General features: G+C 72.1%; 51 protein-coding genes, 2 tRNA genes and 2 pseudogenes (1 of these 55 only partly in view). 10 read left to right on the plus strand and 45 right to left on the minus strand.

Annotation, left to right across the window (positions count from 1 at the left end):
- Positions 1-27 precede the first annotated feature (27 nt).
- A pseudogene (locus tag E6R62_RS24320) lies at positions 28-709 on the plus strand (cyclopropane-fatty-acyl-phospholipid synthase family protein).
- Positions 710-786: 77 nt separating this feature from the next.
- On the opposite strand, the gene era reads toward E6R62_RS24320, so the two are convergent.
- Complete coding sequence (era, locus tag E6R62_RS24325; protein ID WP_136215655.1) at positions 787-1,737, minus strand: GTPase Era; 951 nt, start codon at positions 1,735-1,737, stop codon at positions 787-789.
- 371 nt (positions 1,738-2,108) lie between these two features.
- Complete coding sequence (locus E6R62_RS24330; protein ID WP_136215656.1) at positions 2,109-3,158, minus strand: GlxA family transcriptional regulator; 1,050 nt, start codon at positions 3,156-3,158, stop codon at positions 2,109-2,111.
- Positions 3,159-3,229: 71 nt separating this feature from the next.
- Here E6R62_RS24330 and E6R62_RS24335 point away from each other — a divergent pair, with 71 nt between their 5' ends.
- Both E6R62_RS24335 and E6R62_RS24340 read left to right on the plus strand, forming a co-directional pair.
- Positions 3,230-4,558 (plus strand): MFS transporter, encoded by a 1,329-nt coding sequence (locus E6R62_RS24335; RefSeq protein WP_136215657.1) that lies wholly within the window; start codon positions 3,230-3,232, stop codon positions 4,556-4,558.
- The gene (locus tag E6R62_RS24340; protein WP_136215658.1) at positions 4,555-5,208 is read left to right on the plus strand and encodes a bifunctional 2-polyprenyl-6-hydroxyphenol methylase/3-demethylubiquinol 3-O-methyltransferase UbiG; all 654 of its coding nucleotides are present in this window, start codon (positions 4,555-4,557) and stop codon (positions 5,206-5,208) included. Before E6R62_RS24335 ends, E6R62_RS24340 begins: the two co-directional genes overlap by 4 nt.
- A gap of 29 nt (positions 5,209-5,237) precedes the next feature.
- Here E6R62_RS24340 and E6R62_RS24345 read toward each other — a convergent pair whose 3' ends face one another.
- The 12 genes from E6R62_RS24345 to hrcA all read right to left on the minus strand — a co-directional run bounded on the left by E6R62_RS24345 (position 5,238) and on the right by hrcA (position 15,879).
- A complete protein-coding gene (locus E6R62_RS24345; protein ID WP_136215659.1) occupies positions 5,238-5,591 on the minus strand; it encodes a cytidine deaminase in 354 nt (117 codons plus the stop codon).
- 68 nt (positions 5,592-5,659) lie between these two features.
- The gene (locus E6R62_RS24350) at positions 5,660-6,013 is read right to left on the minus strand and encodes an MmcQ/YjbR family DNA-binding protein (protein ID WP_136215660.1); all 354 of its coding nucleotides are present in this window, start codon (positions 6,011-6,013) and stop codon (positions 5,660-5,662) included.
- Entirely contained in the window at positions 6,010-7,320 is a 1,311-nt protein-coding gene (locus E6R62_RS24355; RefSeq protein ID WP_136215661.1) for a hemolysin family protein, read from the minus strand. Before E6R62_RS24355 ends, E6R62_RS24350 begins: the two co-directional genes overlap by 4 nt.
- Entirely contained in the window at positions 7,317-7,814 is a 498-nt protein-coding gene (gene ybeY / locus E6R62_RS24360; protein ID WP_136215662.1) for an rRNA maturation RNase YbeY, read from the minus strand. The genes E6R62_RS24355 and ybeY overlap by 4 nt, the downstream gene beginning before the upstream one ends.
- Positions 7,815-7,827: 13 nt before the next feature.
- On the minus strand, positions 7,828-8,886 hold the full coding sequence (locus tag E6R62_RS24365) for a PhoH family protein (RefSeq protein ID WP_136215663.1): 1,059 nt from the start codon (positions 8,884-8,886) through the stop codon (positions 7,828-7,830).
- A gap of 173 nt (positions 8,887-9,059) precedes the next feature.
- Positions 9,060-10,157: a carbohydrate kinase family protein gene (locus E6R62_RS24370; protein WP_240801857.1), complete on the minus strand. Its 1,098-nt coding sequence runs from the start codon at positions 10,155-10,157 to the stop codon at positions 9,060-9,062.
- Between the two features lie 160 nt (positions 10,158-10,317).
- Positions 10,318-11,223: a ribonuclease Z gene (locus E6R62_RS24375; RefSeq protein WP_136215664.1), complete on the minus strand. Its 906-nt coding sequence runs from the start codon at positions 11,221-11,223 to the stop codon at positions 10,318-10,320.
- A 3-nt stretch (positions 11,224-11,226) separates the two neighbouring features.
- Positions 11,227-11,586, minus strand: coding sequence for a histidine triad nucleotide-binding protein (locus E6R62_RS24380; protein ID WP_136215665.1), 360 nt, complete (start codon positions 11,584-11,586; stop codon positions 11,227-11,229).
- 124 nt (positions 11,587-11,710) lie between these two features.
- Positions 11,711-12,454 (minus strand): 16S rRNA (uracil(1498)-N(3))-methyltransferase, encoded by a 744-nt coding sequence (locus tag E6R62_RS24385; protein ID WP_136215666.1) that lies wholly within the window; start codon positions 12,452-12,454, stop codon positions 11,711-11,713.
- Entirely contained in the window at positions 12,451-13,542 is a 1,092-nt protein-coding gene (locus tag E6R62_RS24390; RefSeq protein WP_136215667.1) for a nitronate monooxygenase, read from the minus strand. The genes E6R62_RS24385 and E6R62_RS24390 overlap by 4 nt, the downstream gene beginning before the upstream one ends.
- A gap of 180 nt (positions 13,543-13,722) precedes the next feature.
- On the minus strand, positions 13,723-14,862 hold the full coding sequence (gene dnaJ / locus E6R62_RS24395) for a molecular chaperone DnaJ (RefSeq protein ID WP_136215668.1): 1,140 nt from the start codon (positions 14,860-14,862) through the stop codon (positions 13,723-13,725).
- Positions 14,863-15,879 carry a heat-inducible transcriptional repressor HrcA gene (hrcA, locus tag E6R62_RS24400; RefSeq protein ID WP_136215669.1) on the minus strand — a complete coding sequence of 339 codons (1,017 nt, stop codon included), beginning with the start codon at positions 15,877-15,879 and terminating at the stop codon, positions 14,863-14,865.
- Positions 15,880-16,045: 166 nt separating this feature from the next.
- Here hrcA and E6R62_RS24405 point away from each other — a divergent pair, with 166 nt between their 5' ends.
- Entirely contained in the window at positions 16,046-16,771 is a 726-nt protein-coding gene (locus E6R62_RS24405; protein ID WP_136215670.1) for an MBL fold metallo-hydrolase, read from the plus strand.
- A 28-nt stretch (positions 16,772-16,799) separates the two neighbouring features.
- Positions 16,800-17,609: a DUF3097 domain-containing protein gene (locus E6R62_RS24410; RefSeq protein ID WP_136215671.1), complete on the plus strand. Its 810-nt coding sequence runs from the start codon at positions 16,800-16,802 to the stop codon at positions 17,607-17,609.
- A 184-nt stretch (positions 17,610-17,793) separates the two neighbouring features.
- Here E6R62_RS24410 and hemW read toward each other — a convergent pair whose 3' ends face one another.
- From hemW to lepA, 3 genes are all read right to left on the minus strand, one after another.
- Positions 17,794-19,026: a radical SAM family heme chaperone HemW gene (gene hemW / locus E6R62_RS24415; RefSeq protein WP_136215672.1), complete on the minus strand. Its 1,233-nt coding sequence runs from the start codon at positions 19,024-19,026 to the stop codon at positions 17,794-17,796.
- Positions 19,027-19,058: 32 nt separating this feature from the next.
- Positions 19,059-20,945: a long-chain fatty acid--CoA ligase gene (locus E6R62_RS24420; RefSeq protein WP_136215673.1), complete on the minus strand. Its 1,887-nt coding sequence runs from the start codon at positions 20,943-20,945 to the stop codon at positions 19,059-19,061.
- A gap of 239 nt (positions 20,946-21,184) precedes the next feature.
- Positions 21,185-23,050 (minus strand): translation elongation factor 4, encoded by a 1,866-nt coding sequence (gene lepA, locus E6R62_RS24425; RefSeq protein WP_136215674.1) that lies wholly within the window; start codon positions 23,048-23,050, stop codon positions 21,185-21,187.
- Between the two features lie 198 nt (positions 23,051-23,248).
- On the opposite strand from lepA, the gene rpsT reads away from it, so the two are divergent.
- A complete protein-coding gene (rpsT, locus tag E6R62_RS24430) occupies positions 23,249-23,515 on the plus strand; it encodes a 30S ribosomal protein S20 (RefSeq protein WP_030159297.1) in 267 nt (88 codons plus the stop codon).
- Positions 23,516-23,911: 396 nt separating this feature from the next.
- Here the strand turns inward: rpsT and holA are convergent, their stop codons facing one another.
- The gene (gene holA, locus E6R62_RS24435) at positions 23,912-24,904 is read right to left on the minus strand and encodes a DNA polymerase III subunit delta (protein WP_136215675.1); all 993 of its coding nucleotides are present in this window, start codon (positions 24,902-24,904) and stop codon (positions 23,912-23,914) included.
- A gap of 79 nt (positions 24,905-24,983) precedes the next feature.
- Between holA and E6R62_RS24440 the strand changes: the two genes are divergently transcribed.
- Positions 24,984-25,226 carry a hypothetical protein gene (locus E6R62_RS24440; protein WP_136215676.1) on the plus strand — a complete coding sequence of 81 codons (243 nt, stop codon included), beginning with the start codon at positions 24,984-24,986 and terminating at the stop codon, positions 25,224-25,226.
- A 48-nt stretch (positions 25,227-25,274) separates the two neighbouring features.
- Here the strand turns inward: E6R62_RS24440 and E6R62_RS24445 are convergent, their stop codons facing one another.
- From E6R62_RS24445 to E6R62_RS39720, 14 genes and pseudogenes are all read right to left on the minus strand, one after another.
- Complete coding sequence (locus E6R62_RS24445; protein WP_136215700.1) at positions 25,275-26,135, minus strand: YceI family protein; 861 nt, start codon at positions 26,133-26,135, stop codon at positions 25,275-25,277.
- Between the two features lie 157 nt (positions 26,136-26,292).
- Positions 26,293-28,665 (minus strand): annotated as a pseudogene (locus tag E6R62_RS24450) (ComEC/Rec2 family competence protein); the annotation flags it as partial.
- Entirely contained in the window at positions 28,662-29,636 is a 975-nt protein-coding gene (locus tag E6R62_RS24455) for a ComEA family DNA-binding protein (protein ID WP_136215677.1), read from the minus strand. The gene E6R62_RS24455 and the pseudogene E6R62_RS24450, both read right to left, overlap by 4 nt.
- A gap of 120 nt (positions 29,637-29,756) precedes the next feature.
- A complete protein-coding gene (locus E6R62_RS24460; RefSeq protein ID WP_136215678.1) occupies positions 29,757-30,602 on the minus strand; it encodes a DegV family protein in 846 nt (281 codons plus the stop codon).
- Between the two features lie 131 nt (positions 30,603-30,733).
- A complete protein-coding gene (locus E6R62_RS24465; protein WP_136215679.1) occupies positions 30,734-31,444 on the minus strand; it encodes a hypothetical protein in 711 nt (236 codons plus the stop codon).
- 181 nt (positions 31,445-31,625) lie between these two features.
- Positions 31,626-34,496: a leucine--tRNA ligase gene (gene leuS / locus E6R62_RS24470; RefSeq protein WP_136215680.1), complete on the minus strand. Its 2,871-nt coding sequence runs from the start codon at positions 34,494-34,496 to the stop codon at positions 31,626-31,628.
- 250 nt (positions 34,497-34,746) lie between these two features.
- A tRNA-Ala gene (locus tag E6R62_RS24475) sits at positions 34,747-34,819 on the minus strand.
- Positions 34,820-34,970: 151 nt separating this feature from the next.
- Entirely contained in the window at positions 34,971-35,204 is a 234-nt protein-coding gene (locus E6R62_RS24480; RefSeq protein ID WP_136215681.1) for a hypothetical protein, read from the minus strand.
- Positions 35,205-35,347: 143 nt separating this feature from the next.
- Positions 35,348-35,420, minus strand: a tRNA-Ala gene (locus E6R62_RS24485).
- A 113-nt stretch (positions 35,421-35,533) separates the two neighbouring features.
- Positions 35,534-36,154 carry a histidine phosphatase family protein gene (locus tag E6R62_RS24490; RefSeq protein ID WP_136215682.1) on the minus strand — a complete coding sequence of 207 codons (621 nt, stop codon included), beginning with the start codon at positions 36,152-36,154 and terminating at the stop codon, positions 35,534-35,536.
- A 113-nt stretch (positions 36,155-36,267) separates the two neighbouring features.
- On the minus strand, positions 36,268-36,714 hold the full coding sequence (gene rsfS / locus E6R62_RS24495; RefSeq protein WP_136215683.1) for a ribosome silencing factor: 447 nt from the start codon (positions 36,712-36,714) through the stop codon (positions 36,268-36,270).
- Between the two features lie 118 nt (positions 36,715-36,832).
- Positions 36,833-38,539 carry a LytR C-terminal domain-containing protein gene (locus E6R62_RS24500; RefSeq protein ID WP_136215684.1) on the minus strand — a complete coding sequence of 569 codons (1,707 nt, stop codon included), beginning with the start codon at positions 38,537-38,539 and terminating at the stop codon, positions 36,833-36,835.
- Between the two features lie 30 nt (positions 38,540-38,569).
- Entirely contained in the window at positions 38,570-39,187 is a 618-nt protein-coding gene (gene nadD / locus E6R62_RS24505) for a nicotinate-nucleotide adenylyltransferase (RefSeq protein WP_136215685.1), read from the minus strand.
- 98 nt (positions 39,188-39,285) lie between these two features.
- A complete protein-coding gene (locus E6R62_RS39720; protein WP_168714160.1) occupies positions 39,286-39,453 on the minus strand; it encodes a hypothetical protein in 168 nt (55 codons plus the stop codon).
- A 150-nt stretch (positions 39,454-39,603) separates the two neighbouring features.
- Here E6R62_RS39720 and E6R62_RS24510 point away from each other — a divergent pair, with 150 nt between their 5' ends.
- Positions 39,604-40,752 (plus strand): M48 family metallopeptidase, encoded by a 1,149-nt coding sequence (locus tag E6R62_RS24510; RefSeq protein ID WP_136215686.1) that lies wholly within the window; start codon positions 39,604-39,606, stop codon positions 40,750-40,752.
- Here E6R62_RS24510 and E6R62_RS24515 read toward each other — a convergent pair.
- The 7 genes from E6R62_RS24515 to E6R62_RS24545 all read right to left on the minus strand — a co-directional run bounded on the left by E6R62_RS24515 (position 40,749) and on the right by E6R62_RS24545 (position 47,515).
- A complete protein-coding gene (locus E6R62_RS24515) occupies positions 40,749-41,924 on the minus strand; it encodes a hypothetical protein (protein ID WP_136215687.1) in 1,176 nt (391 codons plus the stop codon). The two genes, E6R62_RS24510 and E6R62_RS24515, sit on opposite strands and share 4 nt — an antisense overlap.
- Positions 41,925-42,005: 81 nt before the next feature.
- The gene (locus E6R62_RS24520; protein WP_240801858.1) at positions 42,006-42,563 is read right to left on the minus strand and encodes a hypothetical protein; all 558 of its coding nucleotides are present in this window, start codon (positions 42,561-42,563) and stop codon (positions 42,006-42,008) included.
- Positions 42,564-42,640: 77 nt separating this feature from the next.
- Positions 42,641-43,915 (minus strand): glutamate-5-semialdehyde dehydrogenase, encoded by a 1,275-nt coding sequence (locus tag E6R62_RS24525; RefSeq protein WP_136215688.1) that lies wholly within the window; start codon positions 43,913-43,915, stop codon positions 42,641-42,643.
- A 365-nt stretch (positions 43,916-44,280) separates the two neighbouring features.
- Positions 44,281-44,679, minus strand: a complete 399-nt coding sequence (locus tag E6R62_RS24530; protein WP_240801862.1) for a hypothetical protein — start codon at positions 44,677-44,679, stop codon at positions 44,281-44,283.
- A gap of 108 nt (positions 44,680-44,787) precedes the next feature.
- Positions 44,788-45,915: a glutamate 5-kinase gene (proB, locus tag E6R62_RS24535; protein WP_136215690.1), complete on the minus strand. Its 1,128-nt coding sequence runs from the start codon at positions 45,913-45,915 to the stop codon at positions 44,788-44,790.
- Between the two features lie 74 nt (positions 45,916-45,989).
- Positions 45,990-46,523: a GtrA family protein gene (locus E6R62_RS24540; RefSeq protein ID WP_240801859.1), complete on the minus strand. Its 534-nt coding sequence runs from the start codon at positions 46,521-46,523 to the stop codon at positions 45,990-45,992.
- Positions 46,520-47,515: a glycosyltransferase family 2 protein gene (locus tag E6R62_RS24545; protein WP_240801860.1), complete on the minus strand. Its 996-nt coding sequence runs from the start codon at positions 47,513-47,515 to the stop codon at positions 46,520-46,522. Before E6R62_RS24545 ends, E6R62_RS24540 begins: the two co-directional genes overlap by 4 nt.
- A gap of 182 nt (positions 47,516-47,697) precedes the next feature.
- On the opposite strand from E6R62_RS24545, the gene E6R62_RS24550 reads away from it, so the two are divergent.
- Complete coding sequence (locus E6R62_RS24550) at positions 47,698-50,568, plus strand: CDP-glycerol glycerophosphotransferase family protein (RefSeq protein ID WP_136215691.1); 2,871 nt, start codon at positions 47,698-47,700, stop codon at positions 50,566-50,568.
- The gene (locus tag E6R62_RS24555) at positions 50,565-51,758 is read left to right on the plus strand and encodes a glycosyltransferase (protein ID WP_136215692.1); all 1,194 of its coding nucleotides are present in this window, start codon (positions 50,565-50,567) and stop codon (positions 51,756-51,758) included. The genes E6R62_RS24550 and E6R62_RS24555 overlap by 4 nt, the downstream gene beginning before the upstream one ends.
- 70 nt (positions 51,759-51,828) lie before the next feature.
- On the opposite strand, the gene galE is transcribed toward E6R62_RS24555, so the two are convergent.
- From galE to E6R62_RS24585, 6 genes are all read right to left on the minus strand, one after another.
- On the minus strand, positions 51,829-52,830 hold the full coding sequence (galE, locus tag E6R62_RS24560) for a UDP-glucose 4-epimerase GalE (protein WP_136215693.1): 1,002 nt from the start codon (positions 52,828-52,830) through the stop codon (positions 51,829-51,831).
- A 70-nt stretch (positions 52,831-52,900) separates the two neighbouring features.
- Complete coding sequence (locus tag E6R62_RS24565) at positions 52,901-54,526, minus strand: glycosyltransferase family 2 protein (protein WP_136215694.1); 1,626 nt, start codon at positions 54,524-54,526, stop codon at positions 52,901-52,903.
- A 104-nt stretch (positions 54,527-54,630) separates the two neighbouring features.
- Entirely contained in the window at positions 54,631-56,076 is a 1,446-nt protein-coding gene (gene obgE / locus E6R62_RS24570; protein ID WP_136215695.1) for a GTPase ObgE, read from the minus strand.
- Positions 56,077-56,255: 179 nt separating this feature from the next.
- Complete coding sequence (gene rpmA / locus E6R62_RS24575) at positions 56,256-56,510, minus strand: 50S ribosomal protein L27 (protein ID WP_048480572.1); 255 nt, start codon at positions 56,508-56,510, stop codon at positions 56,256-56,258.
- Positions 56,511-56,523: 13 nt separating this feature from the next.
- Positions 56,524-56,844, minus strand: a complete 321-nt coding sequence (rplU, locus tag E6R62_RS24580) for a 50S ribosomal protein L21 (protein ID WP_030159347.1) — start codon at positions 56,842-56,844, stop codon at positions 56,524-56,526.
- Positions 56,845-57,122: 278 nt separating this feature from the next.
- On the minus strand, positions 57,123-57,671 hold part of the coding region annotated (locus tag E6R62_RS24585; protein WP_136215696.1) for an Rne/Rng family ribonuclease (this coding region is incomplete at its 5' end). Its footprint extends 2,679 nt past the window's final position; 549 of 3,228 annotated nt are visible.

Here is a 57,671-nt window from a genome sequence, read left to right on the forward strand (position 1 = left end):
GATCACCGCACAGGAAGAGGGGTCCACATGCCCGAGGAAGCCGCGTCCGCCGAACACACCGACCACGCCTCGCACGCCGTCCCGGAAGGCGGCGAGGAGTACTGGGACTCGCGCTACCGCGAGAGCGATCGCGTGTGGAGCGGCAACGCCAACGCCGTCCTGGTCCGTGAGGCCGAGGGGCTCACCCCCGGGCCGCGCCCTGGACCTCGGCTGCGGCGAGGGCGGCGACGCCGTGTGGCTGGCCCGGCAGGGCTGGAGGGTCACCGCGACCGACATCTCCGGTGTCGCGCTGGAACGGGCGCGGGCCCACGCGGAGGAGGCCGGGGTCGGCGACCGGGTCGACTGGCAGCGCCACGACCTGGCCCGGTCCTTCCCGGACGGCGAGTTCGACCTGGTCTCCGCGTGCTTCCTGCACACCTACGGCGACTTCCCCCGCGAGCGGGTCCTGCGCAGGGCCGCCGCGGCCGTGGCCCCGGGCGGCGTCCTGCTCGTCGTCGGCCACGCGGGCCTACCCTCCGGGCACGACCACCCGGACCACGCGGTGCCGCCCTTCCCGACCCCGGACGAGGTGGTGGCACAACTGGAGCTGCCGGAGGGTGAGTGGGAGGTACTGCTCGCGGAGGAACACGAGCGGTTGCGGACCCGGCCCGACGACGGCCGGCCCGAGCCCCACGCCGACAACGCGGTGAAGGTCCTGCGGCTGCCCTAGGCCGGGTCTTTAGGATCAGGCCTGGCGCGCCGAAGCACCCCTGGCGCGCCGGAAGCCGGCCCGAGCCCCGCGGAGGATCAGAAGCCGAGCTTGCGCAGCTGCTTGGGGTCGCGCTGCCAGTCCTTGGCCACCTTCACGTGGAGGTCCAGGAAGACGGGGGTGCCCAGGAGCGCCTCGATGTGCTTGCGCGACTTCATCCCGACCTCCTTGAGGCGGGAGCCCTTCGGGCCGATGATGATGCCCTTCTGGCTGGGCCGCTCGATGTAGACGTTCGCGTGGATGTCGAGCAGCGGGCGGTCCGCCGGACGGTTCTCCCGGGGGATCATCTCCTCCACGACCACCGCGATCGAGTGCGGGAGCTCGTCGCGCACGCCCTCCAGCGCGGCCTCCCGGATGAGCTCCGCGACCATCACCATCTCGGGCTCGTCGGTGAGGTCGCCCTCGGGGTACAGCGGCGGGCTCTCCGGCAGCAGGGGCGCGATCAGGTCCGCCAGCAGTTGGACCTGGCTGTCGCCGACCGCCGACACGGGGACGATCTCGGCCCACTCGAAGCCGAGCTCGGCTCCGAGCTGGTGGATGGCGAGGAGCTGCTCGGCGAGCTGCTTCGATTCCACCAGGTCGGTCTTGGTGACGATGGCGATCTTGGGGGTCTTCTTGATCGCCGCGAGTTCCTTCGCGATGAACTTGTCCCCGGGGCCGAGCTTCTGGTCGGCCGGCAGGCAGAAGCCGATGACGTCGACCTCGGCCCAGGTGGTCCGCACGACGTCGTTCAGGCGCTCGCCGAGCAGGGTGCGCGGCTTGTGCAGGCCGGGCGTGTCGACCAGCACCAGTTGGGCGTCGGGGCGGTGCACGATGCCGCGAACGGTGTGGCGGGTGGTCTGCGGCCGGTTCGAGGTGATCGCGACCTTGGTGCCCACGAGCGCGTTGGTCAGGGTCGACTTGCCCGCGTTGGGGCGGCCGACGAAACAGGCGAAGCCCGCGCGGTGCGGGGCGGTGGGCTCGGGGGAACGATCGCTCATACGGGCCATTCTCCCCGATGCCGCTCCCGGCGCCGACCAGGCCACGGCCGCGAGGGCCGATGCGGTCGTCGGCCGGGGCCGGCGCGCGCGGTCGGCGGCACCTTCGGCGCTCGCCCCCGCGTCCCCGCCGCGCGCGGTCGGCCGACCGCGCGGACGCGCCTCCCGGCCGGGCGGCAGCTCCGTCGCCGGCCGGCCGGGCCCGCGGTGCGGGAGGCGCGTCGGCGCAGGGTGACGGTGCCGAGGTCGCGCAGGGTGTACGTGATCTCCGCGCCGTTGCCGTCGGCGCGGGGGCGGTGTGACCGGTGGCGGTTGCGGTCGGGCGCTGCGACCCGGGCACTTCCCCGGCCGTGGTGCGGACGGTGGGCCGGGGGTGGGAGGGGTCACCGCGCGGAAGCCACATCGACGGGCGGTCCATCGGGCGACAGCGATGAGCCGCCGACCGCGCGGAACGTCCTGCGGTACCCGGTCGGACTCACCCCGAGCGCGGCCTGTACGTGCTTGCGCAGCGACTGGGCCGTCCCGAACCCGCTCTCCCGAGCCACCCGTTCCATCGGGAGCTCCGTCAGCTCCAGCAGTCGTCGGGCCCGCTCGACGCGTTGCGCGACGATCCACTCGCCCGGGCTCACCCCGACCTCCTCGCGGAACCTGCGCGTGAACGTCCGTACCGACACGGCCTCCTGGCGGGCCAGGTCGCTCAGCCTGATCGGCTCGTGCAGTCGCTCCAGCAGCCAGGCCCGCGCGGAAGCGGTACCGGTCCGCTGCGGTTCGGGGACCGGGCGCTCGATGAACTGGGCCTGCCCGCCGTCCCGGTGGGGCGGCACCACGGTCCGCCGGGCCACCTCGTTCGCGACGGCGGCGCCGTGGTCGCGGCGCACGATGTGCAGGCACAGGTCGATGCCGGCCGCGACTCCGGCGGAGGTCAGCACGTCCCCGTCGTCGGTGTAGAGCACGTCGGCGTCGACGAGCACGCGGGGGAACAGCCGCTGGAAGTGCTCGGCGTGGGCCCAGTGGGTCGTCGCGCGGAGACCGTCCAGGTACCCCGCGGCGGCCAGCACGTAACCACCCGTACAGATGGAGACGAGCCGGGTGCCGGGGCGGACGTGGGTCAGGGCGGCGGCGAGTTCGTCCGTCAGGCGGCCGTGCTCGTACACCGGCCCGAGCTCGTACGAAGCCGGAACCACGACCGTGTCGGCCGTGGCGAGCAGCTCCGGGCCGTGTTCGACGCGGATCGCGAAGTCGGCGTCGGTGGGCACCTGCCCCGCGGACAGTCCACAGGTGAGGATCTCGTACAGCGGCCGCCCGGCCCGGTCCTTGGCCCGGCCGAAGATCCGGTGCGGAATGCCGAGTTCGAAGGGCAACAGCCCGGCGAGGGCGAGGACGACGACCCGGTGGGCGGAGTCTTCCGACGGGATCTGCGTACGAGAGTCCATGGCCCGATCGTAGCGAAGCGTGTCGTTCAGGCCACTGTCGCCCGGTGCCCCCGCGGCCGGAAGCTGTCCGGGTGACCCAGACAGCACCCACGCCGGCGCCCTCGCCCGCGCCCACGCCCGCCGCCGATGCCGCTCCCCCGCCCGCCCCGCGCACGCCCGGTCGCGTCCACCGCGCCTGGTTCGTCGCGGCCGTCGCCTTCGTGACGATCGTCGGCGCCGCCGCCTTCGCCTCCCTGCCCGGGCTGCTCATCGAACCGCTCCACGAGGAGTTCGACTGGTCGCGCGGCACCATCGGCTTCGCCGTCTCCGTCAACCTCGCCCTCTACGGGCTGACCGCGCCGTTCGCGGCCGCGCTGATGGACCGTTTCGGCATGCGCCGGGTCGTGGCGGTGGCCCTGATCGTCATATCCGCCGGCGCGGTGGCCACGGTCTGGATGACCGCGGCCTGGCAACTGGTGCTGCTCTGGGGAGTGCTGGTCGGTCTGGGCAGCGGCTCTATGGCCATGGCGTTCGCCGCGACCGTGACCAACCGCTGGTTCACCGCCCGCCGCGGACTCGTCACCGGCGTCCTGACCGCGGCCGGCGCCTCCGGACAATTGATCTTCCTTCCGTTGCTGTCCTGGCTGGTGGAACGCCACGGGTGGCGCCCGGGCTCGGTCACCGTGTCGCTGGCCGCGCTGGTCGTCGTGCCCTTCGTGTGGCTGCTGCTGCGCGACCACCCCGCGGACGTGGGGCTCGCTCCCTACGGCGGCACGTACGCGCACAAGCCCGCGCCGGCGCGCGGGGCGGCGGGGCGCGCGGTGTCGGTGCTGTTCAAGGCGGCCCGGACCGGCCCCTTCTGGCTCCTGGCCGGCACCTTCGCGATCTGCGGCGCCTCGACCAACGGACTGGTGCGGACGCACTTCGTGCCGGCGGCGCACGACCACGGCATGCCGGTGACGGCGGCAGCCGGACTGCTCGCGGTGGTCGGCGTGTTCGACGTGCTCGGCACGATCGCCTCCGGCTGGTTCACCGACCGGTTCGAGGCGCGTCGACTGCTGGCGGTGTACTACGCCCTGCGCGGCGTCTCGCTCCTGTTCCTGCCGATGCTGATGGCGCCGTCCGTGCACCCGCCGATGGTCTTCTTCATCGTCTTCTACGGCCTGGACTGGGTCGCGACCGTCCCGCCCACCATCGCGCTGTGCCGCGAGCAGTACGGGGAGGACAGTGCCATCGTCTTCGGCTGGGTGCTGGCCTCGCACCAGGTGGGCGCGGCCCTGGTGGCCTTCCTGGGCGGCCTGGCGCGCGACGCGTTCGGCTCGTACGACCTGGTCTGGTACGCGGCGGGCGCGCTGTGCGCGGTGGCCGCCCTGATGGCCATGGTCATCAGGCGCCGGACCGGTGATCCAATGGCGGCATGACCCCACGACCGCGCGCCTTGGCGGCCCTCGACCGTTTCAACGCCGCCCACCCCTGGGACCACAACGCCCACTACCACCGGTGGATCCTGCGCCAGGTGCCGAAGCGGTGCGCGCGGGCACTGGACATCGGCTGCGGCAGCGGCGAGTTGGCCGGGCTCCTGGCCACCCGGGCCCAGACGGTGATCGGGATCGACGCCGACCCCACGATCGTCGCCCTGGCCCGCGCGACGGCCCCGGCGGAAGGCCGGATGTCCTTCGTCACCGGCGACGCGCTGACGGCGGTACCGCGCGGCCCGTACGACATCGTCACCTGCGTCGCCGCCGTCCACCACATGCCCTTCGGCCGGGCGCTGAACCTCTTCCGCCACCACCTCGCTCCCGGCGGGACCCTGGTGGTCGTCGGCGTGGCGCGGGCCGACACCGTCGGCGACCACCTGATGGGCGCCCTCTCGATCCCGCTGAACGCCGCCGTCGGTTGGCTGCGAAACCGCGGCCGCCCGGCGCCCCGGCCAGCCGCGATGACGGCTCGGACCCGCCCGCCCGTGATGACCTTCGCCGAGATCGGCGACCAAGTCGGCGCCGCCCTGCCCGGCGCCCGCCTGCGACGGCGTCTGTTCTGGCGGTACACGCTCGTGTGGCACGCGCCCTAGGACTCAAGCCCACCCGTGCCCGGTAGGGCTCAGCCCGCCGGCGTCGTGGACTTGAGGGTGCCGTCCGGGGCCGCCAGGAGGACCGGGGTATCCGGGCCGCCGAGGTCGCGGACGGCCGCGCGGTCCGCGTCGGCCGGGACGTCCGCCGCGCTCACCACGGCGGCGGCCTCCAGGGACCGCGCCCCGCTGGCCACCGCCATCGCGACCGCCGTGCGCAGCGCGCTCAGCTTGAGGGAGTCCAGCTCCACGGTCCCGGCCACGTACGTGCGGCCCGTCTCGTCGCGCACCGCCGCGCCCTCCGGCACGCCGTTGCGGGCGCGGGCGCTGCGCGCCAGTGTGATGATCTTGGTGTCCTCGGGGTCGATCCCGGTGTTGTCGCTCATGGGCGAAAGCATAGGGAGCGCCCGGGCGGGCCCGGGGGACGGCCCCGCCGGGCCGCCGCCCCCACGGCTCAGGGCCGGTCCAGCCGCAACCGCTCGGCCTTGGGCAGCCCGGCGACGACCAGGTCGTACGAGTCCTCCACCAGCTCCCGGACCATCTCGTCCGGCAGCCCGGCGACCGTCACCGTGTTCCAGTGCCGCTTGTTCATGTGCCAGCCCGGAACGATCGCCTCGTACTCCGCCCGCAGCCGCACCGCCGCCTCCGGCTCGCACTTGAGGTTGATCTTCAACGGTTCGGCGTCCAGCGCCGTCAGCGCGAACACCTTGCCGAGCACCTTGAACACCGAGGTCTCCGGCGTGAAGGGGAACTCCTCCACCGCCGCGTTGAAGCCCAGACAGAAGGCGCGCAGCTCCGCGGGGGTCATTCGGGCACCTCCACGCCCTCGTCCGGCTCCATCACCACGGGCTCCACCAACACCGTCACGATCTTGTTCCGGCGGCCGGCCGGGGATTCGGCCGTCAGCCGCAGCGGCCGCCCGTCGGGCAGCTCCACCACGGCCGACGCGCCCGCGATCGGCACCCGGCCCAGCGCCTTGGCGAGCAGGCCGCCGACCGTCTCCACGTCCTCGTCGTCGAAGGCCTCGACCTTGAACAGCTCCCCGAGGTCGGTGATGTCGAGGCGGGCGGTGACCCGGTACCGGTCGTCGCCGAGCTCCTCGACCGGCGGGAGTTCGCGGTCGTACTCGTCGGTGATCTCGCCGACGATCTCCTCCAGGATGTCCTCGATCGTCACGATGCCCGCCGTACCTCCGTACTCGTCGATGACGACGGCCACGTGGTTGCGCACCGACTGCATCTCGCGGAGCAGGTCGCCGGCGTTCTTGGTGTCGGGCACGAAGACGGCCGGCCGTATGGCCGTCGAGACGAGGTCGGACTCCGCCTCCCGGCTGATGTGCGTCTTGCGGACGAGGTCCTTCAGGTAGACGATCCCGACGATGTCGTCCTCGTTCTCCCCGGTCACCGGGATACGCGAGAAGCCCGAGCGCAGCGCGAGCGTCGTCGCCTGGCGCACCGTCTTGTACCGCTCGATGCAGACCAGGTCGGTGCGGGGCACCATCACCTCGCGCACGAGGGTGTCGCCGAGTTCGAAGACCTGGTGCACCATCCGACGCTCGTCGTCCTCGATCAACGATTCCTTCTCCGCCAGGTCCACCATGGCCCGCAGCTCGGCCTCGGAGGCGAACGGTCCCTTGCGGAAGCCCTTGCCCGGGGTGAGCGCGTTGCCGAGGAGGATCAGCAGCTGCGGGATCGGCCCCATGACCCGGGCCAGCGGGACGAGCACGTACGCGGCCGCGGTCGCCGTGTTCAGCGGGTGCTGACGGCCGATGGTGCGCGGGGACACCCCCACCGCCACGTACGACACCAGCACCATCACGGCGATGGCCACGAGCAGCGCGGTCCAGTTCTCGCCGAACTCGTCCAGGCACACGTAGGTGACGAGCACGCCCGCCGCCATCTCACAGGTGACCCGGACGAGCAGCGCCACATTGACGTAGCGGGTCGGGTCCCCGGTGACCTGCGCCAGCTTGGCACTGCCGCGCCGGCCCTCCCGTACGGCCTGCTCGGCGCGGAAGCTGGAGACGCGGGCGATCCCGGACTCCGCGCAGGCCGCGAACCACGCCACGACGACCAGCAGCACCGCGCCGCTGATCAGCTGCGGTGCGCCGGTCACGAGACGGTGGGGGCGGGGGACGGGCCGGTCAGGCCGCGCTCACCGCGCCAGCCGTCGACGATGGCCGCCTGGAGGCCGAACATCTCGGCCTTCTCGTCCGGCTCCTCGTGGTCGTACCCGAGCAGGTGCAGCACCCCGTGGACGGTCAGGAGCTGGAGCTCCTCGTCCATGGAGTGCCGCGTCGGCGCTTCCTCGCCCTGCCGCTTGGCGACTTCCGGGCACAGCACGATGTCGCCGAGGAGCCCCTGCGGGGGCTCCTCGTCGTCCTTCGCCGGGGGACGCAGTTCGTCCATCGGGAAGGACATGACGTCGGTGGGTCCGGGCAGGTCCATCCACTGGATGTGGAGCTGCTCCATCGCCTCCTCGTCGACGACGATGACGGACAGCTCGGACAGCGGGTGGATCCGCATGCGGGTGAGCGCGTAGCGGGCGATGTCGAGGACCGCCTGCTCGTCGACCTCGATCCCGGACTCGTTGTTGACGTCGATCGACATGGTGCGCTGAGTTCTACTTCCGCTGGTAGCCGTTCCGGGACTGGGGGGAGTCCTGGCTGTCGTCGTACTTCTCGTACGCGTCGACGATACGGCCGACCAGCTTGTGCCGGACGACATCCTCGGAGGTGAGCCGTGAGAAGTGGATGTCCGGCACCCCGTCGAGGATCCGCTGCACCTCGCGCAGGCCGCTCTTGGCGCCGCCCGGCAGGTCGATCTGCGTGATGTCACCGGTCACGACGATCTTCGAATCGAAGCCGAGCCGGGTCAGGAACATCTTCATCTGCTCGGCGGTGGTGTTCTGCGCCTCGTCGAGCACGACGAAGGCGTCATTGAGGGTGCGACCGCGCATGTACGCGAGCGGGGCCACCTCGATGGTGCCGGCGGCCATCAGGCGCGGGATGGAGTCCGGGTCGAGCATGTCGTGCAGGGCGTCGTACAGCGGACGCAGGTACGGGTCGATCTTGTCGAACAGGGTGCCCGGCAGGAAGCCGAGGCGCTCGCCGGCCTCGACGGCGGGGCGGGTCAGGATGATCCGGCTGACCTGCTTGGACTGGAGCGCCTGGACCGCCTTGGCCATCGCGAGGTACGTCTTGCCGGTACCGGCCGGGCCGATGCCGAAGACGATGGTGTTCTTGTCGATCGCGTCCACGTAACGCTTCTGGTTGAGCGTCTTGGGACGGATGGTCCGACCCCGGCTGGAGAGGATGTTCTGGGTGAGCACCTCGGCCGGTGTCTCTTCGTGGCCGCCGTCGCCGCCGTTGGCCTTGCCGTTGGCCTTGAGCATGGCGATCGAGCGTTCCACTGCGTCCTCCGTCATCGACTGCCCGGTGCGGAGCACCAGCATCATCTCGTCGAACAGGCGCTGGATCAGGGCGACTTCCACCGCGTCGCCGATCGCGCTGACCTGATTGCCCCGAACATGGATGTCGGCCTTCGGGAAGGCCTTTTCGATGACGCGAAGCAGGGCGTCACCGGAGCCCAGCACGGTCACCATCGGGTGCGTGGCCGGAACGGTGAAGTGGGCTCGCGCCTGCCCCGGCGCTGGGGTACGGGCTGTCGGTGTCTGAGTCATGGGCCGGCACTGTGGCCTGCGCATACCTCCCACTGAGGGGTCGCGCCGATCGTCGACCTCCGGACTACCAAGGGTACGACTCCCCGGCGCCATCCCCGAGGGCTTTTCCGTCGCGCCCGTCCCGCGGCGCCCCGGGCCGCCGCGCAGGCGCCGGGCCCGGCCGCGACACCCGGCTACAGGGACGGCCGGAACCCGATGGTCGGGACGGCCCGACGGCGGGGGCCGGGCGGCGCGCCCGGCGGGACCAGGGCGTCCAGGAAGGCGTAGCGGTCGCGCAGACTCTCCGGGGCGGCGCGCCACCAGTGGGAGACCTCCGGCCAGCCCGGGGCCGACAGGGAACCGCCGAACTCCTGCACCGACAGGGCCGCCGTGAGTCCGGCGAACGCCAGCCGGTCCGCCAGCGGCCACCCGGCCAGGGTGCCCGTGACGAAACCCGCCACGAACACGTCACCGGCTCCCGTCGGGTCCAGCGCGTCGACCGTGATCCCGGGGACCTCCGCCGTCTCCCCGGTGCGGCCGTCCACCGCGCAGGAGCCGTCCGCGCCCATGGTCACCACCGCGACCGGCACCTTCTCCGCCAGCGCCCGGGCCGCCGCGCGCGGGCAGTCGGTCCGGGTGTACCGCATGGCCTCGCCGGCGTTCGGCAGGAAGGCCTCGCAGTGCCCCAGGTCCGCCAGCGCCCCGAGGTCCCAGCGACCGCTCTCGTCCCAGCCCACGTCGGCGAAGACCCGTGACCCCTGCCGGGCCGCCTGCGCGATCCACTCCTCGCCCGCGCCCGGGCCCAGCGAGGCCACGGCCGCCCGGGCGCGCGGCGGGCACTGCGGGAACCGGCCGGGGCCCGCCGGGAGCGGGGCCTCGTGCCCGTGGGAGACCATCGTGCGCTCGCCCTCGTACGCCATGGAGACGGTGACGGGGCTGTGCCAGCCGGGGATCTTGCGGGACATCGACAGGTCGATGCCCTCGCCCTGTTCCAGCGCGTCCCAGCAGTACTCGCCGTAGTGGTCGTCGCCGAAGGCCGCGGCCAGCGATGTCCGCAGGCCGAGGCGGGCCAGCGCGGCGGCCATGTTGGCGACTCCGCCGGGGCTGGAGCCCATGCCGCGCGCCCACGACTCCGTACCGCGGACGGGGGCCGAGTCGAGGCCCGTGAAGATGATGTCGAGGAAGACGGTGCCGGTGAGGAAGACGTCGCAGCCCGGTTCCTGGGGATCGCGCACCGGACCGAGCGGGTCCAGTCTCGATTCGCGGCTGGTGCGGCTGTCCCGACTGATCACGTGTGCTCCCCGTTTCCTGTGTGCGCCCGAGGTGGACGGTTCGCCGCGCCCGGGCCCGCGGCGGACAGCCGTCGTGGATGCCCGGACGCGGACGCACCGAAACCAAGTGTGACCCACGTCACCACGCGGGCGCTCGGATTCGGCCGGAACCCGCCCCCCGCTACCCGCGCTTCGGGAGCGGAACCCGTACGAGGTCAGCGGCGATCGTCAGTTCACCCTCGAAGCCGGCCGCCCGCGCCTGCCGTTCGAACTCGGCGGGGTCGGGGTAGCGCTGCGAGAAGTGCGTCAGCACCAGGTGCCGGACTCCCGCGTCCTTGGCCACCCGCGCCGCCTGTCCGGCGGTGAGGTGGCCGTGGTCGACGGCGAGCGCCACGTCCTCGTCCAGGAACGTCGACTCGATCACCAGCATGTCGCAGCCCTCCGCGAGCGCGTCCACGCCCGCGCACAGCCGGGTGTCCATCACGAAGGCGAACCGCTGCCCCGGCCGGTGCTCGCTGACCTCGTCCAGACCGACGTCGCCCAGGCTGCCCTCGCGCCGGAGCCGGCCCACGTCCGGTCCCTTGATCCCGTGCCGCGCCAGCAGCTCCGGCACCATCCGGCGCCCGTCCGGCTCGGTGATCCGGTAGCCGAAGGACTCCACCGGATGCGAGAGGCGCCGGGCCTCCAGGGTGTACGAGGGCCCGACCGCCAGTGTCCCGTCCTCGGCCACCGGCTCCTCGCGCAGCCGCACCGTCTCCCGGTAGGCGGTGGCGTAGCGGAGCCGGTCGAAGAACTTCTGTCCCGAGGCCGGGTAGTGCGCGCTGACGGGGTGCGGGACCTGGTCGAGGTTGATCCGCTGGATCACCCCGGCGAGGCCGAGGCTGTGGTCACCGTGGAAGTGGGTGACGCAGATCCGGTTGATGTCGTGCGCGGCGACCCCGGCGCGCAGCATCTGGCGCTGGGTGCCCTCGCCCGGGTCGAAGAGGATGCCCTCGCCGTCCCAGCGCAGCAGGTAGCCGTTGTGGTTACGGGCCCGGGTGGGGACCTGGCTTGCGGTCCCCAGGACCACGAACTCGCGTACGGACACGTCTTATCCGGGGGGCCACTGGAGGCCGCGGCCGCCGAGGACGTGCGCGTGGGCGTGCCAGACGGTCTGGCCGGCGCCGGCGCCGGTGTTGAACACGATCCGGTAGCCGTGGTCGGCGATGCCCTCGGCGGCGGCGATCTGCCCGGCTTCGCGCAGCACGTCGGCGGCGAGCGTCGGCTCGGCGGCGGCCAGGGACGCGGCGTCGGGGTAGTGCGCCTTCGGGATGACGAGGACGTGCGTGGGCGCCTGCGGGTTGATGTCCCGGAAGGCGACGGTCGTCTCGGACTCGCGGACGATCGTCGCCGGGATCTTCCCCTCCACGATCTTGCAGAACAGGCAGTCCGCCTGCGGTTCCCCGGCCATTGCTGCGCCTCTCGTGACGTGCCTCGGTTCAAGACATCGGGTCGGTCGGGGCATCGTAACCGGCGCGGTGATCCACCGGCTCGCGACCGGTTCGATCCCCCGCCCCGGCGGGGGCGGGCCCGGCTCAGGACCAGCGGCCCGTCCGGGCCAGCAGGACCGCCGTCGCGGCCGTACCGGCGGTGGAGGTGCGCAGGACCGAGGGGCCCAGGCGGTACGGGTGGGCGCCGGCCGCCGCGAAGACGGCGAGTTCCTCGGGCGAGACCCCGCCCTCCGGGCCGACCACCAGGACGACGGAGCCGGCGGCGGGCAACGGGGCCGTGGCCAGGGCGTCCGAGGGGGTGTCGCGGTCCTCGTGCAGGACCACGGCCAGGTCGGCGTCGGCCAGCAGCGCCGCCACCTGCTTCGTGGACAGGGCTTCGGCGACCTCGGGGAAGCGCACCCTACGGGACTGCTTGCCCGCCTCCCGGGCGGTGGCCCGCCACTTGGCGAGGGACTTGGCGCCCCGCTCGCCGCGCCACTGGGTGATGCACCGGGACGCCTGCCAGGGCACGATCGCGTCGACCCCGGTCTCGGTCATCGTCTCGACCGCGAGTTCGCCCCGGTCACCCTTGGGGAGCGCCTGTACGACGGTGATCCGCACGGCGGGCTCCGGCTCCTCGAAGACCCCGGACACCGCGACGACCAGCCGGTCCTTGCCCTCCGCCGACTTCACGACGCCCTCGGCCCAGCGACCCCGGCCGTCGGTGAGGACCACGTCCTCGCCCGGGTTCAGCCGCTTGACGGACACCGCGTGTCGCCCCTCGGGGCCGTCCAGGGTGAACTCCGGCCCCGCGGGGACCTCCTCGACCACGAACACCGGGGCCGTCATGACGCTCTCCTCATCTGCATGACCTTCAACGCGTGCTGTGCGCCGACGACTTCCGCCGCGAGCACCTCCACCAGTTCCCCGGCCGGCAGCGCCCGCGCCAGCCGGTGCCCCTGCCCCGCCCACAGCGCCATGCCCTGCGGGTCGCCGGCGGCGGCCGCCGCCTTGCGCAGTCCCGAGGTCAGGTGGTGGACCTGCGGGTACGCGGCCGGGGCGTACGGGCCGTGCTCGCGCATGAAGCGGTTGACCAGGCACCGGGCGGGCCTGCCGGAGAAGGCCCGGGTGAGCTCGGTGTGCGGGAACAGCGGGTCTGTCAGCGCCCTCTTGTGCAGGGGGTCGGCGCCCGATTCCGGGCAGGGCAGGAAGGCCGTGCCGAGTTGGGCGGCCTCGGCGCCCGCCGCGAGCAACGCCGCGATCTGCGCCCCGCGCATCACCCCGCCCGCCGCGATGATGGGGAGGGCCACCGCCTCGCGTACCGCCGCGACGAGGACGAGCAGGCCGACGCCGGCCGTGCCGTCGGTCTCCGGGTCGTCGCGGTGGGTGCCCTGGTGACCGCCCGCCTCGACGCCCTGGACGCAGACCGCGTCGGCGCCCGCGGCCTGGGCGGTGCGGGCTTCGTCCACGGCGGTCACCGTGACGACGGTGTACGTACCCACCTCGCGGAGCCTGGTCAGGACGTCGGCCGGCGGGCAGCCGAAGGAGAAGGAGACCACCGGGACGGGGTCCTCCAGGAGGATGGCCAGTTTGGCGTCGTAACCGTCGTCGCAGGTGCCGAGGGTGTCGTCCGGCGCGAGGGACACCTCGTACCAGGTCGCCTCGCCGGCCAGTTGTCCCCGGTAGGTCTCGACGGCCGCGGGGTCGACGTAGCCGGTCTGCGGCATGAACAGGTTGACGCCGAAGGGCCGCCGGGTGAGGGCGCGCACCTGCTTGATCTCCTGGTACATCCCGTCGGCGGTCTTGTAGCCGCCGGCCAGGAATCCGAGGCCGCCCGCCTCGCACACGGCGGCGGCGAGCGGCGGGCAGGAGGCACCGCCCGCCATGGGGGCCTGCACGATCGGGTACGGGGAGAGACCGTTCGGCGCGGTGGACATGCCCTGCATCGTGCCACGTCCGGCGCACCGGGCCGAATCACGGCATTCGCCTGGCATAGTCCGCTTCCCGGCGGCGGTCCGACGGCCGCCGCGAGACCTGCGCCGGCCCGGGTCCGCGACGGCAGCGAGCCCGGTCCGGGGCAGTCCCGGACCGGGCTCGTACGAGGTGCGCGGGGCCGGTCAGCGGCCGTTGAACGCGTCCTTGAGGCGGCTGAACAGACCCTGCTGGCCCGGCGCGAACTGGCCCATCGGCCGCTCCTCGCCGCGCAGCTTCGCCAGCTGGCGCAGCAGGTCCTCCTGCTGGGCGTCCAGCTTGCCCGGGGTGGTGACCTCGACGTGGACGATCAGGTCGCCACGCCCGCCGCCGCGCAGGTGCGTGACGCCGCGGCCGTGCAGCGGGATCGCCTGGCCGGACCCGGTGCCGGGCCGGATGTCGATCTCCTCCAAGCCGTCGAGCGTCTCCAGCGGGCACTTGGTGCCCAGGGCCGCCGCCGTCATCGGGATGGTGACCGTGCAGTGCAGGTCGTCCCCGCGCCGCTGGAAGGTCGGGTGCGGCAGCTCGTGGATCTCCACGTACAGGTCGCCGGCGGGGCCGCCGCCGGGGCCGACCTCGCCCTCGCCCGCCAACTGGATGCGGGTGCCGTTCTCCACGCCCGCCGGGATCTTGACGGTGAGGCTGCGGCGGGAGCGGACCCGGCCGTCGCCCGCGCACTCGGGGCACGGGGTGGGGACGACGGTGCCGAAGCCCTGACACTGCGGGCAGGGCCGCGAGGTCATGACCTGGCCCAGGAAGGACCGGGTGACCTGCGACACCTCGCCGCGTCCGCGGCACATGTCACACGTCTGCGCGGAGGTGCCGGGTGCGGCGCCCTCACCGGAGCAGGTGGTGCAGACGACGGCCGTGTCGACCTGGATGTCCTTGGTGGTCCCGAAGGCCGCCTCGTCCAGTTCCAGGTCGAGGCGGATCATGGCGTCCTGGCCCCGGCGGGTGCGCGAGCGCGGCCCGCGCTGCGAGGCCTGGCCGAAGAAGGCGTCCATGATGTCGGAGAAGTTGCCGAAGCCGCCCGCACCGAATCCGCCCGCGCCGCCGCCACCGCCCGAGGAGGACAGCGGGTCGCCGCCGAGGTCGTAGACCTGCTTCTTCTGCGGGTCCGAGAGGACCTCGTAGGCCGCGTTGATCTCCTTGAAGCGCTCCTGCGTCTTCGGGTCCGGATTCACGTCCGGATGGAGTTCGCGCGCCAGGCGACGGAAGGCCTTCTTGATCTCGTCCTGCGATGCGTCGCGGCGCACGCCGAGAACGGCGTAGTAGTCCGTGGCCACTTACGACTCCGCCAGGATCTGTCCGACGTAACGTGCCACTGCGCGTACCGCTCCCATCGTTCCGGGGTAGTCCATGCGGGTCGGTCCGACCACGCCGAGTTTGGCGACTGCTTCGCCGCCCGAACCGTAACCGACCGAGACGACGGACGTGGAGTTCAGTCCCTCGTAGGCATTCTCATGCCCGATCTTCACGGCCATCCCCGACTCACTCGCCTCGCCCAGCAGCTTGAGGAGCACGACCTGCTCCTCCAGCGCTTCCAGCACCGGCCTGATCGTCAGGGGGAAATCATGTCCGAACCGCGTGAGGTTGGCGGTACCGCCGATCATCAGCCGTTCCTCCGCCTCCTCCACCAGGGTCTCACGCAGGGTCGCGAGGACGGCCTTGACCGTCGCCCGGTCCTCGGCCTCGAAGGACTCGGGAAGGTCCTGCACGAGCGGTGGCACATCGGTGAACCGACGGCCGACGACCCGGCTGTTGAGGCGCGCCCGCAGGTCGGCGAGCGAGGTCTCGGCGAAGGGGGTCTGGCAGTCCACGAGCCGCTGCTCGACCCGCCCGGTGTCCGTGATCAGTACGAGCATCAGGCGCGCGGGCGCCAGGGACAGCAGCTCCACGTGCCGGACGGTGGAGCGGGTCAGGCTCGGGTACTGCACCACGGCCACCTGCCGGGTGAGCTGCGCGAGCAGTCGAACGGTGCGCCCGACGACGTCGTCGAGGTCGACCGCGCCGTCGAGGAAGTTCTGGATGGCCCGGCGCTCGGGCGTCGACAGGGGCTTGACCCCCGCCAGCTTGTCGACGAAGAGCCGGTAGCCCTTGTCGGTGGGGATGCGTCCGGCGCTGGTGTGGGGCTGGGCGATGTAGCCCTCCTCCTCCAGCAGGGCCATGTCGTTGCGGACCGTCGCCGGGGAGACGCCGAGCCGGTGGCGCTCGGTGAGCGCCTTGGACCCGACCGGCTCCTCCGTCCCCACGTAGTCCTGGACGATGGCGCGCAATACCTCGAGCCTGCGTTCGCTGAGCACTCGTGCACACCTCCAGTGCGGTGGGTCGTCGCTGCGGTCGTTTCCGGTCGGCCCGGGGCGGGCCGTGTTGGCACTCTGCGTATCCGAGTGCCAGAGATCCCCCGGTCAGTGTACGGCCGGGTAGTACGCCGGAGGCAAGGGCGGCCCGCCAGGGTAGCGTCCCCGCATGGACGTGCGTTGGGAAGAGGCGGGCTGGGAGCGGCTGACCGGGCGGGCCGGGAGGCGCCGACTGCCGGTGTGGGACTGCACGGTGGGGCTGGTGGTGGGGGACGAGTCGGTCCTCCTGATCGACCCCGGCTCGTGCGTCCGCGAAGGGGCGCGGGTGCGGGCGGAGGCCGAGCGGTTGGCCGGTCGCCGCGTGACCCATATCGCATTCACGCACGGACATTTCGATCACGTGCTGGGCGGCTCGGCCTTCTCGGGGGCCGAGTTCTACGGCGCGGTCGGGCTGGACGCGCACCTCGCGTCGGACCGGGAGGCCCTGCGGGCGGACGCGGTCCGGCACGGCCTGGCGGAGGCGGAGGCCACCGAGGCGGCGGAGCTGCTTCCGGCGCCGCGGCACCTGGTGTCGGGCGAGTGGACGCTGGAGCTGGGCGGGGTGCAGGTGCTGCTGGCGAACGTCGGCCCGGGCCACACGCGGCACGATCTGGCGGTCTTCGTGCCGGGCGGGCGGGAGGTCGTCTTCTGCGGGGACCTCGTGGAGGAGTCGGGCGAACCCCAGGCGGGCCCGGACGCGGTCCCCGCGCGGTGGCCCGCCGCACTGGACCGGCTGCTGGCGCTGGGCGGGGACGACGCGCTGTACGTACCCGGTCACGGAGCGGTGGTCGACGCGGGCTTCGTGCGTGCGCAACGCGCCACACTCGCGGGGCGGTTCGGCGTGTCGGACGCGTGAGCGCGGGCTCTCTCGTAGCGTCGGCCGGATGCGTGAGTACTCCCCCGATCTGACCCCGCAATGGAAGCGCGCCAAGGCCGTTCCGGAGGTGTCGGCGGACCCGGGCCTGGTGGTGGAGGTGGCCGCCACCGACTTCTGCGGCGCGGTGGTGGCCTGCGAAGCCGGCACGGTGACCCTGGAGGACCGCTTCGGCAAGCGGCGCGCCTTCCCGCTGGAGCCGCGCGGTTTCCTCCTGGACGGCGCGGTGGTCACCCTGACCCGCCCGACCCGCGCGGGGGCGGCTCCCGCCCGTACGGCGTCGGGCTCGGTGGCGGTCCCCGGGGCCCGGGCACGGGTGGCGCGGGCCGGGCGGATCTACGTCGAGGGCCGCCACGACGCGGAGCTGGTGGAGCGGGTCTGGGGCGACGACCTGCGGATCGAGGGGGTGGTCGTGGAGTACCTGGAGGGCATCGACGACCTGCCCGCCATCGTCGCGGACTTCGCACCCGCGCCGGACGCCCGCCTGGGCGTGCTGGTCGACCACCTGGTGCCGGGCTCGAAGGAGTCCCGCATCGCGGCGTCGGTGACGTCCCCGCACGTCCTGGTGGTGGGCCACCCGTACGTGGACGTCTGGCAGGCGGTGAAGCCGTCGGCGCTGGGCATCCCCGCCTGGCCGGTGATCCCGCCGGGCCGGGACTGGAAGACGGGCATCTGCGAGGCCCTGGGCTGGCCCCCGAACACGGGAGCGGCCTGGCAGCACATCCTGTCCCGCGTGACGTCCTACAAGGACCTCGAACCCACCCTCCTGGGCGCGGTGGAACACCTCATCGACCACGTCACGACCCCCGCCGGCGCTTGAGGCGCGGGCCTCGCAAGCCTGAGGCGCGGGCCGGGCAATCCGGCCCCGCCGGCGCTTGAGGCGCGGGGCCCGGGGCGGAGCCCCGGAAAGCCCGGCGCAGCCGGGCCGCGCAGCGCGACGACGCCGCATCCGGCACGCCCGCCCGGCAACCCCCACACCCGCGGCCCGCGTCGGTCGCCCCGCGTCAGTCGACCAGGTCCCGGACCACCGCGTCGGCCAGCAACCGCCCCCGCAACGTCAACACGGCGCGCCCCGCCTCGTACGGGCCCGGCTCCAGCAGCCCGTCGGCCAGCGCCCGCCGCGACGCCGCCGTCCCCGCCTCCGCGAGCAGCGACAACGGCACGCCGTCCACCAGACGCAGCTCCAGCAGGATGCGCTCCACGCGCCGGTCCTCCGCCGACAGGAGCTCCCGCCCGGCCCCGGGGGAACGGCCCTCGGCCAGCGCGGCGGCGTACGCCCCCGGGTGCTTCACGTTCCACCACCGCACCCCGCCCACGTGCGAGTGCGCGCCCGGCCCCGCGCCCCACCAGTCGGCCCCGCGCCAGTACAGCTCGTTGTGCAGGCACCGCCCGGCCTCGGAGGTGGCCCAGTTCGACACCTCGTACCAGTGGTACCCGGCCTCCGCCATCACCGCGTCCGCGATCAGGTACCGGTCGGCGTGCACGTCGTCGTCCGTCATCGGGACCTCGCCGCGCCGTATCCGCCGCGCCAGCTGCGTCCCCTCCTCCACGATCAGCGCGTAGGCGCTGATGTGGTCGGGACCGGCCCCCAGCGCGGCCGTGAGCGACGCCCGCCAGTCCTCGTCCGACTCCCCCGGCGTCCCGTAGATCAGGTCCAGGTTCACGTGCTCGAAGCCCGCCGCCCGCGCCTCGGCGACGCACGCCTCCGGCCGCCCGGGGGTGTGCGTGCGGTCCAGCACCTTCAGGACGTGCTGCTTCGCGCTCTGCATGCCGAAGGAGATCCGGTTGAACCCGCCCGCGCGCAGCTCGGCGAGGTACTCGGGGTTCACCGACTCCGGGTTGGCCTCCGTCGTGATCTCGGCGTCCGGTGCCAGACCGAACTCGTCCCGGATCGCGGCGAGCATCCGTACGAGGTCGGCGGCCGGCAGCAGGGTCGGCGTGCCGCCGCCCACGAACACCGTCCGCACGGCCCTGGGGTCCTCCCCCAGCACCTTGCGGGCGAGGCGGACCTCGTCGATCAGGGTGTCGGCGTAGTTCTCGCGGGAGGCGAGCACGCCTCCGGTACCCCGCAGCTCGGTCGCCGTGTAGGTGTTGAAGTCGCAGTAGCCGCAGCGCGTGGCGCAGTACGGGACGTGCAGGTAGAACCCGAGAGGCCGCTCCCCGGCGCCCGCGAGGGCGTGCGCCGGCAGGGAGCCGTCTTCGGGCATGGGTTCACCGTCGGGCAGTGCGGAAGACATGCGCCCATTGTCCCGCACTGCCCCAAGGTCGTTTACGCCTCGTTGGCCCCGACGTACATCTCGTCGATGAGGTGCTTGAACTCGCGCTCCACGACGGGCCGCTTCAGCTTCAGGCTCGGCGTGAGGTCGCCGTGCTCCACGTCCAGGTCGCGGGGCAGCAGCCGGAACTGCTTGATCGTCTGCCAGCGCTGGAGTCCCTCGTTGAGGGTCTGGACGTAGGTCTCGATCAGCCGGTTCGTCTCGGGCGCGGCCGTGACCTCGGCGTACGTCTTGCCCTCCAGGCCGTGCTCGGCCGCCCAGGTCAGGATCGCCGGGCCGTCGAGCGCGATCAGCGCCGAGCAGAAGTTCCGGTCCGCGCCGTGCACGACGATGCTGGAGACGTACGGGCAGATCGCCTTGAACTGGCCTTCGATCTCGGCCGGGGCGACGTACTTGCCGCCCGACGTCTTGATCAGGTCCTTCTTGCGGTCGGTGATGCGCAGGTAGCCGTCCGGCGAGAGTTCGCCGATGTCGCCCGTGTGCAGCCAGCCGTCCGCTTCCAGTACCTCGGCGGTCTTGTCGGGCAGCCGGTGGTAGCCCTGCATGACGCCGGGGCTGCGCAGCAGGATCTCGCCGTCTTCGGCGATGCGGACCTCGGTGCCGGGGAGCGGCTTGCCGACGGTGCCGGTGCGGTAGGCCTCGCCGGGGTTGACGAAGGAGGCGGCGCTGGACTCGGTGAGTCCGTAGCCCTCCAGGATGTGGATGCCGGCGCCCGCGAAGAAGTAGCCGATCTCGGGTGCGAGTGCGGCGGAGCCGGAGACGGCTGCGCGCAGCTTGCCACCGAAGGCCTCGCGGAGTTTGGAGTAGACGAGCGCGTCGGCGATCTTGTGCTTGGCGGCGAGGCCGGCGGGGACCTTCATGCTCCCGGTGCGGCGGTAGTTGTCCTGCCGGGTCTTGGCGTACTCGCGCGCCACCTCGGCGGCCCACTTGAAGATCTTGTACTTGGCCCCGCCCGCGGCCCGGGCCTTGCCCGCGGCCCCGTTGTAGACCTTCTCGAAGATGCGCGGGACGGCCGCCATGTAGGTCGGCTGCACCACCGGCAGGTTTTCGATGATCTTGTCGATGCGGCCGTCGACCGCGGTGACGTGACCGACCTCGATCTGGCCGGAGGTGAGCACCTTGCCGAAGACGTGGGCCAGCGGCAGCCACAGGTACTGGACGTCGTCCGCGTGGATCATGCCGGTGGCCACGGTCGCCTTGGCCATGTACGACCAGTTGTCGTGCGGCAGGCGCACGCCCTTGGGGCGGCCGGTGGTGCCGGAGGTGTAGATCAGCGTGGCGAGCTGGTCCGCGGTGATGGAGGCGATCCGCTCCTTGACCGCCTCGGGGTGCTTGGCGAGGTACTCCCTGCCGCGTGCCTCCAGGGCGTCGAGGGACAGGACCCAGCCCTCGGGGTCGCCGTCGGCCTCCAGCGCGTCCTCGGCGTCCAGGACGACGACATGGGCGAGGCGGGGCAGGTCGGCGCGGTGCGCGCGTGCCTTCGCGAGCTGCTTGGCGTCCTCGGCGATCAGCACCCGGCTCTCGGAGTCGGCCAGGATGAACGCCGACTCCTCCGCGTTGGTGCTGGGGTAGATGGTGGTGGTCGCGGCGCCGGCGCACATCACGCCGAGGTCGGCCAGGATCCATTCGACCCGGGTGTTGGAGGCGAGCGCGACCCGGTCCTCGGGGCCGAGCCCGAGGTCGGCCAGGCCTGCCGCGATGGCGAACACCCGGTCGGCGGCCTGGCCCCAGCTCAGCGACTTCCAGTCGTCGGGCGCGCCGTCGGCCGAGGGGACCGGGTACCGGTAGGCCTCCCCGTCCGGCGTGGCGGCGACACGCTCCAGGAAGAGGGCCGCCACGGTGGGCGGGCGGTTCTCGATCAAGGTCTGTGTGTCGCTCACGACATCCTCCGGACCGGTCCACGCGACAGCGTGGGCGTGGGGCGCTTGGGGCTGGCGGGGTGGGGACCTGCGCACGTGCTGTTGGCGAGTTTGTGACTGGCGAGTAACCATCGAGCAGTGATCAGACTAAAGGCCGCCCGGCGCTCGCGTAAGGGGCCTCGGGCGGCCGGTTCATAACGAAACGGGCCCACATGCGTCCGCATGTGGGCCCGTTTGTCACGACCGGGGTGGCAGGCCGGCTACTTCTTCTTGCCGCCGGACTCGTCGCTGGAGAGGACGGCGATGAAGGCCTCCTGCGGCACCTCCACGGAGCCGACCATCTTCATGCGCTTCTTGCCCTCCTTCTGCTTCTCCAGCAGCTTCCGCTTACGGGAGATGTCACCGCCGTAGCACTTCGCGAGGACGTCCTTGCGGATGGCGCGGATGGTCTCGCGGGCGATGACGCGGGAGCCGACGGCCGCCTGGATCGGCACCTCGAAGGCCTGCCGGGGGATGAGCTCGCGCAGCTTGGCGACGAGCCGCACACCGTAGGCGTAGGCGGCGTCCTTGTGGCAGACGGCGGAGAAGGCGTCGACCTTGTCGCCGTGCAGCAGGATGTCGACCTTGACCAGGCTGGAGGACTGCTCGCCGGTGGGCTCGTAGTCCAGGGAGGCGTAACCGCGCGTCTTGGACTTCAGCTGGTCGAAGAAGTCGAAGACGATCTCCGCGAGGGGGAGCGTGTAGCGGATCTCGACCCGGTCCTCGGAGAGGTAGTCCATACCGAGCAGGGTGCCGCGGCGGGTCTGGCACAGCTCCATGATCGCGCCGATGAACTCGCTGGGCGCGAGGATCGTGGCCCGTACGACCGGCTCGAACACGTCCGAGATCTTGCCCTCGGGGAACTCGCTCGGGTTGGTGACGGTGACCTCCTTGCCGTCCTCCAGGACGACGCGGTAGACCACGTTCGGGGCGGTGGCGATCAGGTCGAGGCCGAACTCGCGCTCCAGGCGCTCGCGGACCACGTCCAGGTGCAGCAGGCCCAGGAAGCCGACGCGGAAGCCGAAGCCGAGCGCCGCCGAGGTCTCGGGCTCGTAGACGAGCGCGGCGTCGTTGAGCTGGAGCTTGTCCAGGGCCTCGCGCAGGTCCGGGTAGTCCGAGCCGTCCAGCGGGTACAGGCCCGAGAACACCATCGGCTTCGGGTCCTTGTAGCCGCCGAGGGCCTCGGTCGCGCCGTTGTGCAGGCTGGTGATGGTGTCACCGACCTTGGACTGACGGACGTCCTTCACGCCGGTGATGATGTAGCCCACCTCGCCGACGCCGATGCCGTCGGCCGGGGTCATCTCCGGGGAGGAGACGCCGATCTCCAGCAGCTCGTGCGTGGCGCCGGTGGACATCATCCGGATGCGCTCGCGCTTGTTGAGCTGGCCGTCGACGACACGGACGTAGGTCACGACACCGCGGTACGAGTCGTAGACCGAGTCGAAGATCATCGCGCGGGCGGGGGCGTCCTTGACGCCGACCGGGGCCGGGACGGTGGCGACGACCTTGTCCAGCAGCGCGTCGACGCCCATGCCGGTCTTGGCCGAGACGCGCAGTACGTCCTCGGGCTGGCAGCCGACCAGGTTCGCGAGCTCCTCGGCGAACTTCTCCGGCTGGGCGGCCGGCAGGTCGATCTTGTTCAGCACGGGGACGATCGCGAGGTCGTTCTCCATCGCCAGGTACAGGTTGGCGAGGGTCTGGGCCTCGATGCCCTGGGCGGCGTCGACGAGGAGGATCGTGCCCTCGCACGCCGCGAGGGAGCGCGAGACCTCGTAGGTGAAGTCGACGTGACCGGGGGTGTCGATCATGTTCAGGATGTGCGTGCTGCCCTTGCCCGGCCCCTCGGTGGGCGCCCAGGGCAGACGGACCGCCTGCGACTTGATCGTGATGCCGCGCTCACGCTCGATGTCCATGCGGTCGAGGTACTGGGCGCGCATCTGCCGCTGGTCGACGACGCCGGTCAGCTGGAGCATCCGGTCGGCGAGGGTCGACTTGCCGTGGTCGATGTGCGCGATGATGCAGAAATTGCGGATCAGCGCCGGGTCGGTACGGCTCGGCTCGGGCACGTGGCTGGGGATCGCGGGCACGCAGTGTCCTGATTCTCGGGTCGCAGTCGGAACGTGGTCTCGTATATGCAGAGTCCCATGGTCCCATGGCCGGCGCAGTGCGCCCGGTTTGGGCTGCCCCGAGCGTGCCTGGTAACCTGGGCAGCTGTGTCTCGTACGGCCTCTCACCGTCCGGGGCGCAATCCGAAGATCAAACTCTGAACCTGAAAAGGCTCTTTCGTGGCGAACATCAAGTCCCAGATCAAGCGGAACAAGACGAACGAGAAGGCGCGCCTGCGCAACAAGGCCGTCAAGTCCTCGCTCAAGACCGCGATCCGCAAGGCCCGCGAGGCCGTGGCCGCCGGTGACGTCGAGAAGGCCACCGTGGCTTCCCGCGCCGCCGCGCGTGCGCTCGACAAGGCTGTCTCGAAGGGTGTCATCCACAAGAACGCCGCCGCCAACAAGAAGTCGGCGCTGGCCACCAAGGTTGCCACCCTCCAGGGCTGAGCTCCTGATGTGATCGCCGGGTAGGGATCAAGCGGGCCCTCTCTCCCGCTCCCGACCGGCAACCGCGCCGCACGCGAAGCGTTCGCCACGCGGGTGCGGCGCACCCAGAAGTGACCGAAGGCCCCGGCCGCCACCCTTCCCCAGGGTGCGACCGGGGCCTTCGTCATCCCCACCCCACCTCCGGCGCCGCGGACCCGCTTGCGCCCGGCGGCATCGGCGAGCGGCCTGGGGCCTGGGGCCTGTCGTCAAAGTAACGCCGTTGCGGCCCGGGGCGTCCGGTGCCGCGCACCACGAGGCGGAGGGGCGCCCGGGTACCGGACGTACTCGGGCGCCCCGACAACGCGGCGAGGTGCGGTACCGGACGCCCCGGGCCAGGAGCGACTTGGACGACAGGGCCTAACGGCGTGTGGGGCGGGCCGCGCGGGATACCGCTACGACCGCCTTCTCCAAGGCGTACGCCGGGTCGTCGCCCCCGCCCTTCACCCCCGCGTCGGCCAGCGCCACCGCACGCAACGCCTCCGCGACACCGTCCGCCGACCAGCCCCGCATCTGCTGCCGGACCCGGTCGATCTTCCACGGCGGCATGCCCAGGTCCCGCGCGAGGTCGCCCGGGCGGGCCCCCCGCGGCGCCGAGGCCAGTTTCCCGATGGCCCGCACCGCCTGGGCCAAGGCGCTGGTGATCAGAACCGGCGCCACGCCCGTGGACAGTGACCAGCGCAGGGCTTCGAGGGCTTCCGCCGCCCGCCCCTCCACCGCCCGGTCGGCGACGGTGAAGCTGGAGGCTTCCGCCCGGCCGGTGTAATAACGCCCGACCACGGCCTCGTCGATGGTTCCCTCGACGTCCGCGCACAGTTGCGCAACCGCGCTCGCCAGCTCCCGCAGGTCGCTGCCGATCGCGTCGACCAGGCTGTGGCACGCCTCGGGGGTGGCCGAACGCCCCAGCGTCCGGAACTCCCCCCGCACGAACGACAGCCGGTCCGCCGCCTTCGTCATCTTCGGGCAGGCGACCTCCCGGGCGCCCGCCTTGCGTGCCGCGTCCAGCAGGCCCTTGCCCTTGACGCCACCGGCGTGCAGGAGGACGAGGATGATCTCCTCGTACGGCGCCGCGAGGTACGCCTTGACCTCCTTCACCGAGTCGGCGGACAGGTCCTGCGCGTTGCGCACGATCAGGACCTTGCGCTCGGAGAAGAGCGAGGGGCTGGTCAACTCGGCCAGCGTGCCGGGCTGGAGCTGCTCGGAGGCGAGGTCCCGGACGTCGGTGTCGGCATCGGCGGCACGCGCCGCCGTCACCACGTCCCGCACGACGCGGTCGAGCAGCAGGTCCTCCTGCCCCACTGCGAGGGTGAGCGGGGCGAGCGGATCGTCGGTGGGGTTCTTCCTGGTGGCCATCGCCTCCAGCATCCCACGCCCCACCGACAACCCCCCTCCCCCGATCCCCGGCAGCGGCACCGTCCCGGAGAATGGTCGGGTGAACCTGCGACATGTACTGGTCCTGCCCGACCGCGACGCCGCCGAGGAGGTGGCGGCCGAGATCGTGGACCGGTTCGGCCTGCCCGAGGAACCCCAACTGGTCCGCGACGCCCTCGCCGGTGAGGACGACGCGGAGGACGCCCAGTGGCTGGTGGTGGTCGAAGACCCGCAGGGCAAGCTCGATTCCGCAGCCATGGACGACCTGGCCGCCGCCTACGAGGGGTGGCTGGAGGCCCCCTGAGCCCCCATCCCGGCCTCCTCGACCCCGGCCTCCTGAGCCCCGGCCTCCTCAGGCCTTGTGGACGATCTGGATGTCCAACTCGACCTCGACGCTCGCGCCGATCGCCGCGACCCCGTGCGCCAGCACCGACTGCCAGTTCAGCGTGAAGTCCTCGCGGTTCAGTTCCGTCGTGGCCCGGCACGCGGCCCGCGGCTCGCCTTGGAGCCCCGTGCCGTTGCCCAGGTACTGGGTGTCCAAGGTGACGGAACGGCTGACGCCGTGAAGGGTCAGGGCGCCCGCGACGGCCCAACGGCTGCCGCCGCGGTGGATGAAGCGCTCGCTGTAGAACTCCACCGTGGGATGGCGCGTCGCGTCCAGGAAGTCCGCGGAACGCAGGTGGTCGTCCCGCATCCGCAGTCCCGTGTCGATGCTCGCCGCGTCGATGATGACGCGCATGGAGGAGTCCTCCATCCGCTCGGCTATCCGCACCGCGCCGGCGAAGGTCGTGAACCGGCCGTGGATCCGGGCGAAGCCGATGTGCCGTGCGGTGAAGCCGATCGACGAGTGCGTCGGATCGAGTTCCCAGTGCCCGGGCGCGGGCAGCAGTGGCGGCTCCACCGTGTCGAGGACGATCTCCGCCGTGCCGCGCTGCGCCGGGTCCCCCACCAGCGTCGCACCGTGGAAGGGCGCGTAGCCCTCGGCGGTGACGGTGAGCCGGTACTCCCCCTCCGGCACCGCGGCGGTGAACCCGCCGTACGGGTCGGTCTCCCCGCTGACGACCCGGCGGCCGATCGGGTCGGTCACCTCGAACTTGGCTTGGCGCACCGGCTGGTGCACCGTGTCGAGCACCCGGCAACTGAGCAGCCGGGCCGTGTGTGGCAGCGTCAGCGTCGCGGCCGTGTGAGAGGCGGCGCTGCCGCCCGTCTCCATCCCCCGTCGGCGTCCGAACATGGTTGATGCACCCCCGTGCAGTGTGGACTTGGACCGTTCTGGCGAAGACGCATTCGATCATGCTGCCGGGTTGGGGGCAAACAGAAGGGCTGCGCCCGGTATGCCCGCGCCGCTCGCGTCGGCGGCCGGCCGGAAACGCCCGAAGCCCGGGTCCGCTCCCCGCGACGGCCACGCTGCCGTCGGTGTCGGTGCGCAGAACGAGCGTACCCATCGCCCGCAGCCTGGCGAGGGTGACGGACGCGGGGTGACCGTACCGGTTTCCGGCGCCCACCGGGACGAGCGCGATCCGCGGCCTGACCCGCGCCTGGAGGTCGGGGTCCTGGTGGGCGGAACCGTGGTGGGCGACTTTCAACACGTCCACGGGCCCGAGTTCGGGGTGATCCCTCAACAGGGCCCGCTGGGCGAGTGGTTCGAGATCACCGAGGAGGAGCAGGGTCAGGCCGGAGGTTCGCACCAGCAGGGTGACGCTCGCGTCGTTGGGTCCTTCCACCGGCGGCCCCCCGGGCGGCGGCCACAGCACCCGCCACTCCAGCGGTCCGGTACGGCGCCGCTCACCGGCCACGGCGGCGACCACGGGCACCCGGGCCCCGGCCGCGGCGCGCCGGACGAACTCCGCCTGGGGCGCCGGTTCCTCCAGCGTCGTCGTCTGGATCGAGCCCACGGCCCGGCCGCGAAGCACTCCCGCGAGCCCGCCCACATGGTCGGCGTGGAAGTGCGTCAGCACGAGCAAAGGGATCTTGCTCACACCAAGGCTCCGCAGGCAGGCGTCCACCGGCCCGGCTTCCGGTCCCGCGTCCACGACCACCGCCGTTCCCGGTCCCACGGCGATGACGGCCGCGTCCCCCTGCCCCACCGCGCACTGGACGTAGCTCCAGTCGGGCGGCGGCCATCCTTTGAACGTACGGATGAGCAGAGGCGGCCTGAGTACGGCGGCGAGCAGCGCCACGGCCAAGGCGGAGCAGAACCACCACCTGCGCCCCCACCGCACGCACAGGCCGAGCACGCCGGCGGTGGCCGCGACCAGCAGCGCGCCTCCCGTGAACCCGCCGGGCCACGCGAGCTCCGCCCCCGGCAGCCTCGCACCGGCGCGGGCCACCCCGGCGATCCACCCGGCCGGCACGCCCGCGCACCGCGCGAGGAGTTCCGCCGCCGGCATGTAGAGCGGGGCCACCGCGAGCGTCGCGAAGCCCAGCACCGTGGCGGGACCCGCCGCGAGTTCGGCGAGCAGGTTGCACGGCACCGCCACCAGGCTCACCCGGGCGGAGAGCGCCGCCACCACCGGGGCGCACACCGCCTGGGCGGCCAGGGCGGCCCCCAACCCGTCCGCGAGGCCGGGCCGCACGCCCCGCCTCCGCAGGGCCTCGCCCCACCGCGGCGCCAGGGTCAACAGCGCCCCGGTCGCCAGTACGGACAGCAGGAACCCGGGGCTGCGGGCCAGCCACGGGTCGTACAGGACCAGCAACAGAACGGCCGCCGCCAGTGCCGGAACCAACGACCTGCGCCGACCGGTGGCCAGGGCGAGCAGGGTGACGGCCCCGCAGGCGGCGGCCCGCAGCACGCTCGGTTCGGGCCGGCAGACCACCACGAAGGCGAGCGTGAGCGCCGCCCCGCACAGGGCCGTCGCCCTCAGCGAGAGGCCGAGGCGAGGCGCCAATCCGCGCCGCTCGGCGTGCTGCGCGGCGGCCGGGGGCCCGAGGAGCAGGAACAGCACCACGGTGAGGTTGGAGCCGGACACCGCCAGCAGGTGCAGCAGATCGGTGGCCTGGAACGCCTCCCGCAGGTCGGGCGGAACCCGGGAGACGTCGCCGACCACCAGCCCCGGCAGCAGCGCCCCCGCGTCGGGCGGCAGCCCCCGTGTCGCCTCCCGCAGCCCCGCCCGCAGTGTCGTGGCGAGCCGCTGCACCGCGCCGGGGCCGCGGATCACCCTCGGTGGCGTGTCCCCGGCCGGGCGGAGCAAGGCCACCGCCCGTTCCCCGCCCCGGCCGGGGGACAGCCGCCCCACCACCTCGACCCGTGTCGAGGGCTGCAACACCGCCCACGCGGAATGCCCGGCCAATACCCGCACCGGCGTCTCGACCCTGGTCCGCGCCCCGTCGGGGCCGGTCACCCGGGTCACCACCGCGTCCAGCGTCACCATCGGCGGCCCGCTCCCGGCCCCGACGCTCCGGGGGTCCGAGCCGACGGTGAGCTCCGCCAGGACCCGGGCGTGCTCCCCGGCCAGCCCCACGACGGGACCGGCCCGCGCCTCGGCCCGCTGGAGCCCTGCCACACCGGCGCCGGCGCCCGCGCAGAGCAACCCGGCGGCAGCGACCGCGCCCAGCCTCCACGGCGGACGCGGCCTTCGGCGGCCGGCCAGGAGTGCCAACCCCGCCCCCACCACCGCCAGGCCCACCCCGGCGGCGGTCCACCCGGCCGGTGCGTCGAGGGCGGCGGCGGCCCCCGCCCACGCGGCCGCCGCCGGCACCGCGAGCCGCAGGTCCGTCGGCCCGGCCTCCCCGGGGCGGTTCACGGCCGCACCAACTTGCGCAGGTCGGAAAACCGGCGTTCGCCGATCCCGTTGACCTGCCGGAGTTCCTCCACGGAGCGGAATCCGCCCCGCGCGGTCCGGAAGTCGACGATGTGCTGCGCGAGCACGGGGCCGACCCCGGGCAACCCGTCGAGCTGTGCGACGGTGGCGCTGCCGAGGCTCAACGGGCCGCCGGCCGAGCCGGAACCCGGGCCGCCACCGGCCGCCGGGGCCTGCGCGGGCGCCCCCACCACCACCTGTTCGCCGTCCACCAGGACCCGGGCCCGGTTCAGCCCGCTTGTGTCGGTGCCCGGCCGCACTCCTCCGGCGGCGGCCAAGGCGTCCTCCACCCGCGCCCCGGCGGGCAGGGTTCGCACCCCCGGCTCGCGGACCTTGCCACTGACGTCCACCACGACCCGGGTACCTCCGGTGGGGGACGGGGCCGCCGGGGCGGGGGCGGGTGCGGGTACCGAAGCGGGGGCGACGACCGCCGGCGCCGTCACCGGCCCCGGCCGGGCCGACCAGTACTGCTGCCCCGCGAAACCCACCCCCGCGACCAGCACCACGGCGAGCGCCGCCACCGTCCGCGGCTCGACCTCGCACCGCGCCTGCACCCACACGGGCAGCCGCTCCCGCACCGCGAGCCGCCACGCACCCCGCCGGTCCGGCCGGGCCGCCTCCGCCACGGCCGGCGGCTCGCGACCGGCGACGGCGCCGGAAAGGGGCGCCGCCGGCGCGGAATCGGGGGCCGAGACCTCAGGCACGGGCAGAGGGCCGGGCACGGATGCGGAGTCGGGCAGAGGGCCGGGCGGCGGCGCCGTCAGGATGGCTTCGGCCCGGCGCCGCACCGTCACGGGGTCGACGGGCGGTCGCCGCCGACCGTCGCGGAACCGGCCGTCGGACCGGCGGGAGCGGCCGGGGCCACTGGTGGCGCCGGCTCGGGAAGGGGACGAAGTACGCGTTCGCACAGTCATGCCAACGACGGTAAGGGCCCCTCCCGATCTCCGTCCGGAGGCTTCGATTCCTGTGGAGGAGTGGCCCGTTGTGGATAACCGGGTCAGTCGTTCCGGTGACCCGCCCGTTCGGTCCGGGGTTCAGCGGGGTGAGACCACGGCCGCAAGCAGCCCAGGCCCGGTGTGCGCGCCGATGACCGCGCCGACCTCGCTGACGTGCAGCTCGACCAGCCCGGGAATCCGATCCCGGAGCCGTTGCGCCAGCGCCTCGGCCCGTTCCGGCGCCGCGAGGTGGTGTACGGCGATGTCGACGCTGCCCGTTCCGGCGCGTTCGACGGCCAGTTCTTCCAGGCGGGCGATCGCCTTGGACGCCGTACGCACCTTCTCCAACATCTCGATCCGTCCACCGTCCAGCGTAAGCAGCGGCTTGACGGCGAGCGCCGAGCCGAGGAGGGCCCGGGCGGCCCCGATGCGGCCGCCGCGCCGGAGGTAGTCGAGGGTGTCGACGTAGAAGTACGCCGACATGTCGGCGGCCCGCTTCTCCGCGGCCGCCACGGCCTCGTCGACCGATCCGCCGCTCTCCACCACCTCGGCGGCGGCGAGCGCGCAGAACCCGAGGGCCATGGCCACCATGCCGGTGTCGACGACCCTGACGGGGACGGGTGCGGTCTTGGCGGCGACCACGGCGGCGTCGCAGGTGCCGGAGAACTCGGCGGAGAGGTGGAGGCTGACGATGCCGGCCGCGCCGGCGTCGGCCGCCGCCTGGTACGCGCGGGCGAAGTCCTCCGGGCTGGGGCGGGACGTGGTGACCGAGCGGCGCTTCTGCAGGGCCAGGGCGAGGCTGCGGGCCGAGATCTCGGTGCCCTCTTCGAGCGCCTCGTCGCCGAGCACCACGGTCAGGGGGACAGCGGTGATCCGATGCCGCGCCATCGCCGATGGGGGCAGATAGGCCGTGGAATCGGTGACGATCGCGACATGGCGGGACATGAGCGGGAGGTTACCGCCAGCGACCCCCATCCGGCAGCCTGGCCCCCTCCCGGGCACCCGCGCGGGGCCCGCGCGCGACCGGCGCGGACCTCTCAGGCGCCTCGGCCCGAGTCCTCAGGCCGCCGCCCGCCTCACGCGGTCGTCTCCGGCCGCGGCGCCTTCTGCCAGGGGTGTCTGACCGGCGCGGACGCGGGATTCAGGGCGGCCGGGCGAGACTCCTTCGATCCCCCGGCCCGGGTCTCCGGCGCGCCCGCGTCCCAGGAGGCCGCCGCCGTCAGGTCGTCCACCGACTCCCGCGACCAGTCGCGCAGGGCGCCCGATTCCACCTCGATCTGCTCCGACAGCGCGGACAGCTCGTCCTCCGCGAAGCGCCGGGCGCGCTCCCGCGCCGCCCACCGCAGGGAGTCCGCCGACTCCGTGATCTTGCGCGTGCGCTCCCGCAGGTCGGGCAGGCTCGCGGCGATCCGCTTGCGGTCGGGCTCCTGTTCCAGCCGCTTCAGTTCGGCGTCCAAGTCGTGCCCGTGCTCGCTCAACCGCTCGAAGAGACCGATGGACTCCCTCAGCGAGCTGTCCGTCTGCACGCCCTGGTACAGCGTCTGCTGCGTCGCCCGCATCGAGGTCCGCAGGTCGAGCCGCAACTGCGCCAACCCCGCGGTGACGCCCACCTGACCCAGGCTCCGGGCCCTGAGGGTCGTGTCCTCCACCGTCCGCCGGGCCTGCGTGATCGTCCGGTCCACGCCGCGCTTCGCGGCGCCGACCGCCTTCACCGTGGCCCACACACCCAGCCCCAAGAAGGCGAACAGCACCAACAGGGCAAAGATCACCAACGCGCCCGCCTCCATGAGGCTCCCTTCCCCTGCGTATTCCGTCCCCTCCACCGTAAACGCAACGGGCAGGCCGGGGGTTCCAATCGAACCCCCAACCTGCCCGTACGGGAAGACCCCTACACCCGACCCCACAGCCGGGTCACGCCGCGTGCATCGGGCGCCCGGCACGCGGCGTACGGCGCCCGGCGTCCGGCCCTCAGATGACGATGTTCACCAGCTTCGGCGCGCGCACGATCACCTTGCGGATCTCCGCCCCGCCCAGCGCCGCCACGACCGCCTCGTCGGCCAGCGCCAACTGCTCCAGCTCGCCCTCGGAGATCGTCGGCGAAACCTCCAGGCGGCCCTTGACCTTGCCCTTGACCTGGACGACGCACGTCACGCTCTCGTCGACCACGTACGCCGGGTCCGCGACCGGGAAGTCCTGGTGGACCACCGAGTCGCTGTGCCCCAGCCGGTGCCACAGCTCCTCCGCGATGTGCGGCGCCAGCGGCGCGACGAGCAGCACCAGCCGCTCGGCGACCGAGCGCTCCAGCGGCCGGCCGGCCTTGGTCAGGAAGTTGTTCAGCTCGGTGATCTTCGCGATGGCGGTGTTGAAGCGCAGCCCCGCCAGGTCCGCGCCGGCCCCGTCGATGGCCTTGTGCAGCGCGCGCAGGGTGTCCTCGGTCGGCTCGGCGTCGACGACGGTCACCGCGCCCGTCTCCTCGTCCACGATGTTGCGCCACAGGCGCTGGAGCAGCCGGTACTGGCCGACCACGGCACGCGTGTCCCACGGACGCGACACGTCCAGCGGACCCATCGCCATCTCGTACAGGCGCAGCGTGTCGGCGCCGTACTCCTCGCAGATCTCGTCCGGCGTGACCGCGTTCTTCAGGGACTTGCCCATCTTGCCGTGCTCGCGCTTGACCGGCTCGCCCTGGTGGAAGTAGCCGCCGTCGCGCTCCTCCACCTCGGCCGCGGGCACGTACACGCCGCGCGCGTCGGTGTACGCGTAGGCCTGGATCATGCCCTGGTTGAACAGCTTGTGGAACGGCTCGGCGGACGAGACGTGGCCCAGGTCGAACAGCACCTTGGACCAGAAGCGCGCGTACAGCAGGTGCAGCACCGCGTGCTCGGCGCCGCCCACGTACAGGTCGACGCCGCCGTGCGGGGCGCCCTCGCGCGGGCCCATCCAGTACCGCTCGACGGCCGGGTCCACCAGCGCCGAGTCGTTGTGCGGGTCCAGGTAGCGCAGCTCGTACCAGCAGGAGCCGGCCCAGTTCGGCATGGTGTTGGTCTCGCGGCGGTAGCGCTTGACGCCCTCGCCGCGGCCCAGGTCCAGCTCCACGTGGACCCAGTCCTCGTTGCGCGACAGCGGGGTCTCGGGCTTCGAGGCGGCGTCGTCCGGCTCGAAGGTGCGCGGTGAGTAGTCCTCGACCTCCGGCAGCTCCAGCGGCAGCATCGACTCGGGCAGCGGGTGCGCGACGCCGTCCTCGTCGTAGACGATCGGGAAGGGCTCGCCCCAGTAGCGCTGGCGGCTGAACAGCCAGTCGCGCAGGCGGAAGTTGACGGTGCCCTCGCCGATACCGCGGCCGGCCAGCCATTCGGTGATGCGGGCCTTCGCCTCGACCACGCCCAGGCCGTCCAGGGAGACGCCATCGCCGGACGAGTTGACGATCGTGCCGTCGTAGGAGGAGAACGCGTCGTCCCACTCCGCCGGGTCGGCGTCGCGGTCGTCGGACGGCTCCACGACACAGCGCATGGGCAGTTCGAAGGCACGGGCGAAGGCGAAGTCGCGGCTGTCGTGCGCCGGGACGGCCATGATCGCGCCGGTGCCGTAGCCCATCAGGACGTAGTCGGCGATGAAGACGGGGACCTGGTCGCCGCTGACCGGGTTGGTGGCGTAGGCGCCGGTGAAGACACCGGTCTTGTCCTTGGCCTCGGCCTGGCGCTCGACGTCCGACTTGGCCGCGGCCTGCTTGCGGTACGCGTCGACCGCCTCGCGCGGGGTCGCGGCGCCGCCGGTCCACACCTGGTGGGTGCCCTCGGGCCACGCGGCCGGGACGATCTTCTCGACCAGCTCGTGCTCGGGCGCCAGCACCATGTAGGTGGCGCCGAACAGCGTGTCGGGGCGGGTGGTGAAGACGGTGATGGCGTCGTCGCCGACGGCGAAGTCGACGCGCGCGCCTTCGCTGCGACCGATCCAGTTGCGCTGCTGGAGCTTGATGGCCTCGGGCCAGTCCAGCGCGTCCAGGTCGTCCAGCAGGCGGTCGGCGTAGGCCGTGATCCGCATGTTCCACTGGCTCAGCTTCGCCTTGAAGACGGGGAAGTTGCCGCGCTCGGACCGGCCGTCGGCGGTGACCTCCTCGTTCGCCAGTACGGTGCCCAGGCCCGGGCACCAGTTCACGGGCGCGTCCGAGGCGTAGGCCAGCCGGTACTCGTTCAGCAGGTCGGCCCGCTCGGCCGCGTCCAGCTCCGCCCAGGCACGGCCGCCGGGGACCTCACGGGAGCCGTCCTCGAAGGCGGCGACCAGCTCGGCGATCGGGCGGGCCTTCTCGGCGTCGGTGTCGTACCAGGAGTTGTAGATCTGCAGGAAGATCCACTGCGTCCACTTGTAGTAGTCCGGGTCGATCGTCGCGAACGAGCGGCGCTTGTCGTGGCCCAGGCCCAGCCGGCGCAGCTGGACCTTCATGTTCTCGATGTTGGCCTCGGTGGACACGCGCGGGTGCGTGCCGGTCTGCACGGCGTACTGCTCGGCCGGCAGGCCGAAGGCGTCGAAGCCCAGGGTGTGCAGGACGTTGTGGCCGGACATCCGCTGGTGACGGGCGAAGACGTCCGTGGCGATGTACCCGAGCGGGTGGCCGACGTGCAGGCCCGCACCGGAGGGGTACGGGAACATGTCCATGATGAACTTGCTGGGTCGCGCGACGACCGCGGGGTCTCCGGCCAGGTCACCGGTCGGGTTGGGGGCCTCGTAGGTGCCCTCCGCGTCCCATACGTCCTGCCAGCGTGCCTCGATGTCGGCGGCCATGGCAGCCGTGTAGCGGTGCGCCTCGGCCGCCTCGGGGGCCGGGGTGTTCGTCTCGCTCATGATTTCTGAAGCTCCATCGATCGTCTCTGCCGTCTCTGCCTGCCCAAACGAAAAAACCCCTCGCACAGGAGGGGACGCCGCGCCGATGCCGACCGTCTCGAAGGGTCGGTCCGATCAGCGCGGCTCGGTAAGCAGAAGGCGTACGGCACGCATGGCGTCAGGGTACCGCAGCGGCCCCGACACCCGCTCGGGCGTTCCGCACAACGAGAAGCGGGCCACCCGATCCGGGTGGCCCGCTTCCTCTTCACTGTGGAGCTAAGGAGAATTGAACTCCTGACCTCCTGCATGCCATGCAGGCGCTCTACCAACTGAGCTATAGCCCCTCGTACCGCCGTACTGCTTGTCGTCGCTTCGGTTTCCCTTGCCGGTTCCCCTTGGCGACGTCCCAAACATTACACGGTCATGGCCCTGGTCCAAAAATCGGTTTCCGCGATCCCGAGGCCATGCCCGACATGCACCGCTACGTCCGTTTCGTCACGCCTTTGCGAACTGGTAGAACCGCTTGAGCGTGCAGTGCTCGTCGAGCAGCCGGCCATAGATCGGCTCGCCCTCCAGCTCGCGGTACGTCTCGATGGGGTCGCCTTTTATGATCAGCGCCCGCGCGCATTCCTCGCACCAGTACTGGTAGTCGGGGTTGACCGGCTCCATGTCCCGCACGATCGGCGTGCCGTTGTTGCACCAGTCGCACCGCCGCCGGTGTGCACCCATCCGTCAGCGACTCCCTCCCGCGTCGGGCCGTCGTGTCCCCCTCCGGCCGTCCGATTCTGCCATGCCGGTACGGGCCGGGTCAGCAAGCACAAAAGGAACAAACGCAAGTATCCCGCCCCCTGTTGGGGACGGGATACCGATTGTGGAGCTAAGGAGAATTGAACTCCTGACCTCCTGCATGCCATGCAGGCGCTCTACCAACTGAGCTATAGCCCCGCTCTCCGCCGCGCTCCCCGCCGTTTCCGGTGTTCCGCGCTGCGAACAAGAAGAACTCTAGCCTGTGACCAGCCGGAAAGTGAAATCCGGCCGGGAGCCCGCACGGGCGGTGCTCAGTCGTCGTCGCCGAGCACCGGCTCCGGCAGCGTGCCGGCGTTGTGTTCCATGAGGCGCCAGCCGCGCGCGCCCTCGCCGAGGACCGACCAGCAACAGTTGGAGAGCCCGCCCAGGCTCTCCCAGGAGGACGCCTCCAGCCCCAACAGGCGGCCGATGGTCGTACGGATCGTCCCGCCGTGGCTGACCACGACGAGCGTGCCGCCCTCGGGCAGCAGGTCGGCGTGGCGCAGCACCACCGGCGCGGCCCGGTCGGCGACCTCGGTCTCCAGCTCACCGCCACCGCGCCGGACGGGCTCGCCGCGCTTCCACGCCGCGTACTGCTCGCCGTACTTGTGGAGGATCTCCTCGTGCGTGAGCCCCTGCCACTCGCCCGCGTACGTCTCGCGCAGCGCCTCGTCGTGCGCTACCGGGAGGCCGGTGACGGCGGCCAGTTCGGCGGCCGTGGCGGAGGCGCGGCGGAGGTCGGAGGCGACGATGGCGTCCGGCTTCAGCGACGCGAGCAGCCGGGCGGCGCGGCGCGCCTGTGCCACACCGGCCTCGGTCAGCTCTATGTCCGTGGAGCCCTGGAAGCGGCGCTCCAGGTTCCAGGAGGTCTGGCCGTGCCGCCAAAGGACGATCTTCCGGCCGGCCCGACCGTCCTTGCCCTCCGGCGCGGCCGAGGCGGCCGGTGCCGGGGAGGTGGTCGGTTCGGTGGAGGCGGTCGTACCGGTCGTGCCCGTGTCGGTCGTGCTCAGAACAGATCACCGTCCAGTTCGTCGTCGCCCTGCGCCTCGCGCAGCTTCGCGTGCTCCTCGGCCTTGCCGATGGTGAGCTTGGCGTCCTCGGGGAGCTCGATCTCGGGGCAGTCCTTCCACAGGCGCTCCAGGGCGTAGAAGACCCGCTCCTCGCTGTGCTGGACGTGCACGACGATGTCGACGTAGTCGAGCAGGATCCAGCGGGCGTCGCGGTCGCCCTCGCGGCGCACCGGCTTGGCGCCGAGTTCCTTGAGCAGGCGCTCCTCGATCTCGTCCACGATCGACTTGACCTGGCGGTCGTTGGGCGCGGAGGCGAGGAGGAAGGCGTCGGTGATCGACAGCACGTCGCTGACGTCGTACGCGATGATGTCGTGCGCGAGCCGGTCGGCCGCGGCCTGGGCGGCGGCGGTGATGAGCTCGATGGAGCGGTCCGTGGCGGTCACTGGCCATGCTTTCGGGTTGGCGGGCAGATCCTCTCAAGGGTCTCACGTACCGCCGACACCACCCGCGCGGAAGGTTCCGCGCGGGCGAACACCCCGGTTCACGGGCCGGGCGCGGCGCTCAGGACGCCTTGTAGTCCTTGCCCAGGAGCACCACGACGTCCGCGTTCACCGGGCTGTCGGCCTTCTTGACGGCCGTCTCGGGCAGTCCCAGGGTCTTGGCCACCTCGATCGCCTTGGCCCGCAGCGCGTCGTCCCGGTAGCTGATCTGCGAGACGGTCGCGGTCTTGTCGGCCTTGCCGCCCTCCACGAGCGTGTAGCCGCCGTTCAACAGCGCCGCCTTCGCCGCGAGCTGCGCCTTCTCGTCCCCCGTGGCGTCCTTGAGGCCGATCCTGGGCGCGACGCCGGGGACGGCGGTGGCGGAGCCGCCGAGGATGTCGTCGACGGTCTTCTTCGCGGCGCCGTCTGCGAGGCCGCCGTCCGGCTTCACGGGGAGCACCTCGGTGCGGTAGGCGCCCACCTTGGCGTGCTCGCCGATCCGCGACAGCAGTGCGCCCAGGTTCTGCGCGTTGAGCGCCGGGTCCAGGATCTGCCCCATGCTGTCGACGGTCACCGCGGCCGCCTTGGGGTCGCCGGGGATCTTGCGCAGGACGGCGTACAGCACCGTGCCGAGCCGCTGGAGCTGCTTGGTCTCCGGCTCGCCCTGGGCGCGGTACGTGGCGTAGGCGACGGCCATCGCGCCGGTCAGGTTCTGCTTGGCGCCCTGGGACACGGCCGGGGTCTTCGCCTGGTCGTCGGCGGGAACGGCGGTGTCGGTGTCGACCACGACGCCGCCGACCAACTCGACGAGCCGCTCCAGGAAGGGGGTGTCCAGGCGCCAGGTTCCGCCGATCCGGGTGCCGAGGACCGAGTCGAGTGCCTCTCGGGTGCCGAGGCCGCCGTCCTCGACCGCCTTGGCCAGGGGCCGGCCGGCGCCGTCCGGCCCGGGGACGGTCAACGTGTTCGGCAGCAGGACGGTGGCGCCCTGCTTCGTGGTCACGTTGTCGATGAGCAGCACCGTGGAAGAGCCGCCCTTCTTGGTGTTGAGCACGTGGACGACGATCATGTCGCGTTTCTGCGCCCCGCCGGCCGCCGGCTTCTTCTGCGCGCCCGGCCCGTCGAGGAAGGGCAGGTCACCCGCGTACCAGAGGTAGCCGGCGCCGCCGACGACGAACAGGGCGAGGACGACGATCAGCGCGGCGATCCGGTTGCGGCCGCGGCGGCGGGCCTCCTCGCGGCGTTCGGTGCGGCTCTCGGTGAAGGCGAGCCAGTCGATGACGTCCTCGGACTCCTCGTCCGGCTGGTCGATGAACGCGAACATCTCGGTGCGGTAGTCCCGGCCGGCCTCGGGGACGGCCCCGGCCTCGGCGGCGGCGGGCCGGGAGGGGGCGCCCTCGGGGGCGGCCCGGCGCGGCTCGGGCACCTGGGGCACGGGTGCGGGCGGCGGGGCCTGGTGGTGCGGGAGCGGCTGTGGGGCCTGCTGGTGGGGAATCCACTGGCGGGCCTGCTGCGTGTCGTACCCGTGGCCCGCGCCGGGGGCGTACTGCTCCTGGCCGTACCCCCCGTCCCGCGCGCCGTGGTCCGGGGCGGCGGGGGCCTGCGGGTAGGGGTGCTGCCCGGGAGCCTGGGCCTCGTACCCGTAGCCGTACGGCTGCTCGTACGCCTCGTAGGGCGGGGCGGGGGCCTGGGCGGGTGCCTGCCCGTACACCGGACGACCGTACGGGTCGTAGCCGATGAGCTGTTGCTCCTGGGCGGCGTACGGGTCGTACGCGTCCTGTCGGTCGTTCACCGCGGGGCCCCTCTCTCCGGAACCGGAAGCTCAGGCTCCCCGGTACAGCTCACGCTTGTCGATGTAGCGCACCACACCGTCCGGCACCAGATACCAGACGGGATCGCCCTGCGCCACGCGCGCCCGGCAGTCGGTGGACGAGATCGCGAGCGCGGGCACCTCGACCAGGGAGACACCGCCCTCGGGCAGCCCGTCGTCGGTCAGTACGTGGCCCGGCCGGGTCACGCCGATGAAGTGCGCGAGGGAGAACAGCTCCTCGGCGTTGCGCCAGGTCAGGATCTGCGCGAGGGCGTCGGCACCGGTGATGAAGAACAGGTCCGAGTCGTGGTTGAGGGCGCTGAGGTCCCGCAACGTGTCGATCGTGTACGTCGGCCCGCCGCGGTCGATGTCGATGCGGCTCACCGAGAACTGGGGGTTCGAGGCCGTCGCGATGACCGTCATGAGGTAGCGGTCCTCGGCCGGGGACACGACGCTGTGCGACTTCTGCCACGGCTGGCCGGTCGGTACGAAGACCACCTCGTCGAGGTGGAAGAGGGCGGCCACCTCACTGGCGGCCACCAGGTGTCCGTGGTGGATCGGATCGAATGTCCCGCCCATCACGCCGAGGCGGCGCTTGACCGGGCCGGTAGGCGTTCCCTGCTCTCCCATGAGCGCAGAGCCTACTGGCCCGGTGGCCCGGCCCCGACCCGCGGGCGGGCGGGTGCCCGGGTGCGCGCGCGGCCGGACGCCGCGCGGGACGACGGGGTTCAGCGGTCGCGGTTGAGGCGCGTGGTCATCCAGAGCAGGAGCAGCAGGACGCAGAAGGCGCCGCCGCCGGTCAGGTAGGGGCTCAGGCTGTCGTGGTTGCCGCCGTGCTGCTCGGCACCCTCCGAGGCGAGAACGACCAGGTTGTGGGTGGTGGTGGAGAGGCTCATCAGGCAGGTACCTATCGAGTCGGGAGGGAGCGGAGACTTCCCTCACATCGTATGCGGGGGCCCGGGGCACGCTCACGCCGACTCAGGCGTTGGAGAGGATGGACGCGCACGCAGACGGGTCTGTCCAGGTCTATCCAGGGGGAGGGCGCTATGACGAACACCGGAACCGAGAAGGTACCGGCCCGGAACCGCAGGAGGTTCCCCGGCATTTCCTCGCGGGCGTACGAGCATCCGGCGGACCGCTCGGCCCTCGTCGCCCTGCGCAAGCTCAGCGGCTTCGACACGGTGTTCAAGGCCCTCAGCGGGCTGCTGCCCGAGCGGAGCCTGCGGCTGCTGTTCCTCTCGGATTCGGTCCGGGTGGGCGAGACGCAGTTCCCCCACCTGCACGGCATGCTGCTCGACGCCTGCTACGTCCTGGACCTGGAGCGGGTCCCGCAGATGTACGTGCAGCAGGACCCCAAGCCGAACGCCATGTGCATCGGGCTGGACGAGCCGATCATCGTGCTGACGACGGGCCTGATCGAGCTGCTCGACGAGGAGGAGATGCGTGCGGTCATCGGCCACGAGGTGGGCCACGCGCTGTCCGGGCACTCCGTGTACCGCACCGTCCTGCTGTTCCTGACGAACCTGGCGGTGAAGGTGGCCTGGATCCCACTGGGCAATGTGGCGATCACGGCGATCGTCACGGCGCTGCGGGAGTGGTTCCGCAAGTCGGAGCTGTCCGCCGACCGGGCGGGACTGCTGGTCGGGCAGGACGTGCACGCCTCGATGCGCGGGCTGATGAAGCTGGCGGGCGGCCACCACCTGCACGAGATGAACGTGGACGCCTTCCTGGCCCAGGCCGAGGAGTACGAGGCGAGCGGTGACCTGCGCGACTCCGTGCTGAAGATCCTCAACATGCTGCCGCGTACGCATCCCTTCACCACGGTGCGCGCGGCGGAGTTGAAGAAGTGGTCGCAGCACCGGGACTACCAGCGGATCATGGACGGCCACTACCCGCGGCGGGACGAGGACAAGGACACCTCGGTCGGCGATTCCTTCCGCGAGTCCGCCTCGCACTACGCCGACACCGTGCGCAATAGCAAGGACCCCTTGATGAAGCTGGTCGGCGACCTCGCCGGCGGCGCGGGCGACCTCGGTGGCAAGCTCCGGGTCGTGTTCACCGGCTCCGGTTCCAACGCGGGCGCGGGCGCGGCGGGTGGAGCCGGCCGGGACCCGAAGGGCGCCCGGGACGGCGGCACGGGCGAGAGCGGCGGCGAGGGCCCGGCACAGGCCGACGGCGGCAAGAGCGAGGGTTAGGGCTGGGGCTGGGCAGGAGTGGTCGCGCCGTCCGGCGGCGGGTCGGGGGTGTCCGAGGAGGTCGCCGTCGCCAGTACGCCGCACAGCCCGGCCGCGCGCCTCGGCTCGCCGGTGGCGTACGGATCGCTGGCGGGCGGCCCCACGGTGGTCGGCGCGGCACCGGCGAGCAGCGGGCGGAAACCCGCCGCCGGGTCTTGGGCACAGTCCTGCGGTCCGGCCACCACGTAGGCCGAGACCAGTTCCACGCGCCGGGCCGCGAGGTCGGCGCGGTCGAAGCGCAGTTGCAACTCGCGCCGCACGGTGAAGAGCGAGGCACCTGCGGCGGAAGCCGGGGACCCGGTGGCGGGGCCGACCGCGTACACGAAGGTGTGGTCGGTGGTCACCTGCAGCGCGTCAGGGGTCACCTCGTCGAAGGCGAGGGTGCCACTGACCCGTACGCGTGTGTCGACGACCACGGCGGTGCCCGGGTCGAAGCGGACCAGCCAACCGGTGGCGGCGTGCCGGCCGTCCCCCGAGGGCGAGGTCATGCTCTGGTCGAACTGCGCCACCTGGCCCGGGTCGAGCAGGACCCGCACCGGCCGGGAGACGGCGCCGGCCAGCACGTCCGGTTCCAGCGAGGACTGCACCAGGTAGTCCTTCGCGATGGACAGCGCGGAGACGATCTGGCTCTCGCTGAAGTGCGCGGTGTGGCGCAGCGCGGGCAGGGTGATACCGGCGGCCCCGACGGCGTACTGCGCCGCGGGACTCTGCGCGAACAGGTCGGCGGGACGTCCGCCGGGCACGGGGGTGGTCGGCGCGAGCGGGACGACGACGCTGCCGAACGGCTGGGTCACGCCCTCGGGCGTGGGGACGTACGGGTTGCGCAAGCCCATGTACACGGCGACCGCGAAGGCCGTGGCGATGAGCAGTACCAGCAGCATGCCCTGCCGGGCGCCCCGACCGGGCGCGCCGGTGCGGTGGCCGACGCCGCCGCCGCCGGACCAGAGGGAGCGACTGCGCACGGCCCGGGCGTGCTCGCCCATGCGTTCCTCGGCGGAGTACTCCTGAAGTCGGGCCGCGCGGACGAAGTCCTCGTCGAACACCACGGACCGGTACTCGTCCGGCCGGAAGTCGTCATCGCCCCCGCCCATGCCGTCGGGGGTGCCGTGGGGTGGGTCTCCTGGAACGGCCATCGCTTCTCCCCGCTGTCCCCGCTTCAGAGAAGCCCCCGGCTCCGGTCACGCGAGTGGGGTCGTGTGCAAGGGGTCGTACTCTCAGGGTTGGCGGCCGACGGGGTACGTAAACGCCCCGGCGCCGGTGACTTCCCGCAAGGGGGTGCTGGCCGGGGCGGGAGCGGGGTCCGGGTCGCCTTCGGCACTGCGGTACACCGCGCTGAACGCCAGGGCGACCATGCCCAGGCCCATGACGACGGCGAGCACCCAGGCGACCGGGCGCAGCCAGGGCGAGCGGCCCCGGTAGGGCCGCAGGCGCCCCCCGTAGGCCCCGTAGGGACCTTCCGGGTAACCGTGGCCGTATCCGCCGTACTCCCAGCCGGGTTCGTCGAGGCCGAAGGCGCCGGGCGGCCCGTATCCGTAGCCGTCGTGCTCGTCCTCGCCGGTCCGGCCACCGGCCACGCGCGCGGCCTCGGCGGCCTCGGCGCGGGCCCGGTCGGCCGCCCACTGGCGCTCGGCGGCGCTCGGTTCGTGAATCTCGGCGTTCCGGACGAAGTCCTCGTCGAACACCACGGAGGCGAAGTCCTGATCCGCGCCTCCGCGGTCGTCGTCGGGCTCACCGTCGTCCGGGAACGGCTTGCCCCCCACGTCGTCCGGCACGGGGACAGCGTAGACCTGGGGGGCTGCATTGGGCAGGGTGTAAGCGGAAATCCGGCCACACCGCGTCGCCCGATCGGCTACCGGATGTGACCGTCTCCGGTGACGATGTACTTGGTCGAGGTCAGCTCGGGAAGGCCCATCGGGCCTCGGGCGTGCAGCTTCTGGGTGGAGATGCCGATCTCCGCGCCGAAGCCGAACTGGCCACCGTCCGTGAACCGGGTGGAGGCGTTCACCGCGACCGTGGTCGAGTCGACCAACTGGGTGAAGCGGCGGGCGGCGGCCTGCGAGGTGGTGACGATCGCCTCGGTGTGCCCGGAGGTCCACCGGCGGATGTGGGTGACGGCGTCGTCGAGGGAGTCCACGACGGCGGCGGCGATGTCGTAGGAGAGGTATTCGGCGGCCCAGTCCTCGTCGGTGGCGGGCAGCGCGGTCACCTTGGTGTCTTCGGCGTACGAGAGGACCTCGCCGTCGCCGTGGACGGTGACGCCCGCGTCCGCGAGGGCGTCCAGGGCCAGGGGGAGGAAGGCGGCGGCGATGTCCCGGTGCACCAGGAGCGTCTCGGCGGCGTTGCAGACCGAGGGCCGCTGCGCCTTGGAGTTGACGAGGATGTCCACGGCCATGGCGAGGTCGGCCTGGGCGTCGACGTAGACGTGGCAGTTGCCGGTACCGGTCTCGATCACCGGAACGGTGGACTCCTCGACGACGGTCTTGATGAGCGAGGCGCCGCCGCGCGGGATGAGGACGTCGACGAGCCCGCGGGCGCGCATCAGCTCGCGGACCGAGTCGCGGGACTCACCGGGGACGAGCTGGATCGCGTCCGCGGGGAGACCGGCGGAGACGATGGCGTCGCGGAGGATGCCGACGAGGGCGGTGTTCGAGGCGTAGGCGGAGGAACTGCCTCGCAGGAGAACGGCGTTGCCGGACTTGAGGCAGAGGGCGGCGGCGTCGACGGTGACGTTGGGGCGCGCCTCGTAGATGATGCCGACGACGCCGAGGGGGACCCGGATCTGGCGCAGGTCGATGCCGTTGGGGAGGGTCGAGCCGCGGACGACCTCGCCGACGGGGTCGGGGAGGGCGGCGACGTCGCGCACGTCGGAGGCGATGGCGCGGACGCGTTCGGGGGTGAGGGTGAGGCGGTCGATGACGGTCTCGCTGGTGCCGGCCGCGGCGGCCTTGGCGGTGTCGACCGCGTTGGCCTCGACGATCTCGGCCGTACGGGCCTCCAGCGCGTCCGCGACGGCCAGGAGGGCGGCGTCCTTGGCGGACCGCGGGAGCGGGGCGATGGCCGCGGCGGCGGTCCGGGCGGCTCGCGCGGTGGCGGTGACGGGGCTGGGGGCGTCGTACGAGGTCATGCGGCCAGGGTAATCCCCGCCCGGCTCCCACCGGCCGGGGTTTCACCCCGCGAGACGCCGCCTGCGCGGGGTTGTCCGGCGCCCGGCCCCCACGGGCGTCCGGACACCGGGGCGGCTGCCCCGGCCGGGTCGCGGGTTCGTACCCGGGTGCCGGCCGACCGGCCCTCAGGTCCGACGGGGAGTTGGTGCCGCCGCACGGCGGGCAGGCGGGAGGACGGCCCGACTCCGCCCGGGGGCGGGCGTGCGGGGCGGCTTTGCCGGCGGGAAGCAGCGGCCCGGGTCCTCGCCGCTGACGCGGCCCTCGAAGCCCGGGTCGGACCACCGGGGCCGAACCGAGGGACGCGGCCAGGCCTGGTAGACACGGCCTAGTAGGGGTGCACGCCTACCGGGTGGGCCGGGGGCGGGCCGTAACCTTCCGCCATGCGTTGGTGGTAGGTCGCGCGGTCGATGACCTCCAGGCCGACGATCTCCCAGGGCGGCAGCCGCGCCGAGGAGCGGTGCTCGCCCCACAGCCGCAGGGCGACGGCAGCCGCGTCGTGGAGGTCGCGGGCCTCCTCCCAGTACCGGATCTCCGCGTGGTCATCGGCATACCGGCTGGTCAGCAGAAAAGGGTGATCATGCGCGAGCTGTTCCAGCCCGCGCCGCACCTCGCGCAGCGGGGCCGGCTTGCCGGAGACGCTCAGGGTCACGTGCCAGAGACGGGAGGTGTCGCCCTGATCCCCGCCTCCGCCGCCGTCACCGTCCCCGGTGCCGACGCTGGTCAGCGCTCGCCTCACCAGCCGCCTCCTGTCCGCTCCACCACGCCCCGCGTGTCCGTCTGCCTCTCACAGTTGACCAGTCCTTGGCCTGCCATGCGGCGGTTTTACCGAACCTCAGCCCTCCAGCAGCACCAGATCGTCCCGGTGGACGACCTCCCGCTCGTACGCGGGTCCGAGCTCTCGCGCGAGCTCGCGGGTGGAGCGCCCCAGCAGCCTCGGGAGTTCCTTGGCGTCGAAATTGACCAGGCCCCGGGCCACCGCGCGGCCGTCCGCCGAGCGCAGCTCCACGGGATCACCGGCGACGAACTCGCCTTCCACCGCGGCGATCCCGGCGGGCAGCAGGGAACTGCCTCGCTCGGTGACCGCGCGCACCGCGCCGTCGTCGAGTACGAGGTGTCCCTGGGGGGTCGAGGCGTGTTGGAGCCACAGCAGCCGGTCCGCCGAGCGGCGGCCCGTCGCGTGGAAGAGGGTGCCGGTGGGCCGGCCGGCGAGGGCGTCCGCGGCCTGGCTGGCGGAGGTCAGGACCACCGGGACGCCGGCGGCCGCCGCGATCCGCGCGGCCTCGACCTTGGTGACCATGCCGCCGGTGCCGACACCCGCCTTGCCCGCGCTGCCGATGGACACGTGGGCGATGTCCTCGGGGCCGCGCACTTCCTCGACCCGGGTGGTGCCGGGCAGTGACGGGTCCCCGTCGTAGAGGCCGTCGACGTCGGACAGCAGTACCAGCAGGTCGGCGCGGACGAGGTGGGCGACGAGGGCCGCCAGCCGGTCGTTGTCGCCGAAGCGGATCTCGTCCGTGGCCACGGTGTCGTTCTCGTTGACGACGGGCAGGGCCCCCATGACGAGGAGTTGGTCCAGGGTCCGGTAGGCGTTGCGGTAGTGCGCGCGCCGGCTGGTGTCGTCGCTGGTCAGCAGGACTTGGCCGACCCGGATGCCGTAGCGGGCGAAAGAGGCGGTGTACCGGGCGACGAGCAGGCCCTGTCCGACGCTCGCCGCGGCCTGCTGGCGGGCCAGGTCCTTGGGCCGGCGGCGCAGTCCGAGGGGGGAGAGCCCGGCGGCGATGGCGCCGGAGGAGACCAGGACTATCTCCTTCTCGCCGCCGCTGCGGGCCTTGGCCAGTACGTCGACCAGCGCGTCCACCCGGTCGGCGTCGAGACCGCCCGCCGCGGTGGTCAGCGAGGAGGAGCCGACCTTGACGACGATCCTGCGGGCGTCCACGACGCTCTGCCTAGCCGCTGACACGTCTTCCCCTTGCCCCTTGCCTGATCCTTGCGCCCTCAATCTACGGGGTGGCCGGCCGGGGTCGCGCGGCGGTTTCAGAGCGTGGACGAGCTTCGGGCCGGGCCCTGACCGGCCGCCGCCGGGTCCTGACCGGCGCCCGCCCGGGCCGCCCCGGGCACGAGGATCTTGCGCGAGAGCAGGAAGGTGAACGGGATCGCCACGACGGCCGCGACCAGCGGGGCGATCCGGGTGTCCATCCCGGCCCAGGTCACCAGGGCGTAGAGGCCGACCGACTGGATCACGTAGTTGGTGACGTTGGTCAGCGGGAAGAGCGCGAACTTCTTCCAGGTCGGCCGGGTCCGGTAGGTGAAGTAGGTGTTCATGAAGAACGAGCCGACCATCGAGAGCAGGAAGGCCAGGGTGTAGGCGGCGAAGTAGGGCATCCACGGGTGCAGGAGCAGGTAGATGCCGAAGAAGGTGCCGGTGTTCACCCCGCCGACGAGGCCGAAGCGGACGACCTGCCCGAGCTGCTCGCGCCGTGTGGCGCGGGTGCCGCCCGTACCGGGTGTACCGCCCGTACCGGGAGTGGTGGGCGTAGCGGGATTGCCCGTGGTGCCGTCGGCCGTCATCCTCGACTGCGCTCCACAATCACGGCCTCGGTGGCGTCCGCGCCTCGGGCGGGGGTAGCGTCCCGGCCCGCGCCGTGCGCCTCCTTCACCAGGAAGTGGGGCCTGCGCTTGGTCTCGTAGTAGATGCGGCCGATGTACTCGCCGATCAATCCCAGCATGATCATCTGTACGCCGCCGAGGCCCGTGATGAGCGCGACGAGGGTGACGTATCCGGGGGACTCGACGCCGTGGGTGATCGCCATGACGGTGATCCACAGCGCGTAGAGCCCGGTCAGGGCCACGAGGGACACGCCGAGCCAGATACCGATTCGCAGTGGCCGGTTGTTGAAGGAGATCAGGCCGTCCATGGCGTAGTTCAGCAGGGAGCCGAACTTCCACTTCGTCTCGCCGGCCTCGCGCTGCGCGTTGCGGTAGTCGAAGTGGACGGTGTCGAAGCCGATCCAGGAGAAGAGCCCCTTGGAGAAGCGGTTGTACTCCGGCAGCGACAGCAGGGCGTCGACGGCCGCGCGGGAGAGCAACCGGAAGTCGCCGACCCCGTCGGTGAGCTCGACGTCGACCCAGCGGTTGACGCCGCGGTAGTAGAGCCGGCTGAGCGCGGAGCGGACCTTCTTGTCCCCCTCGCGCGTGCGCCGGGCGATGATCTGGTCGTGCCCCTGCCGGTGGTAGTCGAGCATGGTGGCGATCAGCTCGGGCGGGTGCTGGAGATCGGCGTCCATGATCACCACAGCGTCACCGGTGGCCTCGCGCAGACCGGCGAGCATGCCCGCCTCCTTGCCGAAGTTGCGGCTGAAGGAGACGTAGCGCGTCTGCTCGCCGTGTTCCGCGGCGATCTTGCGGAGCTTGTCGAGGGTCCCGTCGCGACTGCCGTCGTCGACGTAACACACCTCATAGGTGACGGGCAGCGCGTCCAGGACCCTGCGGATCTCGACGTCGAAACTGTCGATGACTGCTTCTTCGTTGTAACAAGGGACAACTACCGACAGCTTGGTCATGAACACTTCCTGCTGGGTCCGAACGGGTGATTGTCGGCGACCGGACCCGCCACACACCTCTTCCTCAGAAGTATGCACGGCCGGGCCGGCCTGCCGGAGTCGCGCGTGACACACGGTAGCTTTGACGGGCGGGGGGTCCCCTCGGACGGAGTCCGAGGGCGGAATGGAACAAAGGGATCGAGGTGCACGTGCCTGACGTCTCCGTGGTCGTCATCGTCTATAACGACGCAGAGCGTCTGTCGACAGCCGTCCAGTCGGTTTTGGACCAGACCCTTCACGGGGTCGAAGTCGTGATCGTGGACGACTGCAGCAAGGACCGGTCCTACGCGGTCGCCCAGGAACTGGAGGCCGCCCATCCGGGCAGGGTGCGCGCCTTCCGGTTGCCGGAGAACAGCGGTGGCTGCGGCGCGCCGCGCAATCACGGCATCAAGCAGGCCACCGGCACCTACGTCATGTTCCTGGACAGCGACGACGTGCTGGAACGAAACGCCTGCCGCAACATGCTGTCCGCGGCCGAGCGGACGGGTTCCGACCTGGTCTCGGGCATGTGCGTGCGCGTGCACCTGGACAACCGGTGGGGCAAGACCACCGAGTGGTACCCGTGGATCTACTCCCGCACCCGCACGCTGGAGTCGATCACCGAGTACCCGGACCTGCTGGTGTACGACACTCTCTCCACGAACAAGTGCTACCGGCGCGCCTTCCTGCTGGAGCAGGGCCTGGAGTTCCCGGTCGGCATCCACTACGAGGACCTGCTGTTCTCCGCGCAGGCGTACGTCGCCGCGCGCCGCATCACGCTGATCCCCAACCATGTCTACTTCTGGAACGTGGTCGAGAAGGCGGCGGCGAAGTCGATCAGCAACCGGCGCCACGAGATCGCGAACTTCGTCCACCGGATGGAGATCCACCGGCGCGTCGACGAGTTGCTGGCCTCCAAGGGCCACACCGACATCAAGACCGCCAAGGACGCCAAGTTCCTCAAGCACGACCTGGTGCTCCACCTGCGCGACCTGCCCCTGCTGGGCGACGCGTACCGCCAGGAGTTCGCCCGCCTGGCCAACGGCTACCTGGCCGGCATCGACCCGGCCGCCTACGACAGCGTCAACCACCTCCAGGCCATCTGCGCCTACCTGCTCGGCAAGGAGGACTGGGACAACCTGCTCCCGGCGGCGGACGCGATGACCAACAAGGGCCGTCTCACGTCGCCGCTGGCCGAACGCGACGGCCGGGTCTACTGGTGTTCCCGGCACCTCGACGACGCCGAGGGCCGCCGGATACTGGACGTCACCGAGCAGGGCTTCCACACCACCGCGCTCCACTCGCTGTCCCTGGGCAACCGCCTCACCTCCTACGAGGACGACGGGCGCGGCACGGTCACCCTGTCCGGCGCCGTCGTCAACCCGCTCGGACGCATCCGGGAGGGGCAGGAGCTCAAGGCCACCCTCGAATTCCGCGCCCGCCGCCAGATCGGCGTGCGCTCGTTCGGTTTCCCGGCGACAACCGTGCGCCACGCCGGTGACACGATCGAGTGGACCGCGACCGCCGATGTCGCGAGCACCGTCCGTCCGCTGGGCATCATCGACGCCGTCTGGGACGTCCGGCTGAAGCTGACGGCCGGCGGCGAGCGGATCACCACCCGCGTCTCGGTCGGCGGGGTGGACCTGGAGTCGGCCGCCCGGCTGCGCGTGCGCCCCCGGCTGACCCGACTGGTCTCCGACCGCTTCGAGCCGGAGGTGACCAAGAAGGGCAACCTCTCCTACGTCCTGACCGCCGAGGGCGCCGCCGCCGTGCGCACCCGGACGCTGATCGACAGCGCGATGCACGGCAAGGCCGCAGGCGTGGTCAAGCGCGGTCTGCGCAAGGCGCTGCGAGCCCGCCGCAACATCGGCTCGGGCGAGCAGAAGGTGAAGGTCTACCACGAGGTCTTCTCGAAGCTGCCGCTCAAGAAGGGCACCGTCGTCTTCGAGAGCCACATGGGCAAGCAGTACAGCGACAGCCCGAAGGCGATCTACGAGGAGATGGTGCGCCAGGGCGTGCCCTTCGAGGCCATCTGGTCCTACGCGGGCGCCAAGCCGACCGGCTTCCCCAAGGAGGCCACGCTGGTGCGCCGCTGGAGCTGGCCGTACCTGCGGGCGCTGGCGCAGGCCGAGTTCTGGGTCGACAACCAGGGCTTCCCGTTGGCGTTGACCAAGCGGGCGGGCACCACCTACATCCAGACCTGGCACGGCTCCGCGCTCAAGCGGATGGGTTTCCACGAACCCCGCACCAAGGCCCAGGGCAAGGCCGGCCAAGACCGCTTCCAGGCGGCCGTGGACCGTTTCGACCACTTCCTCATCCGCTCCGAGCACGACGCCCGGACCCTGGCCAAGGGCTTCCGCCTGCGCGACGAGGTCCTGGTGCGCAGCGGCTACCCGCGCAACGACGCCCTGGTCGAGGCGCACGGCGCCGAGGTGCAGAGCGGGGAGCGGGTCCGCGGGCCGCTCGCCGCCGAGCTGGGCATCGACCCGGACAAGCGGGTGCTGCTGTACGCGCCGACCTTCCGGGCCGGCGCCGACGGCACGGTGGAGAACTTCGTCTTCCCGTTCGACGTGGAGGAGTTCGCGGACCGGCTGGGTGACAGGTTCGTCCTGTTGGTGCGCACGCACTACCTCAACAGCGTCTCGCTGCCGCCGTCGGTCGCGGGCCGGGTGATCGACGTCTCCCGGCACCACGACATCACCCCGCTGCTGGCACTCGCCGACGGCCTGATCACCGACTACTCGTCGGTGATGTTCGACTACGCGGTGCTGGACCGGCCGATGCTGTTCTTCGCCTACGACTACGAGGCGTACGCGACGGACATCCGCGGCACCTACTTCGACCTCAAGGAGAAGGCGCCGGGGCCGGTGGTGGCGACCGCCGACGAGCTGATGCAGGCCGTCTCCGCCTTCGACGAGGCCGACGCCAAGTACGCGGGAGCGCGCCGGCGCTTCCTCACCGAGTTCGGCGAGTACGACCGCGGGGACGCCGCCCGCCAGATCGTCGAGAAGTTCTTCACCAGGAGCGGCAAGTGAGCCAGCAGAGCGCCGCCGAACCGGCCGCCGCGTCGACGCCGGACGGCCGTGACATCTTCCTCGTGTCCAACAGCGTGGACGAGCTCGGCGGTGTGACCACCTGGTCGCACCAGATGGCCCGGCTCTTCACCGAGCGCGGGCACCGGGTGCACGTCATCGGCATCGCGCCGGTCGAGGAGGAGCTGCGGCAGAGGTTCCCGCAGGACCTCCCGTACGAGACGACCACCCTGTACGCGTCCCGGCCGCCGAGCGCGCGCCGACTGACCGGCCTCAAGGGGCGGCTCAACGCCCCCGAGCGGCGCCGCCAGGCGGCCCGCCGCGCCGGGATGCGCGCCAAGGCCGAGACGCTGAGCTCCCTGTTCCGCGTCGCCCGCCCGGGCGCCGTGGTCATCGTCACGCAGGTGTGGGCGATGGAGTGGGTGGCGCTCGCCGACACCAAGGGGCTCACCCTCATCGGCATGAGCCACGAGTCCTACGAGGCGAGCCACAAGTCCTCCCGGGGCGAGCGGGTACGCCGCTTCTACCAGGACGCGGACCGGCTGCTGGTGCTGACGCCCGAGGACGCGGACCTGTGGATCCGGGCGGGCGTGCAGAACGTGGACAGCATGCCGAACCCGCTGCCCTTCATGCCGGACTCCCCCGCCCCGCGCACCGAGAAGGTCGTCGCGAGCGTGGGCCGCCTCGCCTTCGAGAAGGGCATGGACCTGCTGCTCGACGCCTGGGCGGACGCGGCGCCGCGCCACCCCGACTGGGTGCTGCGGATCTACGGCGCGGGAGTGGAGGAACCGAAGCTGCGGGCGCACGCCGCCGAGCTCGGCATCGAGGAGTCGGTGCAGTGGATGGGCAGCACGGACGACGTGCTGGGCGCGCTGCGCGGGGCTTCGGTCTTCGCCCAGGCCTCGCGGGCCGAGGGTTTCCCCATCACGCTGCTGGAGGCGATGGCCGCCGGCCTGCCGGTGGTCGCCTTCGACTGCGCGCCGGGCGTGCGGGAGATCGTGCGGCACGGCGAGGACGGTCTGCTGGGCCGGCTCGGCAACACGATGGAGCTGGCCGGGCACCTTGACGTGCTGATGACGGACGGCGGTCTGCGCGACCGGCTGGGCGACACCGCGTTCCGCGAGGTCCGCCGCTACTCCAGCGCCGAGATCACCGACCGCTGGGAAGAGCTGTTCTCCTTCCTGGAGCGCTGACCCCCTCCCGCGCATGTGAAGCCGCCCGCCCCGGACCTGGTCCGGGGCGGGCGGCTTCGTACGAGGCGCCCTAGCGGCCCACGTGCTCCACGGCGTCGGCGCGGTTGGCTTCCCAGCCCGCCCAGGCCGAGGTGATCATCTCGCGGACGTCGTGCTTGGCCTTCCAGCCCAGCTCCGCGGCGATCTTGTCGGCCGAGGCCACCACCTTCGCCGGGTCGCCGGGGCGGCGCGGGGTGACCACGGGGGCGAGGTCGTGCCCGGTGTGGGCGTTCATCAGCTCGACCATCTCGCGGACGGAGACCCCCTCACCGCGGCCGATGTTGACCGTGAGGTCCTGGTACCGGCCCTGCGCGCCCCACTCGGCGAGCCTGCGGGCGGCCACCACGTGGGCGTCGGCCAGGTCCTCGACGTGGATGTAGTCGCGGATGCAGGTGCCGTCCGGGGTCGGGTAGTCGTCGCCGAAGATCCGCGCGCCCTCACCGGCGCTGTAGCGCTCGAAGACCATCGGGACGAGGTTGAAGACGCCCGTGTCGGCGAGTTCCGGCGTCGCGGCGCCCGCCACGTTGAAGTAGCGCAGGCAGGCGGTGGAGATGCCGTGGGCCTTGCCCGCGGCGCGGACCAGCCATTCGCCGGCCAGCTTGGTCTCGCCGTACGGGCTCAGCGGCAGGCAGGGGGTGTCCTCGGTGACGAGGTCGACGTCCGGCATCCCGTAGACGGAGGCGGAGGAGGAGAACAGGAAGTTGCGGATGCCGGCGTCGGCCACGGCCTGGAGCAGTACCGTCAGGCCCTGCACGTTCTCGTGGTAGTAGTACAGCGGCTTCTCGACGGACTCGCCGACCTGCTTCTTGCCCGCGAGGTGCACCACTCCGGTGATCTCGTGCCGGGCGATGGTCTCGTCCAGGGTCAGCCGATCCAGGACCGAGCCGATCACCAGCGGTACGCCCTCGGGGACGCGGCTCTCGTCGCCCGTGGAGAGGTCGTCGAGGACGACGACCCGCTCGCCGGCGAGCAGCATCGCGCGGACGACGTGCGCGCCGATGTACCCGGCGCCACCGGTGATCAGAAATGTCATGCCTAGTCTCCCGAGTCCTGTCTGTCCTGTGGGTCTTCGTCCCGCGCCGGCGGCTGAGGTCACCGGGCCCTCAGCCCGACTTCAACGCCGCCTTGGCCCTGGCCCTGCCGAGCCGGTTGCGCACGAAGCTGAGCGCACCCGCCGCGCCCGGCGCGAGCCGGATCGCCAGCGAACCGCCGGCCGTACGGTACGGCTGCGCCAACAGAACACCGTACCGGCTACTGGGCAGGGCGCGTCGGCGCAGCAGGTCATCGAGGGGGCGCGGAGAGGTGACCAGGGAGCTCCCGTCGGCACACTCCACGCCGATCTGCACGCCCCAGGCCTGCATCCCGCGCCGGCCCTGGCGTCGGCCCGCCTCCGCGAGCGTGGTCAGGCGGAAGGGCACGTCGCAGACCCAGCCGTCGCCGTCGGCCGCCGGGCGCAATTCCACCGGCTCGCCCCGTACGGGTTCCCCACCCGAACGCGGCACGAACAGCGGCCGGGCGGTGCGCGGCCCGGCCGCGGCGAGCCGCCCGTACAGGTCGCGCACCCGCAGGCGCAGCGTCGCCGCGCCCGCCGCCCGGGCGTCGATGGTGACGGGCAGCGCGGCGATCGGCAGTTCCGCGAGCCGGTCCAGCTCCACCGGCAGCTCCTCGCTCCACACCGGCAGCCCGTCCGGGTCGGTGGCGTACGGGGGCTCCAGGCGCGGGGGTTCGGCGGCGAAGCGGGCGAGTCGCGCGATGTCGGCGGGCGGGGTCGCGGTGGCCCGCAACACCCGTACGATCCACCGCGCGTGCGCGCCGGCGGCCTCGATGTCGGCGTCGGCGAAGCCGGCCAGGTAGTCCCGCGTCAACGTCCACCAGGCGGCCTGGTACTCGGGGTCCCGGCCGATCTCGCGCAGGTACATGCGCAGGTCGTACTCAAGGAACTTCACCTGGCAGGCGCGGCCCAGCTCCGGCGAGGACTCGGCCAGGACGCGGGAGGCGGTGCGGTGGGCCTCGATGCGCGAACGCCAGTTGCCGACGTCCTTGCGGTCCAGGGAGATCGACACCTGCGCGGCGCCGCGGCGCACGTGCCAGACGTAGACGAGGTCGTCGATCACCGCGACGCGGGGATCGGCGGCCATCACGCGGGCGGTGAAGACGAAGTCCTCGTAGCGGAAGCGGCCGTCGGGGAAGCGGATGGAGTGCTCGTCCAGGAAGGCGCGCTCGTAGAGCTTGTTGACGCACAGGGTGTCGCGGACCAGTTCGGGCCGCTCGGCGGGATGTTCGATCACGTCGCCGGCGGTGTACAGCCCCGGGACCCACGGCACGTCCTGGTACTGCGGCAGCTCGCGACGTACGCACGCGCCCACGGTCACCGGCGTCTTGTGCTCCCGCGCGGCGCTCACCAGGGCGTCGGCCGCGCCCGGCGGCAGGACGTCGTCGCTGTCGAGGAAGAGGACGTACGGGGCGGTCGAGGCGGCGATCCCGTCGTTGCGAGGGGTACCGCAGCCACCGCTGTTCTCGGTGCGGTGCAGGACCCTCACCTTGGGGTGCGAGGCGGCCAGCTCGTCCAGCACCCTGGCGGTGTCGTCGGAGGAGGCGTCGTCGACGGCGAGGACCTCGGCGACCACCGGACCCTGGGCGAGAGCCGAGGTAACGGCCTCGCCCACGAGCCCGGCGTCGTTGTAAGCGATCACCACGATGGATACGGTGGCGGCATTGGTGCTGGTCACCCAGTTGATCCTAGGCGACCGGGGTAAAGCCCGGATCAACCGGACCGGTCACGCGCGCGGGACCGGTCCCCCGACGGGAGACCGGTCACCCGACGGGGCCCGCCTCAGAACGGGCGGAACTCGTCGTACTCCTGCTGCGCGGAGTCGCCGCGCTTGGCGTCCCGCTCCTTGCGGCGCTGCGTGGCCGGGCGCGGCGCGTCCATACGGTGGTCCTCGCCACGACGTCCCAGCATCTCGGCGCCGGCCATCATGGTCGGCTCCCAGTCGAAGACGACGGCGTTCTCGTCGGAGCCGATGGCCACGCCGTCACCGGCGCGGGCGCCGGCCTTCTTGAGGGCGTCCTCGACACCGAGGCGGTTGAGCCGGTCCGCGAGGTAGCCGACGGCCTCGTCGTTGTTGAAGTCGGTCTGGCGCACCCAGCGTTCGGGCTTCTCACCGCGCACGTTGTAGACGTCCTCGACCTCGTCGTAGGTGACGGTGAAGCCGGCGTCGTCCACGGCCTTCGGGCGGATGACGATGCGGGTCGCCTCCTCCTTCGGCTTGCGGGCGCGCGCCTTCGCGATGACCTCGGCGAGGAAGTAGGAGAGCTCCTTGAGACCCGTACGGGCGACCGCGGAGACCTCGAAGACCTTGTAGCCGCGCGCCTCCAGGTCCGGGCGGACCATGTCCGCGAGCTCCTGGCCGTCCGGGATGTCGACCTTGTTGAGGACGACGAGCCGCGGGCGCTTCTCCAGGCCGCCGCCGTAGAGCTTGAGCTCTTCCTCGATGACGTCGAGGTCGGCGATCGGGTCGCGGTCGGACTCCAGGGTGGCGGTGTCCAGTACGTGCACCAGCACCGAGCAGCGCTCGACGTGGCGCAGGAACTCCAGGCCCAGCCCCCTGCCCTGGCTGGCGCCCGGGATCAGGCCCGGGACGTCGGCGATGGTGTAGACGGTCGAGCCGGCCGTCACGACGCCCAGGTTCGGGACGAGGGTGGTGAAGGGGTAGTCCGCGATCTTCGGCTTGGCGGAGGAGAGCACCGAGATCAGCGAGGACTTGCCGGCGCTCGGGAAGCCGACCAGCGCCACGTCGGCGACGGTCTTCAGCTCCAGGACGATGTCGCCGGTGGTGCCGGGGACGCCGAGCAGCGCGAAGCCGGGCGCCTTGCGGCGGGCCGACGACAGCGCGGCGTTGCCCAGGCCCCCGCGGCCGCCCTCGGCCGCGACGTAGGTGGTGCCCTGACCGACGAGGTCGGCGAGGACGTTGCCCTCCTTGTCGAGGACGACGGTGCCGTCCGGCACGGGCAGGACGAGGTCCTGGCCGTCCTTGCCGGAGCGGTTGCCGCCCTCGCCGGGCTTGCCGTTGGTGGCCTTGCGGTGGGGGCTGTGGTGGTAGTCCAGCAGGGTCGTGATCGCCTGCTCCACCACCAGGATGACGTCGCCGCCACGGCCGCCGTTGCCGCCGTCGGGGCCGCCGAGCGGCTTGAACTTCTCCCGGTGAACGGAGGCGCAGCCGTGGCCCCCGTTACCCGCGGCGACGTGCAGCTCGACGCGGTCCACGAAGGTGGTCATGGGTGTTCCTCCAGATACATACGGGATATGTCCCGGGCAGTCCGTATTGCTACCACTGCCCATTAAACGCGGTCTATATGACCAACGCGCCGAGGGCGGACCTCTCTTCCCGGCTCGCGCCGGGAAGAGCTGAGATCCGCCCTCGGGAAGTTACGTACGCCGGTTCAGCAGAGCTAAGATCAGGCGGCCGGAACGATGTTGACGACCTTGCGGCCACGGTGCGTGCCGAACTCGACGGCACCGGCCTGCAGCGCGAACAGCGTGTCGTCGCCACCACGACCCACACCCGAACCGGGGTGGAAGTGGGTGCCGCGCTGGCGGACGAGGATCTCGCCGGCGGAAACGACCTGACCGCCGAAGCGCTTCACGCCGAGCCGCTGGGCATTGGAGTCGCGCCCGTTCCGGGTGGACGATGCGCCCTTCTTGTGTGCCATGTCTCAGTCCCTCTTACTTCGCAGCCGTGGGGATACCGGTGACCTTGATCGCCGTGTACTGCTGGCGGTGACCCTGGCGACGGCGGTAGCCGGTCTTGTTCTTGTAGCGCAGGATGTCGATCTTGGCGCCCTTGTGGTGGTCCACGATCTCGGCCTGGACCTTGATCCCGGCCAGCACCCACGGGTCGCTGGTCACGGCGTCGCCGTCGACAACGAGCAGGGTCGAGAGCTCGACCGTGTCGCCAACCTTGGCAGTGGAAATCTTGTCAACCTCAACGATGTCACCAACAGCAACCTTGTGCTGGCGACCACCGCTGCGCACGATGGCGTACACGCGGATCTCTCTCTCACTCGGGACGGATGCTCCTGAAGCCAGCCGCTCACATGGGCCGGGGCCCACGGTGATCCGGATTGGACGAGCGGCCTCTCCCGCGCGGCGCACAGGCGCAGCGAATGGGAGGAAGGTGCTCAGGAGCGCGACGCGCACTAGACGTGGAAATCATCTAGGACATGCCGACGGTCTAGGTTACGGGGCCGGTTCCGGGGGGTCAAACCGGCCTCCGCAGGACCGTGGGCCCCGCCGCTCGGCGGGGCCCACGGTCGTCGCGCGGATCAGCCTTCGGCGGGAGCCGAGACCGACGGCGGCGTCTGCTGCTCGGCCGCCGCGGTCTTCTTCGTCGCCCGCTTGGCCGGGGCCTTCTTGGCCGCCGTGGTGGCCGTCGTGGCCTTCTTCGCGGCCGTCTTCTTCGCGGTGGCGGTCTTGGTGGCCGCCGCCTTCTTGGCCGGGGCCTTCTTCGCCGGGGCCTTCTTGGCCGCGGTGGTGGTCGCCTTCTTCGCGGCCGTCTTGCGGACGGCCTTCTTGGCGACGACCGGAGCGGCTTCCTCGGCTTCCACCGCGGGCTGCTCCGCCTCCACCGGCGCCTCGGCGGGAGCCTGCGGCTCCGCCGACGGCGTCTCGACGACCAGGACGGCCGCCTCGGCCGCGCCCGCCGGGGAACCGGCCGGAGCGGTCGCCTTACGGGTGGCGCGGCGACGCGGACGGGCCGGAGCGGCCTCGACCACGGGCTCCGCCGGGACCTGCGCGACGACCGGCTCGGGCTCGGCCGCCACGACGGCCTCCACCGGCGCCGTCTCGACCACGGCCTCGACCACCGTCTCGGC

Source organism: Streptomyces sp. A1136 (assembly GCF_004795055.1).
Taxonomy (GTDB): domain Bacteria; phylum Actinomycetota; class Actinomycetes; order Streptomycetales; family Streptomycetaceae; genus Streptomyces.

Bases quoted from the DNA above. Each gene is read 5' to 3' on its own strand.
- rpmA (WP_048480572.1), bottom strand. From the start codon at position 56,510: ATGGCACACAAGAAGGGCGCATCGTCCACCCGGAACGGGCGCGACTCC.
- E6R62_RS24460 (WP_136215678.1), bottom strand. From the start codon at position 30,602: ATGTCCCGCCATGTCGCGATCGTCACCGATTCCACGGCCTATCTGCCC.
- E6R62_RS24410 (WP_136215671.1), top strand. From the start codon at position 16,800: ATGCGTGAGTACTCCCCCGATCTGACCCCGCAATGGAAGCGCGCCAAG.
- E6R62_RS24385 (WP_136215666.1), bottom strand. From the start codon at position 12,454: ATGACGGCCCCGGTGTTCGTGGTCGAGGAGGTCCCCGCGGGGCCGGAG.
- galE (WP_136215693.1), bottom strand. From the start codon at position 52,830: ATGACATTTCTGATCACCGGTGGCGCCGGGTACATCGGCGCGCACGTC.
- E6R62_RS24525 (WP_136215688.1), bottom strand. From the start codon at position 43,915: ATGACCTCGTACGACGCCCCCAGCCCCGTCACCGCCACCGCGCGAGCC.
- E6R62_RS39720 (WP_168714160.1), bottom strand. From the start codon at position 39,453: ATGAGCCTCTCCACCACCACCCACAACCTGGTCGTTCTCGCCTCGGAG.
- nadD (WP_136215685.1), bottom strand. From the start codon at position 39,187: ATGGGAGAGCAGGGAACGCCTACCGGCCCGGTCAAGCGCCGCCTCGGC.
- E6R62_RS24365 (WP_136215663.1), bottom strand. From the start codon at position 8,886: ATGACTCAGACACCGACAGCCCGTACCCCAGCGCCGGGGCAGGCGCGA.
- holA (WP_136215675.1), bottom strand. From the start codon at position 24,904: ATGGCCACCAGGAAGAACCCCACCGACGATCCGCTCGCCCCGCTCACC.
- era (WP_136215655.1), bottom strand. From the start codon at position 1,737: ATGGCCCGTATGAGCGATCGTTCCCCCGAGCCCACCGCCCCGCACCGC.
- obgE (WP_136215695.1), bottom strand. From the start codon at position 56,076: ATGACCACCTTCGTGGACCGCGTCGAGCTGCACGTCGCCGCGGGTAAC.
- E6R62_RS24390 (WP_136215667.1), bottom strand. From the start codon at position 13,542: ATGTCCACCGCGCCGAACGGTCTCTCCCCGTACCCGATCGTGCAGGCC.
- E6R62_RS24540 (WP_240801859.1), bottom strand. From the start codon at position 46,523: ATGACGGCCGACGGCACCACGGGCAATCCCGCTACGCCCACCACTCCC.
- E6R62_RS24465 (WP_136215679.1), bottom strand. From the start codon at position 31,444: ATGGAGGCGGGCGCGTTGGTGATCTTTGCCCTGTTGGTGCTGTTCGCC.
- E6R62_RS24545 (WP_240801860.1), bottom strand. From the start codon at position 47,515: ATGACCAAGCTGTCGGTAGTTGTCCCTTGTTACAACGAAGAAGCAGTC.
- E6R62_RS24330 (WP_136215656.1), bottom strand. From the start codon at position 3,158: ATGGACTCTCGTACGCAGATCCCGTCGGAAGACTCCGCCCACCGGGTC.
- E6R62_RS24480 (WP_136215681.1), bottom strand. From the start codon at position 35,204: ATGGGTGCACACCGGCGGCGGTGCGACTGGTGCAACAACGGCACGCCG.
- hemW (WP_136215672.1), bottom strand. From the start codon at position 19,026: ATGTCTTCCGCACTGCCCGACGGTGAACCCATGCCCGAAGACGGCTCC.
- E6R62_RS24345 (WP_136215659.1), bottom strand. From the start codon at position 5,591: ATGAGCGACAACACCGGGATCGACCCCGAGGACACCAAGATCATCACA.
- E6R62_RS24405 (WP_136215670.1), top strand. From the start codon at position 16,046: ATGGACGTGCGTTGGGAAGAGGCGGGCTGGGAGCGGCTGACCGGGCGG.
- E6R62_RS24350 (WP_136215660.1), bottom strand. From the start codon at position 6,013: ATGACCCCCGCGGAGCTGCGCGCCTTCTGTCTGGGCTTCAACGCGGCG.
- E6R62_RS24510 (WP_136215686.1), top strand. From the start codon at position 39,604: ATGACGAACACCGGAACCGAGAAGGTACCGGCCCGGAACCGCAGGAGG.
- E6R62_RS24380 (WP_136215665.1), bottom strand. From the start codon at position 11,586: ATGGCCGGGGAACCGCAGGCGGACTGCCTGTTCTGCAAGATCGTGGAG.
- E6R62_RS24340 (WP_136215658.1), top strand. From the start codon at position 4,555: ATGACCCCACGACCGCGCGCCTTGGCGGCCCTCGACCGTTTCAACGCC.
- leuS (WP_136215680.1), bottom strand. From the start codon at position 34,496: ATGAGCGAGACGAACACCCCGGCCCCCGAGGCGGCCGAGGCGCACCGC.
- E6R62_RS24515 (WP_136215687.1), bottom strand. From the start codon at position 41,924: ATGGCCGTTCCAGGAGACCCACCCCACGGCACCCCCGACGGCATGGGC.
- ybeY (WP_136215662.1), bottom strand. From the start codon at position 7,814: ATGTCGATCGACGTCAACAACGAGTCCGGGATCGAGGTCGACGAGCAG.
- E6R62_RS24445 (WP_136215700.1), bottom strand. From the start codon at position 26,135: ATGGAGACGGGCGGCAGCGCCGCCTCTCACACGGCCGCGACGCTGACG.
- E6R62_RS24455 (WP_136215677.1), bottom strand. From the start codon at position 29,636: ATGACTGTGCGAACGCGTACTTCGTCCCCTTCCCGAGCCGGCGCCACC.